The sequence below is a fragment of the Erwinia sp. ErVv1 genome (assembly GCF_900068895.1).
In the GTDB taxonomy this organism is placed as follows: domain Bacteria; phylum Pseudomonadota; class Gammaproteobacteria; order Enterobacterales; family Enterobacteriaceae; genus Erwinia.
Map to the genome: position 1 here is coordinate 245,288 of NZ_CDPK01000005.1, position 54,292 is coordinate 299,579.

A 54,292-nucleotide genomic window follows, 5' to 3' on the forward strand; every position below is an offset into this window, starting at 1 on the left:
AGCGGCAAAAGTACGCTGGTTAACCTGATGATGGGGTATTACCCGCTGAAGCAGGGAGAAATTCGCCTCGATGGGCGGCCGCTTGATTCCTTAAGCCATGATGCACTGCGGCTGGGCGTGGCCATGGTTCAGCAGGATCCTGTGGTGCTGGCTGATACTTTTTTTGCCAACGTTACGCTGGGACGTGATATCAGCGAAGAGCAGGTCTGGCAGGCGCTGAAAACGGTACAGCTAGCTGAACTTGCCCATAGTCTCTCCGACGGTATCTATACCCGTCTTGGTGAGCAGGGTAATAATTTGTCGGTTGGACAGAAACAGCTGCTGGCCATGGCGCGCGTTCTGGTGGCCTCTCCGCAGATTCTAATCCTCGATGAAGCCACGGCGAATATCGATTCAGGCACGGAGCAGGCGGTTCAGAAAGCGCTGGAGATCGTTCGGCAGCAAACCACGCTGGTGGTGATCGCCCACCGGTTATCCACTATTACCGAGGCGGACGAAATCCTGGTGTTACACCGTGGCCGCATCGTGGAACAGGGTACCCACCGACAGCTCCAGGAGAAGAAAGGGCGCTACTGGCAAATGTACCAGCTACAGCAGGTAGGGCAGGATCTTGAGGCCGGTAATGTGTTGGCCAGCTAACTACTATGCTGGCTGTTGGCTGTTGGCTGGCTGGCTGACAACTGACAACTGACAACTGACAACTGACAACTGACAACTGACAACAGATAGCTGATAACAGATAACAGATAACAGATAACAGATAACAGATAGCTGGTGACAGCTAACACCTTATCAACCTGCCGCTTCGCTGCACTATTTTCTGGCGTCGGGTTCCTCGTATCAATCCCATCTGCACTCACCTGAGGCGTTACGCACTCTAATGGTGCGTTTTTTTTGCCCGCGGCGGGCCGCTTTAAAAATCCCTTCATGCTGATAAGCCGACAATACCTGGCCCAACCTGGTTTAGCATCTGAAACGGACCACTTTCAGATTTATGGCACAGGCTTTGCTTTATTTAGCCGGTGTCGGGCGAATCAGCCATTTTCAATACCTGGAGGGGATCGTATGAAGCTGGTTACCGTGGTAATCAAACCGTTTAAACTGGAAGATGTGCGAGAAGCACTCTCCTCTATTGGTATTCAGGGGCTTACCGTAACTGAAGTAAAAGGGTTTGGTCGCCAGAAGGGCCATGCAGAACTCTATCGCGGTGCTGAATACAGCGTGAACTTCCTGCCAAAAGTAAAAATAGATATTGCAATTGCAGACGATCAGCTCGACGAAGTGGTTGATGTCATTGGTAAAGCCGCTTATACCGGCAAAATTGGTGACGGCAAAATTTTTGTTGCTGAGCTGGAGCGTGTGATTCGAATCCGTACCGGTGAAACGGACGAAGCGGCACTGTAACCCCGGGGCTAAGAATTGTGATGGGATGGGATAAAATGAATAAAAAAATTGCTAAATTGGGCCTCGCAGGCCTGGCAATGTTACCGTCGCTGGCGATGGCAGCAGCGCCACCGGTCGCGGATAAAGCCGATAACGCCTTTATGATGATTTGCACCGCGCTGGTGCTTTTTATGACCTTACCCGGTATTGCACTGTTTTACGGTGGTCTGATCCGCGCCAAAAATGTGCTCTCCATGCTGACACAGGTTTCTGTCACTTTCGCCATGGTCTGCGTACTGTGGATGATTTACGGCTACTCTCTCGCCTTTAGCGACGGTAATGCTTTCTTCGGCGGTTTCAGCATGGCGATGCTGAAAAACATTCAGCTCACGTCGCTGGTGGGCACTTTCTATCAGTATATCCACGTCTCTTTCCAGGCATCTTTCGCCTGCATCACCGTGGGACTGATTGTCGGTTCAATTGCAGAACGCATCCGCTTCTCTGCCGTGCTGATTTTTGTCGCTATCTGGCTGACCTTCTCTTATTTACCTATCGCCCATATGGTCTGGTCCGGTGGCCTGCTGGCGCAGGATGGAGCACTGGATTTCGCGGGTGGCACCGTGGTGCATATCAATGCCGCAGTGGCGGGACTGGTAGGCGCTTACCTCGTGGGCAAACGCGCGGGCTTTGGTAAAGAGGCATTCAAACCGCATAACCTGCCCATGGTTTTCACCGGTACGGCAATCCTTTATGTGGGCTGGTTCGGCTTTAATGCGGGCTCGGCCAGCGCGGCAAACGAAATTGCGGGTCTGGCATTCCTGAACACCGTGATGGCGACAGCGGGTGCGATGCTTAGCTGGACGTTCGGCGAGTGGGCCCTTCGCGGCAAACCTTCTTTACTGGGCGTCTGTTCCGGTGCCATTGGTGGTCTGGTCGCGATCACGCCTGCCTGTGGTTACGTTGGGGTCGGCGGTGCTCTGATTATTGGTATCGCGGGTGGTCTGGCGGGCCTCTGGGGCGTGACCGTCCTGAAGAAATGGCTGCGCGTTGACGACCCCTGTGATGTGTTCGGCGTCCATGGCGTTTGCGGGATTCTGGGCTGTATCCTGACCGGCGTATTTGCCTCCTCCTCACTGGGTGGCGTAGGTTACGCTCAGGGCGTGACCATGGGGCATCAGATTGGCGTTCAGTTATTCAGCGTTGGCGTGACCATCGTCTGGACTGGCGTAGTCGCCTTTATCGCCTTCAAAGTGGCGGATATGACGGTTGGGCTGCGCGTACCAGAAGATCAGGAGCGTGAAGGTCTGGACGTTAACAGCCATGGTGAAAACGCTTATAACCAGTAAGCCTAAAGCACGAGATTGACAACAGCCAACGGCTCCCGGTAAGTGGGAGCCGTTTTTTTACGAAAACAAATCAGTTTCAGGCCTGGCGAAGACGCATAACGCCTTCCTGAACGGTCGATGCCACCAGCGTGCCGTCAAGGGTATAAAATTCTCCACGAACAAAACCCCTGGCCCCGGATGCCGAGGTACTTTCAACGCTGTACAACAGCCACTGATTTAAATCGAACGGGCGGTGAAACCACATTGAATGGTCGATGGTGGCAACCTGCATGCCTGGCTCAAGAAACCCTTTCCCATGCGGCTGAAGAGCAACCGGCAGAAAGTTGAAGTCGGACGCGTACCCTAGCAGATACTGATGGATCCGCTTCTCTTCCGGCACGTTGCCGTTAGCTTTTATCCAGACGTAGCGGCGGGGTTCCTCTACGTGCCCCTTAAGGGGGTTATGGAAGCTGACCGGACGGAACTCAAAGGGCTTTTCCGCCAGAAACTTCTCTCTCAACTTTTCGGGGATAAAAGGTGCGAGCTGTGCTGCAATTTCACTCTCACTGGCTAAATTTTCCGGCCCGGGGACATCTGGCATGGTCTTCTGGTGCTCAAATCCGCTTTCAGGTGCCTGGAAAGAGGCGGTCATAAAAAATATAGGCTGACCGTTTTGCACGGCGCTGACGCGGCGAGCGCTAAAACTCTGCCCATCGCGCAGCGTTTCTACCTCATAGACGATGGCTTTCTGGCTGTCGCCCGGTCTGAGAAAATAGCTGTGGAAGGAGTGGATAACGCGTTCGGCGGGTACCGTCTGCTTGGCGGCACAGAGAGCCTGACCCACAACCTGCCCGCCAAATACCTGACGAAGCCCCAAATCTTCGCTCTGACCCCGAAACAGCCCTTCTTCGAGCTTCTCGAGATGAAGCAGATTCAATAAATTTTGTAATGCCTGGCTCATTATGGCCTCTCTGTGGTGTTTTTTTAGTTTTTCATTCGGAGTCGTCAGCGCAGCATGCAGGCTAACAATCAACATAAAAGGCGGTTAAACGGCAGTAACAGGAAAAAATCAGTAACTTGTGCCAGAATAAACTCAACGGGTTAGTGTTGCACTACTCCCGGTGACTCACCGAGATCACGCTATTAACATTGATCATAAGGAGAATAAGTCAATGAAAGTTTTACCAATATTAACGGGCGCCGCACTGGCTGTCGCATTATCCGGATGCGCTCAAAAAGGTCACGATGTGCCTACCGCGACGCTGGCATCACAGGTAGCCGGTCAGCAGGCTACTCTTCGCCAGCCCAACGTCAGCGGTAGCATCTACATCCGCCAACGCATTGCATTACCGCCGGATGCCGTTTTAACGGTAACGCTCTCTGATGCGACCGTGGCTGATGCTCCTTCGAAAGTTATTTCACAGCGCGTCGTTCGCACGGATGGAAAACAGGCACCGTTCAAATTTATCCTGCCGTTTAACCCGTCTGATATAAAGCCTGACGCGCGTATCCTGCTCAGCGCCGCCATTACTGTTAATGGCAAGATGATGTTTATCACCGATAGCGTCAAGCAGGCGGTTAATACCGGTGGTCATAAACAGGATTTGGTATTGGTTCCGGTTCCGTCCATGGCTCTGCCAACACAGAGCGGGGCGGCGACAACCCTGCCGTCGACATCTCCAACGCAGGTTAGTCCTTCATCTTCCGTACCCGCACCGACCTCACTGTAACGTTTTCCCGCCTCTTTTGGGGCGGGTTATTCTATCCAGCGATAACGCCGTAGCGAAACTTTTCCCTCACGACTGACTTCTACTCCGTCGCGCAAGAGTGCATCGCGCTGACGCGTGAGATCCTCACCCGTCTGCGAAATTGCGCCCATGCTATTGATGACGCGAAACCAGGGGAGGGTGCTCCCTTCCGGCAGGCGTTTAAGCACGCCGCCAACCTGGCGCGCAGCGCGTGGGGAGCCAGCCATACGGGCGATATCACCATAGGTGGCAACTTTACCTGTCGGTATTGCAGCAACAATCTGCCAAATGCGCTGTGGGAATGAATCTTGCTCATGCATATTTTTGCCCTCTCAGCGGAACTGTAATAAAAATTGGGCAAAAATTGAAGGGATCGAACAAGAAAACAACGGTCACCGCGCGATAGGTTGCAATTGAGGAGGGGTTCATTGATAATGCCCTCGCTCCATAACATGGAGCTTGTCAATGGGGGCCCGGTTGGTTCTCCCGCAATGCTAACTTGTGAACTCGGTCAGATCCGGAAGGAAGCAGCCGCAGCAGGTGACGCGTGTGCCGGGATGTAGCTGGCAGGGCCCCCACCCAATTCCCCCTCCAGCTTTTCTTAACTCGCTACTTTTAATCGTATAATTTTGATTTAACGAACGAATTTCCATACCGCGACCGGGACTTTATCGTAGAGTTTATTCATTGTCAGTTCGGCAAGACGATGATCGGCAGCGGAATAAAATACGGCCAGCTCGTTTTCAGATAATTCGTATTTATTCTTTTCTATTACACGCTCAAGGGTGTCGATTGACCGACAGCGCCTCAGGCGCATCAAATAATCAGTTTTGGTTAGAAGTTTGTCTGTCATTGTTAAACCGTTGAAAAAATAATGGGTTGCTAAAATGAATGGCTTGCCTGCGAGACGACCTGAGCACATTCCTCTATGAAAATATTAAACAAACGCTTCGCTGTTTTTTGCCAGCGCTGTAAATCCTGAACGTTGATTCCGTAATTACTAAAGAGCATGAACGTATCATCCAGGTATTCATCTACCTGACTTATGAGTTCATCATCTTCAATATGTTTAATTTTGTAATTCATGGTGAATCCGGCAATATGCTCGATCAAATCGTTAAGCTGCAAATTGATTGCCGAAGTAGGATCATTAACCCATCCATGATGGCTATCACCTAATGTAGCCATGCTTTCATCATACAAGTTTTCACACAAGAATTTAAGCTGGGCGATATCATGCCTTTTTGGTGAGTATTCGTCCATCTTTTTCCCCTCCATAGCTAGTGAAAGATGCCGCATGTGCGGGCTTTTCAGCGAGTTGTGTGCCAGGAAGTGATAAGGGTTATCTCGTTATTAACCCCTGCTAAAATATAACGTAGATAATATGTCTTTTTAATAACAGTTTTGTAAATCAAAATTCGTCTGCGGCTGTTGCTGGTTCAGTATCAATAAAATCAAAAACGAGCGCATCGCCTGTGTGATGAAAATTGACCGTTTCGCTTAGGGTTTCCTCAGCATCAATATCGAGGCAGGCGTTGAACAGGGACCAACGAAAACTATAGGCCATCTTATAACGTGATTCACCTAAATATTCTATAGAAATAATTTTGATACTCTCGGGAACATATTGGGCATTTTGTGAATACCAAATCAATGATCCTGTAAGTTCATCCGCTATTTTGGGAATAATCCGCTGAATAACCTCAGCCAATGCCGCCGGGTTACCCTCAGTTTTTTCTAAATTACATGAGATGGTTTTGCGCACTTTTTCCCCATGAGTTAATTAATGCTTATAGAGATAATTAGTCTTAAGAGGCTATTAATCAAGCCCCTAAACAGTGCTGTTAACTATCTTGATGATTTGGCTATTATTTATCTTAGTAGATAAAACCATTTACTGCGATAGATAAAAGTCGGAAGTTGAGTTTTTTTTATATAACCGCCCATGCCTCAGCCCTATTTTGGAAATAATTAGATACATTTTGCCGATATCTTCTTAAATAAAAAATCCGGTATATTGTTATGTTATAACATAACTAAAGGGTGTCATGGTGAGTTCAAACTTCACTCTGTCGCAGCATGCGACACTTTTTTGCCGCTCGTCCGGGCTGCGCCTGATGCTTGCCGCAGGGCTGGCATTTATTCTGCTGCTACTCACCGGGTGGGCGTTGGCCTGATGATTACCTTCAAACAGCTTACCGTGGGCTATCAGGGCAGGGCGGTCACCCCGGCGTTGGATGGCACCTTGTTGACGGGCTCAATGACTGCCCTGGTTGGCGCTAATGGTTCCGGAAAATCAACCTTACTGAAAACGCTGGCCGGTTTATTGCACCCGGTCAGCGGGTCACTCAGTCTGCCTCGTTCATCCGTCAATATCGCCTGGCTGCCGCAGCAGTCTGAAATTGACCGCAGTTTTCCCATAAGCCTGTTCGATCTGGTGGCGATGGGATGTTGGAAAAAATGCGGTTGGTTCGGTGGTATAGATAAGGCCATGCGGCGAAGCGTTATGTCAGCGCTGGAAAAGGTCGATATGCTCGACTTTGCCTTCGCTCAGCCAGGCACGCTCTCCGGTGGGCAGCTGCAGCGTGTGCTTTTCGCGCGTTTATTAGTGCAGGAGGCCAGCCTGCTGCTGCTTGATGAACCCTTCACAGGCATTGATAGTCAGACAACCCAACAGCTGCTATCGCTGCTCAAAGAGCGCCACGAAGCAGGCTGTACGCTGATTGTCGTTCTCCATGATATGGCAACGGTGGAGAACTATTTTCCACAGCGTATACGCCTGCAGGAGCATCATGCCGAATGGTCCGTTTCCGATAGCGTGCTGTCCCGGCAGCATTCCCCGCGTTCTTTGGGGGCGTAATGATCCTGTCCGTAATGCATCCCTTTATTGAATTTGGTTTTATGCGTCGCGCGCTGGTGGCCTGCATTGCGCTTTCGCTCAGTGCCACGCCACTGGGAATATTTCTTCTGTTACGCAGAATGAGCCTGGTGGGCGACGCACTCTCCCATGCCGTTTTACCCGGTGCAGCAATTGGCTATCTGATTTCCGGACTGTCTCTGGTCGCAATGGGCACCGGCGGGGTGATTGCCGGATTATCCGTTGCGCTGCTATCAGGGGCGGTGAGCCGCTACACCCCGCTGCGGGAGGATGCCAGCTTTGCCGGATTTTACCTCGGATCGCTGGCGCTGGGCGTTACCCTCGTTTCGCTGCGCGGATCCAGCGTCGATCTGCTGCATGTCCTCTTTGGCTCCCTGTTAGCCGTAGATAATCCCTCCATTATGTTGGTGAGCGGTATCGCCGTCGGGTCATTGCTGATACTCGCAATAATTTACCGCCCGCTGGTCATTGATGCCTTTGATCCCACTTTTTTGCGCGCTCAAAACCGCTGGGCCGCTCCGCTGGTACACGGCATTTTTCTGATACTGGTCGTTATCAATCTGGTCGCGGGATTCCAGGTGCTGGGCACCCTGATGTGCGTGGGGCTGATGATGCTCCCTGCTGCTGCCGCCCGTTTCTGGAGCCTGACGCTACCGGGCACGATTTTGGCAGCGATGATCCTGGCCGTTGCGGCCAGTTTTAGCGGCCTGATGGGGTCATTTTACCTCTCTCTGCCCGCGGGGCCGGCGGTCGTGCTCAGCGCGGCCATGCTGTTTTTTATCTCAATTCTTTTGGGACCCTGCGGCGGCCTCTTCCGTTCGCACGGTCGTTTTTCTGGTGGTAAGGAGAAAGCATGAAAAAGTTACCCGTCGCGCTGGCGCTGGCATCATTACTGGTCGCGCCCCTGGCTATGGCTAAAACCGTCAACACGGTAGCCAGTTTTTCAGTACTGGCTGATATCGTGAAGCAGGTGGGAGGCTCTCACGTCAACGTTAAAAGTCTGGTGGGTCCGGATGGCGATCCGCATAGTTTTGAACCCACGCCCCAGGATAGTCAGGCGCTGGCTAAAGCCGATGTTGTATTTGTCAGCGGCCTGGGCCTGGAAGGGTGGATGGATCGCCTTGTTAAGGCATCAGGCTATAAAGGGGAGGTGATCGTCAGCTCTGAAGGGATCGCCACGCGCTCAATGGAGGAGGAGGGGAGAGCCATAACCGATCCCCATGCCTGGAATAGCATGAAGAACGGCGTGGTTTATGCCACTAACGTAATGAACGCGCTGATCAAAGCCGATCCGGCTGATGCGGATTATTTTCGTCAGCAGGGATCGGCCTATATTGCGCAGCTTAAGAAACTGGACCGCTGGGCACAATCCAGCTTCGCGGCCATTCCTCTGGAAAAACGCAAGGTGCTGACCAGTCACGATGCCTTTGGCTACTTCGGCCAGCGCTACGGCGTGAGCTTTATGTCCCCTGTTGGTTTCTCAACCGAGTCTGAGGCCAGCGCATCTGATGTCGCGGCGCTTATTACCCAGCTCAAAAGCGAGCATATCCACACCTATTTTATTGAAAATCAGACGGATCCTCGTCTGGTTAAGCAGATCGCTGCCTCCTCAGGCGCTCAGCCCGGTGGGGAACTCTACCCGGAAGCGCTAACCCGCAAAGGGGGAGACGCGGCAACCTATACCGCGGCGTTTACGCATAATGTCAATGTCATGGTCGCCAGCATGAAATAACGAAGATAAGGGCGCTGATGTGAGCTGAGCAAGCGTCAGCGCCAAAAAAAACGGGCCATCAATTAATGGCCCGTTTTTTATAAGCGGAGATTAGCGTTTCTTTTTTCTTCCCTGTACTGCCTTAAAGCGTGGATTGCTTTTACAGATGACGTAAATCCGCCCCTTACGACGCACCACCCGGCAATCCTTGTGGCGTTTTTTAGCTGAAGCCAGTGAGCTTAAAACCTGCATGATGCGACCTTACTGAGTTTTAGAAAAAAAACGGCCAAAACGCTCATTAAACCGATGCGCGCTGCCCTCTTTGGCAAAATCTTTCTGCTTGCCGGTATAGTGCGGATGAGAGGCTGAAGAGGTATCCAGCGGCACATAAGGCCAGGTTTTGCCATCCCGCTCCACGGTACGGTCAGTTTTAATCGTCGAGCCCACCATAAACCAGGCATCGGCGCTGGTGTCATGGAACGCGACGGTGCGGTAGGCCGGATGAATATTCGATTTCATAAAGTGCATCCTTTTTGATATGTTATAACATAACACCAATTATGCCCCCACCTTTACGTAAATGCAAGTGCAGCCGGAGGGAAGACCAGCGGAGGAAAGGACGTCAGCGCTCAGGGTGCTGGAACAGAGTGGGTGTAAAGATGGAGATGTTCAGCGAGGATGAATGAGGCAGGGAGTTGAAGTCGCGGGGGAGTCATTCCAAAAAAAAGAGGCCGCGGGCGGCCTCTTTTATGTTTCGTTCAGGAAAGATTAGTGCTGATGCTGGTCATCGGGATGACCGTGCTCAAGCTCTTCTTTGTTTTTACTGAAGCGGCGGCGGACCACCACAAAGAATACCGGAACAAAGAAGATGGCAAGAATAGTAGCGGTCACCATCCCGCCCATCACGCCAGTCCCTACCGCATTCTGCGCACCGGAACCTGCACCGGTGCTGATAGCCAGCGGCAGTACGCCGAGAATAAAGGCCAGAGAGGTCATAAGAATCGGACGAAGACGCATACGTACCGCCTCAAGCGTAGATTCAACCAGCCCTTTGCCCTCTTTCTCCATCAGATCCTTAGCAAACTCAACAATCAGTATGGCGTTCTTCGCTGACAGGCCAATGGTTGTTAACAGCCCTACCACGAAGTAAACGTCGTTACTGAGCCCGCGCAGCGCGGTGAAGAGTAGCGCCCCGATAACACCTAATGGCACTACCAGCATAACGGAGAACGGAATTGACCAGCTCTCATACAGCGCCGCGAGGCAGAGGAATACCACGATCAGCGAGATAGCGTAGAGTGCGGGTGCCTGGTTACCGGATAAGCGTTCCTGATAGGACATACCGGTCCAGTCAAAGCCAATGCCCTGCGGCAGCTTCGAGGCCAGCTGTTCCATCAGATTCATCGCTTCACCCGAACTTTTGCCTTCCGCTGCCTGACCAAGGATCTCCATTGACGGCAGCCCGTTGTAACGTTCCAGACGCGGTGAACCATACTGCCATTTTGCACTGGCGAAGGCTGAGAATGGCACCATCTGGCCGTTAGAGCCGCGGACGTACCACTTATTGATATCATCCGGAAGCATACGGGAATCGGCCTGGCCCATCACATACACTTTCTTCACGCGGCCACGGTCAATAAAGTCATTGACGTAGGAACCGCCCCAGGAGGCACCGATGGTGGTGTTGATATCAGAAATCGATACGCCAAGGGCTTCGGCTTTCTCCTGATCGATCATCAGCTTGTACTGTGGCGTATCTTCCAGACCGTTTGGACGAACACCCACCAGCGTATCCGAATGCTGGGCAACCATGCCTAACAGCTGATTACGGGCCTTGGTCAGTGCATCGTGTCCAAGGTTAGCCTGATCGATAAGCTCAAAGTCAAAGCCCGTTGCGTTACCCAGTTCGATAATCGCTGGCAGGTTGAACGGAATGACCATGGCATCTTTGATGGCGCCGAAGGCCTGCATCGCACGGCCCGCGATACCATCAACTTTGTTTGCCGCACCGCTACGATCGTCCCAGGGTTTGAGACTGACGAAGGCAATACCGGTATTCTGTCCGCGACCCGCAAAGCCGAAGCCGTTAACGGTAAAGACCGAATTAACGTTAGCCTTCTCTTTGGTCAGGAAGTAGTCAGTCACCTGATCGAGCACTTTTTGCGTACGCTCCTGCGTTGCGCCAGCAGGTAGCTGTGCCTGCGCCAGCAGCAGCCCCTGATCTTCTTCCGGCAGGAAGGAGGTCGGTAGCTTAACGAAGATCACCGCCATCAGAGCCACAATCGCCAGATAGATCAGCAGATAGCGGCCCGTGCTGCGGATGATATGGCCTACGCTGTTGGTATAGTGATCGGTGCTCTTTTCAAACATGCGGTTAAACCAACCAAAGAAGCCGGTCGTGATACCGTGATCGCCCTTTTTGATAGGTTTTAGCATGGTGGCGCAGAGTGCTGGCGTCAGTACCAGTGCAACAATAACTGACAGCACCATTGCCGATACGATGGTGATAGAGAACTGACGATAGATAACGCCGGTTGAACCGCCAAAGAATGCCATCGGAATAAATACCGCCGACAGGACCATGGCGATACCGACCAGCGCGCCCTGGATCTGCTCCATCGACTTACGGGTCGCTTCCTTCGGCGGCAGGCCCTCTTCGGCCATAACACGCTCGACGTTCTCTACCACCACGATGGCATCATCGACCAGCAGGCCTATCGCCAGCACCATCCCAAACATCGTTAGCGTGTTTATGGAATAGCCAAAAGCATTGATAATCGCGAACGTACCCAGCAGAACGACCGGCACCGCAATCGTCGGGATCAGCGTTGCGCGGAAATTTTGCAGGAACAGGTACATCACGATAAACACCAGCACAATCGCCTCAATCAGGGTTTTCACCACTTCATTGATGGAGATTTTAACAAACGGCGTTGTATCGTAAGGGTAAACCACCTTCATCCCTGCCGGGAAGAAAGGCTCCAGTTTGCCCAGCTCTGCTTTTACCGCGGCGGCGGTATCCAGTGCGTTAGCGCCGGTCGCCAGCTTGATACCGATACCGGAGGCCGGTTTACCGTTATAGCGTGCGATGATCTCGTAGTTTTCACCCCCCAGCTCAATTTTCGCCACGTCCCTGAGCAGTACGCGCGACCCATCCGTATTCACCTTCAGCAGAATTTTGCCGAATTCGTCGGTTGAGGTCAGACGCGTTTGCGCGATGATTGAGGCGTTGAGCTGCTGGCCCGGTACCGGTGGTGAACCGCCTAACTGGCCGGCCGCCACCTGGGCATTTTGCGCGGTAATAGCGCTAATCACGTCCACCGGCGTCAGCTGATAGTTGTTCAGCTTGTGCGGGTCCATCCAGATACGCATTGCATACTGCGCACCAAATATCTGGGTGTCACCCACGCCCAGCGTACGGCTGATGGGGTCTTTGATGTTGGAGGCAACGTAGTCCGAAATATCGTTCTGCGTCATACTGCCGTCCTGGCTAACAAACCCGGCTACCATCAGGAAGCTGCTGGAGGATTTTTGAACCTGAATCCCCTGCTGTTGCACTTCCTGCGGGAGCAGAGGCGTAGCCAGCTGCAGTTTGTTCTGCACCTGAACCTGTGCGATATCGGGATCGGTACCTGACTGGAAGGTCAGCGTAAGCTGCAACGTACCGGATGAATCGCTGTTTGATGACATATACATCAGGCCATCAATGCCGTTCATATTTTGTTCAATTACCTGGGTAACTGAGTCCTGTAGCGTTTTAGCATCCGCACCCGGGTAAGTCGCTCGAATCTGAACTGACGGCGGCGCAACATTGGGATATTGCTCAATCGGCAGTTTTAGAATCGACAGCACGCCCGCCAACATAATAATGATGGCGATGACCCACGCAAAAATGGGGCGATCGATAAAGAACTTAGCCATGTATCAGCGGCTCCTGTTTAAGACTTAGGTTGTTCAGACTTTGCCTTGTCGGCATCATCTGTACTGACTTCCTGTGGCGTAACCTGAGCGCCAGGTTTCGCACGCTGAACGCCAGTCGTAATGACCTTATCGCCAGGTTTCAGTCCGGCAGTCACCAGCCACTTATCACCAATCGCCTGCTCGGCTGTGATCGTACGGGATTCGACTTTGTTATCTGCCCCAACGACCAGTGCGGAGGCTTCGCCGGTTGGCGTACGGGTTACGGCCTGCTGCGGAACTAACAGTGCATCAGGATTGGTGCCCTCTTCCAGACGCGCGCGAACGAACATTCCTGGCAGTAAGCTCTCATCAGGATTCGGGAAAACCGCGCGCAGCGTAATGGAACCGGTGCTCTCATCGACGGTAACCTCAGAAAATTCTAATGTTCCGCTCTGCGGATATTCTTTACCATCCTGCGTTAACAGTTTGACCTTAGCCTTACCGTCAACCTGCTTTAACGTGCCCGATCTCAGCTCGTTACGCAGGCGCATAAAGTCTTCACTGGACTGGGTAACATCAACATAGATGGGATCGAGCTGCTGCACCGTTGCCAGCGCGGTCGTTTGTCCACTCTGCACCAGTGCGCCTTCCGTTACGGAAGATTTACCAATGCGCCCGCTGATAGGAGAGGTGACACGCGTATACGCCAGATTGATGCGTGCGGTTTCGACATTCGCCTGTGCCGCCTGAACGGCTGCCGATGTCTGACCCTGGGTGGCCATCGCCTGATCGTAATCCTGCTGGCTGATGTATTTGGTGCCCAGCAACGGCTTATAGCGTTTCACCGTTACTGCGGCAATATTCGCATTGGCCTGAGCCTGAGCCAAATCGCCTTTTGCACTGTCCCATGCGGCTTTATAAGGTGCAGGATCAATCTGGTAGAGAGATTCCCCCGCCTTAATATCCGTACCTTCAGCAAAGTTGCGCTTCAAAATGATGCCTGAAACCTGTGGGCGAACTTCAGCAACACGGAACGACGAGGTACGACCGGGAAGATCGGTAGTAATGGTGAGCGGGGAACTTTTCAGCGTCACCACACCGACTTCAGGTGGTTTCTGTTGTCCAGTCTGCTGCTCTTTGTTATCACATCCTGTTAGCACTAAGCTGCCTGAAAGCATCAGAACGGCCGCCAGAGGCGTTAACCCTCTGTTTTTGTTCATAAATAAACCTCGAGTGTCCGATATCGATTGTTCAATGGATCACAAACCCATAAACCCATTGCTGCGTTTAAATTATGGTCGTGCTATGGTACATACATTCGCAAATGTATGTAAGTCCACCTTTTTGTAAAAAACTCCCTATGGCACGAAAAACCAAACAGCAGGCGTTAGAAACGCGAAATCACATCCTTGATGCGGCTATAGAAAGATTTTCCGAGCACGGTGTGTCTAAAACGTCACTGGCCGATATTGCGAATACAGCAGGGGTGACGCGTGGTGCAATTTACTGGCATTTCAAAAACAAAAGCGATTTGCTGAATGAGATTTGGGCCCAGTCCGAATCAGGCCTGAAAGACTTAGAACATGAGTATCAGTTAAAACATCCTTCTGATCCACTATCCGTTATGAAAGCGATGCTAACGTATGTCCTTGAAGCCACAGCCCGGGACAGGCGAAGACGTTCGCTTATGGAAATAATTTTCCACAAATGCGAATTTGTCGGCGAAATGGCGACTTTGCAGTTTATACAACGGACGCTGTTTCTGGAATGCTACGAAAAAATTGAAGATGTCCTGCGGGAGTGTATGGCAGCGGGGCAGTTGCCGGTGAATCTTGATACCCGCCGCACCGCGATTGTGCTACGCGGTTATATGACGGGGATCATGGAGAACTGGCTGTTTATGCCTGACAGCTTCGATATGGCGGCCGATGCGCCACAGTTGATCGACGTCCTGATTGATATGATGCAGCACGGCCAGACGCTTCGCGTGCCGCAGATGCAACCCGTTTAATCGCCAGGGACCAGCTTTTTTTCAAAATCCCGCTGTACAATCGCCAGCGCGGCCAGCACCGTTTGTGGCGCAATATTGTTCTCCTCCAGCAGCATAATTAAATCCACGGCCAGCCTGACCTCTTCGGGAGCGGTTTCCAGCGACATCGTTATCTCCTTAATCTCAACCTTCAGGTTATATGCGCAGCTTTCTTACGACCAGCAGCATGACAAGTGCGCCAGCCAGCGCTGCAAGCAGCCCCTCAGGCGACAGTTCCGCCAGCATCGCATCATTTAAGAAAGCGCTTATATAGCCGCCAATCAGCGCGCCTACGACGGTAAGCACCAGGGCGGGGACCCGGCCGCCGGGGCGGCCATGCAAAACGATACGTGAGGCAAGGCCGGTCAGCAGCCCGATGATAATCCAGCAGAGAAGCCCCATCCTTACTCTCCAGTCAGAAATTTAACACAGTATATACGACACAGACGAACCGGTAGCCGCCTAGCGTTCCCGAAACTCAATCGCCCGCTCGATTCGCTTCAGTGCCTGCAGGCAGCGCTGCAATCTGCCCTCCAGCGCGGCGATCTCGCGCTGCAGGGTTTGCTGCTGGGCCAGGGTTTCACGCGTCGCAAGCTGGCTTTCACGATCCGCTATCATGGCGCGCAGGCGGCGCTCATAGTCCTGGTGCTCCGCCAGCTTCTCATAAAGGTTTACGCTGACGGGTTCCTTTTGCGCTTCACCCTTGCGCAGGCGCTGGGTAGCCAGCTCGCGCTGGAGTGCACCCATTTGCAGTACGATCCGCTCGGCCATCCAGGCGACGCTATCGGTGCGGCGATCATCGACGCTCTGCCTCAGCTGCGCGAGGCTTTGCCGGACTTCCAGCAGATAATCTCCCAGCCGGGTGGTATGACAATAAAACAGCTGGTGGTCAAAGCGGGCGCTGGGGGTGCGTTTATTCGCATGGGGTGCCACAGCCTGGGCCAGAAGGTCGAGTTTTTCTTCCAGCTGTTGCAGCAGAAGGGCACTTTTCATCTTGATTCTCTCCGGTGAGCGCATCGTTATGATACCCTCATTTCAGGGGCTTCCCGCTTCAGTCTTCTATTCTACCGATTATTGTCGTCCAGGGCTGTTACTTCGCAGGATGACATGGTGTTCTCCCCGCGGCGACGTGCAGCGGCGGTTGATACCGCGCAACAAATGCCGTGATTTTTCTTACCATGGTTGCATTTGTCCGGGAGTTTGCATAGATTTGGTCGTTTTCGTGCGCGGCTTCCCCCTGACGTTATCGTTTTGCTCTGCGAAGGTCTTCGCAAGAGCAGCCGGAGCTGCGCGAGTCAGATTTGTATTTACCAGGCATAACACTATGACCGCGACTGCGCAGCAGCTTGAATTTCTTAAAAACAGTATCAAAAGTATCCCGGATTACCCTAAGCCGGGCATCCTGTTTCGTGACGTAACCAGCCTGCTGGAAGATCCTAAAGCGTTCGCACTCAGTATTGAACTGTTCGTTGAACGCTATCGTGATGCAGGTATTACCAAAGTTGTGGGTACGGAAGCCCGGGGTTTCCTGTTTGGCGCGCCGGTGGCCTTAGGGCTGGGCGTTGGCTTTGTTCCGGTGCGTAAACCCGGCAAGCTGCCGCGTAAAACCTTCGCTGAAACCTACGAGCTGGAGTACGGCAGCGATCGGCTGGAACTGCACTGCGATGCGATTCAGCCCGGCGATACCGTGCTGGTGGTGGACGATCTGCTGGCAACCGGCGGCACCATTGAGGCAACGGTTAAGCTGATCCGCCGCGCGGGCGGCACGGTTAATCAGGCCGCATTTGTGATCAATCTTTTTGACCTGAGCGGTGAAGAGCGCCTGAAAGCTCAGGGCATCGAATCGTTCAGCCTCGTGAAGTTCCCGGGACACTGATCCCTTCTGCGTTCAGCCTCGCCGTCAGGGTGGGGCTGTGATAGCATTACCCTCCGGTCCACCCAACACATTCTGCGAATTAATGAGCTATCAGGTACTGGCCCGCAAGTGGCGTCCACAAGCGTTTACTGATGTTGTCGGTCAGGAGCATGTCCTGACAGCGCTGGCGAATGGCCTGTCGCTCGGCCGCATCCATCACGCCTATCTTTTTTCCGGCACCCGAGGGGTCGGAAAGACCACGATTGCCCGTCTGCTCGCCAAGGGGCTGAACTGCGAAACTGGCATCACCGCCACCCCCTGCGGGCAGTGCGATAACTGCCGTGAAATCGAACAGGGGCGCTTTGTCGATCTGATCGAGATTGATGCCGCCTCGCGTACCAAAGTCGAGGATACGCGCGATCTGCTGGATAACGTGCAGTACGCCCCGGCGCGCGGTCGTTTTAAAGTCTATCTGATTGACGAAGTCCATATGCTCTCCCGTCACAGCTTTAACGCGCTGTTGAAAACGCTGGAAGAGCCGCCGGGCCACGTAAAATTTCTGCTGGCGACCACCGATCCGCAAAAGCTGCCGGTGACCATCCTCTCCCGCTGCCTTCAGTTCCACCTGAAGGCGCTGGATGTTGAGCAGATCCGTGGGCAGCTAGAGCATGTCCTGCACGAGGAGCAGGTTGACGCGGAGGCGCGTTCGCTCCAGCTTATTGCCCGCGCGGCTGACGGCAGCATGCGTGATGCCCTCAGTCTGACCGACCAGGCTATCGCTATGGGGCAGGGGCAGGTGACCACCGCTACCGTCAGCGCCATGCTGGGTACGCTGGACGACGAGCAGCCGCTGGCGCTGATTGAAGCCCTGGTGGATGCGCAGGGTGAGCAGTTGATGTCGCTGCTCAACCAGGCGGCCTCGCGTGGCGTGGAGTGGGAAGCGCTGCTGGTGGAAATGCTGACGCTTCTGCATCGCGTTGCGATGATTCAGCTTCTGCCCTCGGCGCTGGGCGACGATTTTGCCGCTGTCGAACAGCGCTTGAGGGAGCTGGCCCGCGTTATCCCCCCGGCGGAGGTTCAGCTTTATTACCAGACGCTGCTGGTTGGGCGCAAAGAGCTGCCGCTGGCGCCGGATCGTCGGATGGGCGTCGAGATGACGCTGCTCAGGGCACTGGCATTCCACCCCCGCGAGGTGATCGCCGAGCCGGTGGCTCGCCCGGTGATGACGCCACAGGCCCAGCCTGCGGCCGTTCAGTCCGATCCGGTACGGGCACCTGGCGGTATTGCGCCGCCGCATACGGTGCAGCCGGGTAACGCTTCCGGCGGGTCGCCCCCGGCGCAGCAAAATGCTGCGCCGGGGGCGGCACCCGCTGAGGCCAGCCCACCTGCGCCGACGCAGCAGGATGCCCCTCCCGCCTCGCTGCCTGAAAGTACCAGTCAGCTGCTACAGGCGCGTACCCAGCTGATGCGTCAGCAGGGAGTAACCAAATTAAAAAAGAGTGAGCCGGCGGCGCTAAGTGCGCGGCCGGCAGCTTCAGCGCTGGAGCGACTGGCTTCCGTTACCGAGCGGGGTCAGAAGCGGTCAGCCGCTGCAGCGCCGTCCGCCCCGGTAAAAAAAGAGGCCTATCGCTGGAAAACGCAAAAGCCGGACGAGGCTAAACCGGCCCCGGTAGCTACGCCAAAAGCGCTGCGTACCGCGCTGGAGCATGAGAAAACGCCCGAACTGATGGCCAGGCTGGCGGCTGAATCGCTGCTGCGCGATGCGTGGGCGGCAGAAGTGGCGACCCTGACCCTGCCAAAGCTGGTACAGCAGCTGGCGCTGAACGCCTGGAAAGAGGTCAGCGAAAGCGGCATCTGCCTGCATCTGCGGTCCAGCCAGCGCCATCTGAATTCACCCGCAGCGCAGCAGGTGCTGAGTGAAGCGATGAGTCAGGCGGCGGGTCAGCCGGTTGAACTTACACTCGTAGAAGACGATAATCCTGCGGTGTTAACGCCGCTGGAGTGGCGTCAGGCGATTTATGAAGAGAAGCTGGCGCAGGCGCGCCAGTCGATTAGCACGGATAATCATATTCAGACCCTGCGTCAGTTTTTTGACGCCGATGTGGATGAAGAGAGTATTCGCCCCCTTTGAAACGCTGCATCACTGCTCTGGCATGATTGCGGCCCGATCCGAGAGAGAAAACTATGTTTGGAAAAGCCGGACTGGGTAACCTGATGAAACAGGCCCAGCAAATGCAGGACAAAATGGCTCATGTGCAGGAAGAGATTGCTGCCATGGAAGTAACCGGTGAGTCAGGCGCTGGCCTGGTGAAAGTCACCATCAACGGTGCGCATAACTGCCGTCGCGTTGAGGTTGATCCAAGCCTGCTGGAAGACGACAAAGATATGCTGGAAGATCTGGTGGCAGCCGCCTTCAACGATGCGGCACGTCGCGTTGCCGAAGCGCAGAAAGAAAAAATGGCGGCCGTTTCCAGTGGTATGCAGCTGCCACCTGGCTTCAAGATGCCGTTCTGATGCAGACCAGCCCGCTCCTCGAAAGCCTGATGGAGTCGCTGCGCTGCCTGCCGGGCGTTGGGCCAAAGTCGGCCCAACGCATGGCGTTCCAGCTGCTACAGCGGGACCGTAGCGGCGGCATGCGCCTGGCCCAGGCCCTGACGCGCGCCATGTCAGAGATTGGGCACTGCGCGGACTGCCGGACCTTTACCGAGCAGGACGTGTGTACCATCTGTGCAAATACCCGTCGTCAGCAAAATGGCCTGATCTGTGTGGTTGAAAGCCCGGCCGACATTCATGCCATTGAGCAAACCGGGCAGTTCGCCGGACGCTACTTTGTGCTGATGGGCCATCTTTCTCCGCTGGACGGCATTGGCCCGAACGATATCGGGCTGGATCGGCTGGAACAGCGGCTGGAAAAAGAGACGATACATGAGGTCATTCTGGCCACCAATCCGACGGTAGAAGGTGAGGCGACCGCTAACTACATCGCCGAACTGTGCGGACAGTATGGCGTTGACGCCAGCCGCATCGCCCACGGCGTACCGGTCGGTGGCGAACTGGAAATGGTGGATGGCACCACGCTGTCACACTCCCTTGCCGGACGCCATAAGATTAGATTCTGACCACTCAACGGCACGATCGCCTGTGCCGTCTTGAAATCCCCAGCATTGCCCCCACCTTACTTCTCAACGTAGATCAACCTGAATCAGTTGAGGTAGAAATGACCATGAAAGGACAAGAGACGCGTGGCTTCCAGTCAGAGGTAAAACAGCTTCTGCACCTGATGATCCATTCCCTCTATTCAAATAAAGAAATTTTCCTGCGGGAGCTGATTTCCAACGCCTCCGATGCTGCCGACAAGCTGCGCTTTCGTGCGCTGTCCGTGCCGGATCTCTATGAAGGCGACGGTGAACTTCGCGTACGGGTTTCGGTTGATAAGGAAAACCGGACGCTGACGCTGAGTGACAACGGCATCGGTATGAGCCGGGACGAAGTCATTGAGAACCTGGGGACGATTGCCAAATCCGGCACCAAATCCTTCCTCGAGTCGTTGGGATCGGACCAGGCAAAAGACAGCCAGCTGATCGGTCAGTTCGGCGTTGGGTTCTACTCGGCCTTTATCGTTGCCGACAAGGTGACGGTTCGCACGCGTGCCGCCGGCGCCAGCGCCGACCAGGGCGTATTCTGGGAATCAGCGGGTGAGGGCGAATATACCCTTGCTGATATCACCAAAGAGGATCGGGGAACGGAGATCACCCTGCATCTGCGCGAAGGTGAAGATGAGTTCCTGGATGCCTGGCGCGTGCGCAGCATCATCAGCAAGTATTCCGATCATATTGCGCTGCCCGTTGAGATCGAAACCCATAACGAGGAAGAGAACACCACCGCCTGGGAGAAGATCAACAAGGCGCAGGCGCTGTGGACGCGCAATAAGGCCGACATCAGCGACGAAGAGTATAAAGAGTTCTATAAGCACGTCTCGCATGACTTCGCCGACCCGCTGACCTGGAGCCATAACCGCGTTGAGGGCAAGCAGGAGTACACCAGCCTGCTCTATATCCCGACCCAGGCCCCCTGGGATATGTGGAATCGTGACCACAAGCATGGCCTGAAGCTGTACGTCCAGCGTGTGTTTATCATGGACGACGCTGAGCAGTTTATGCCGAACTATCTGCGCTTCGTGCGCGGTCTGATAGATTCCAGCGATCTGCCGCTGAACGTCTCCCGTGAAATTTTGCAGGATAGCCGCATCACTCAGAACCTGCGAAATGCGCTGAGCAAACGTGCGCTGCAGATGCTGGAAAAAGTCGCGAAGGATGATGAAGAGAAGTACCAGCAGTTCTGGCAGCAGTTCGGACTGGCCCTGAAAGAGGGGCCGGCAGAGGACAACGCAAACGCGGAAACCATTGCTAAACTGCTGCGTTTTGCCTCTACCAGCAGCGAAGGCCCGGCGCAGACCGTGTCGCTGGAAGACTACGTTAGCCGCATGGTCGAAGGGCAGGAAAAAATTTACTACATCACCGCTGACAGCTATGCCGCAGCGAAAAGCAGCCCGCACCTTGAGCTGTTCCGTAAGAAAGGTATCGAAGTCCTGCTGCTCTCTGACCGTATTGATGAGTGGATGATGAGCTACCTGACTGAATTTGATGGTAAATCATTCCAGTCCGTCAGTAAGGCAGATGATGAGCTAAGCAAGCTGGCCGACGAAGAGAGCGAAGAGCAGAAAGAGGCCGAAAAGGCGCTGGAACCCTTCGTTGAACGCGTGAAGACGCTGCTTGGCGACCGCGTGAAGGAAGTGCGTCTGACGCATCGCCTGACCGATACGCCAGCCATTGTCACCACCGAAGCCAATGACATGAGTACCCAGATGGCGAAACTGTTTGCGGCAGCGGGGCAGGCAGTGCCGGAAGTGAAGTATCTGTTTGAGCTGAACCCGGATCACGCGCTGGTTAAGCGCGCGGCCGATACCGAGGATGAGGCCCGCTTTGGCGAATGGGTTGAGCTGCTGCTGGATCAGGCGATGTTTGCCGAGCGCGGTACGCTGGACGATCCGAACCAGTTTATTCGCCGTATGAATCAGCTGCTGTTGGCGTAAACCTTAGCGCTACAGCATCCTGCTCACAGGCCCCGCCCGCAATCGCTGGCGGGGCCTTATTGTTTGTGGGCTGCCTTATCATCATCCGACGCTGGCCGCCTCCTCCAGCAGCCAGCGACGAAACAGTTTTATCTCCCGCTCCTCAATACGCGACGCCTTTACCATCATCCAGGTTGCCCGGTCGACTTCTGCGAACCCCAATGGCGCTATCAGGGTGCCTTCACGGATCTCTTTACGCACCAGAATCTGCGGCGTCATGATGATCCCCAGCCCGTTTCGCGCGGCCTGAATGGCCAGCGTCAGATTATCAAAATGCCTTCCCGCCCAGAAATCCCCCTTTGCGCCGGTTTTTTTTGCCCATTCTGCCCAGGCGTGCAGCTTGGTATCGGCATGCAGCAGGGAAAGGGTGGAAAAGTCCGTTTCATAGGTGAGATTCCGGGCGACCCCGGGCGCACAAACCGGGCCAATATAATCAACGGTAATCAGCGTGGCGGCGATGTCATCCTGTACCGGCTGCTCATGGCTGAGGATCAGCACGTCAGACTGCTCGCTTCTGACGCGCTCGATATCAACATGCGTTTGAAAAGTCAGGGCTATATCGCTATGAAGTGCCGAGAAACGGCTGATGCGCGGGATAAGCCACTGGGCCAGAAAGCTGGGGGCGCAGGAGACGGTCAGGCTGTTGATATTGCGGGCGCGAATTTTCTCACAGGTGGTCTCAATTTCACGAAAGGTTTGCATGCAGCAAACCTTCAGCCGCTCGCCGTCTGAGGTGAGATGCACCCTGCCGTTAGCGCGATTAAACAGCGGTTTCCCCAGCCACTCTTCCAGCAGCTTGATCTGATGGCTTACCGCGCTGTGGGTGACGTTGAGCGACTGCGCAGCCTGGCTGAAGCTTTGATGTAGCGCTGCCGAATGAAAATAGCGCAGGGCGCGCAGGGAAGGGAGGCCAGTCATAAGTAAACCCTGTTAGTAAAACTAACAGCCAGTGTCTGTTTATATCATTTTAATGTCCAGCGCGTTTTCCATAATCTGATTTCAGAGGCGAAACGGCACAGGCTCGTTAACGCTAAGCGCCCCTTCAGGGAAGACGCATTACAGAGCGGATCCTCCTTATTCAGTCAGCGATGACGACTATCAGCCATGTGAAGGACAGGAAAATGACCATTCAGCATACAGCAAAAACACAGCTCGTCATGTTTACCGGTGGCCGGGACAGCACGCTGGCAGCATGTTATTTAATGTTACAGGGGATCCCCGTTCACCTCTGGTCAGGCAACAGCGGATGTTCACTGCACCGCGGCATTTTGTCGCATCGCGTTGAAGAGTTGAAATCCCGCTTTGGCGAGCTGGTTGTCGGTCATACCGTGGCTGATATCAGCGGTGCATTTCGCTCCATCGCCATCGAACACCTTGAAGCTGACATTCTGAAATACCGCAAAAATCTGGTTTTGCTGGGCGAAAAGCTGGCAATTCACGCGCATCTTGTCGACTTCTGCCGCCGCAATGACATCAACACCATCAATGATGGCATTACGCATTACCAGATGGAGTTCCCCGAACAGCGTCCGATCGCCAAAACCTTCCTGATGGAGATGATGGCGCAGTTTGACATCAACTATCAGTCACCCATCTATGAATTTGCGCAGTCGGCGGATGACGTAAAATATCGCCTGCTACAACTGGGGATCTCAACCAAATCGCTGGAAGGGATCAGTATTTTTGCTGACAGCTTCTCGACGCCGGGTGATGACACCATTCTCGCCTACCTGAAAGATAAAACGCCGCTGGCCCTGAATATCGTGCGCTTCCTGGCCGGAGAAACGCTGATGACACCCGTGGAGAAAACCGCCAGTGCCGCAGCCTGATCGCACATGTACCCCCGACGTAGCTGAGGGGCTACGTTCTCCCCGGGAGGCTGATATGAACGTGATCGTCAAGTGCTCGGCGGTGATTATTCATCAGCGTTCACTGCTGCTGACGCGAAAACGCGGTACGCGAATCTTTATTTCGCCCGGCGGTAAACCCGAACGAGGGGAAGACCACCTGAGCTGCCTGAAACGGGAGCTCCAGGAAGAGCTGGGCGTGCAGGTCAAGTCCTTCCGGCCCTTTGGTCTGTTTCACGGCAGGGCGGAGTTTGAATCCATGGCGATTGAGAATCACGTGTATCACGTCGAGATCGTTGGCCTGCCCCGCGCGGGTGCGGAGATAGAGGAAATTGCATGGGTTAACTACCGCCGACCGCCCTGTGAAATCGCAGTCGGTTCCATCTTTCGCGACAACGTCATGCCACTGCTTTATCAGCAAGAGTTAATCAATTAATGGATGCTTCTTCGTTATCTCCCGATCTACAAAAACGCCACGGCGAACAATTTTATAAGCGAGCGCTTATGCAGCGAGATGAATTACGGGATGAATTAACCCGCGTCTACCATCTGCAGGATTATGAGCTTTACTTCGTCCAGTCCGTGCGGGTTGGCCTGGTTATTCTGTCGCATCTTTTCTATAAGCAGGAGACGACGCTCTGTCTGGCTAAGCAGGCGCATTATCAGCCGGTCAGCGAGCTTTTCCAGCGTCCGACATCGCTCTGTACCGGGCCGGGCAATGTGCCGATTATCACCCATGTCAGCCCCTATACCGGCGAGGTCAATCCGCTAACCGATTGTAAAGGAAAGGGAGTGGTGGATGCTTCACACAGCTTCGCAACGAATCTGCACGATGAGCTGATTGCGTCGAGCTCAATCTTCGTCGCGCCGCTGCATAAGCATGCTTCGCTGACCATCGGGCTGGCGGTTATCGCGCTACGCCCTGAGCACTTCAGCACCCTATTGCGCAGTGAGCTACGGCTGTTTGAAGGAACGACGGCTTCCGCAAAACCCCTGGAAGAGGCACTGCATAACATTCGCAGCAGCGACTGGCAGCCCTATAACGTGGCACAGGTGAATAGCATTGCCCTGAAGGATGTCGCGGGCAGGCATTTCACCTCATTGAGCGATACCCGCTTGCCGTTCAGCTGTTTTGAGGTGCCACCACTGAGTGCGGCGCTGCAAAAGCAGGTCAAAGCCGCAGGTGCCAGCTACTTCCCCCATGTTAATACGCTGCGTATCTCCGGCTGGGCCAGGGGCGACGGCAGAAGGGGGATTGATGTGACCGGGCAGATAAAACAGAACCTGATTGACTTATGGGAGCAGCAATGAAACAGACCAAACCGCTTAACGGCAGCATGATCGGCATTCTGGGTGGCGTGATCCTGAGTTTTGACTCGGTGTTCATTCGGCTGATGGGCATCCAGGACTCATGGACGATTGTCATGCTGCGCGGTTTTTTTATGTGGGCGGTCTGTCTGCTGGTGTGGGCGCTGGGACGGCGGAGTCGTTCCACGCTCGGTAAGCCGTGGCTGACCCGGGAGAATGCGCTGCCAACGTTGTTTTTTGCCATTGCTTCCGCCTGTTTTGTGAACGCGCTGAATCGCGGTAACGTGGCGACGGTGCTGGTGATTATCTCCTCCACGCCGTTTGTTTCCGCGCTGATTTCCCGCTTATTCTTTCAGGTTAAGTGCGATCGCAGCGTCATGGTTGCCGCTCTGGCGGGGATTGCCGGAGTGGTCATCGTTATGTCGGGGCGTTCGGCGGGCGACTCAGCCGTAGCTAACCTCTATGCGCTGGCTACGGCGGTATCTATGGCGCTGGCGTTTATCTTTACCGCTCGGGTGGAGGGAGGGACGCTCGCGCTGCCATCGCTGGGTGCGGTCGTGGCGTCGGTGGCAATCCTGCTCTGGTCAGGCGAGGATATGTTCACTACGCTCAGAGAGCTGAGTCTGGCGCAGTATGGCTGGTCGCTGGCCGAGGGGATGCTGGTGATGCCGCTGGCGATGGGATTAATCACATTATCGACCCGCTACGTCTCACCGGCCAATGCCGGGCTGTTTCTGCTACTTGAGACGGCGCTTGCCCCGCTGTGGATGGCGATCTTTCTTGCTGAAATGCCAACCCTCCATGCGGTGGCGGGCGGGGCAATTATCGTGGTCGCGGTCATCTCGCAAACGCTGTACGCGCGGCGACAGGTCTCGTCCGCTCGCTATGCAGACGCAGGTTAACCACCGCGTTCCTTGTGGAGAAAGAGCCATAATGGTATGGTTTCAGGCTGGACAAATTTAAAATTTAAGCGATTCGCAAGGGGATTTACGCAATGCGTATTATTCTGCTCGGTGCACCGGGTGCAGGTAAGGGAACTCAGGCTCAGTTTATTATGGAGAAATACGGTATTCCGCAGATCTCTACGGGCGACATGCTGCGTGCAGCCGTTAAAGCAGGTAGCGAACTGGGTAAACAAGCCAAAGCGATCATGGACGCCGGTAAGCTGGTGACCGACGAGCTGGTTATTGCGCTGGTCAAAGAGCGTATCGCTCAGGAAGACTGCCGCAATGGTTTTCTGCTGGACGGCTTCCCGCGTACCATTCCTCAGGCGGATGCGATGAAGGATGCCGGGATCAAGGTAGACTACGTGCTGGAATTCGCGGTGCCGGACGAGCTGATCGTCGAACGCATCGTGGGCCGCCGCGTTCATGCGCCTTCTGGCCGCGTTTATCACGTTAACTTCAACCCGCCGAAGGTCGAAGGTAAAGATGATGTGACCGGCGAAGAGCTGACCACCCGTAAAGACGATCAGGAAGAGACCGTGCGCAAGCGCCTGGTTGAATACCATCAGCTTACTGCTCCACTGATTGCTTATTACAGCAAAGAGGCCGCAGCGGGCAACACCACTTATCATAAAATTGATGGCACCCGTAAGGTGACTGAAGTGCGTGACGAGCTGGCTGACATTCTCGGTTAATCCCTTCCGGGCCAGGCATTCCTGGCCCCTGTTACAGCAATTGGTTCTCACCCCGCATTTTTCCGCTAGAATAAGCCTTGTTTTCTTCTCCACAGCTGCCCTGATAAGGAATAACAATGAGGCAAGAAAAACCCGGCGTGCTGCTGGTGAACCTTGGCACACCCGATGCGCCGACCACCCCCGCAGTTAAACGCTATCTGAAACAATTCCTCAGTGATAAACGCGTCGTGGATACCCCACGCTGGCTGTGGTGGCCGATCCTAAACGGCGCTATTTTGCCGATCCGATCGCCACGCGTCGCCAAACTCTACGCATCGGTGTGGATGGATGAGGGCTCGCCGCTGATGGTTTACAGCAAACGGCAGCGCGAGGCGCTGGCCGCGCGCGTGGATATGCCGGTAGAACTGGGTATGAGCTACGGCAGCCCGAGCCTGAAATCTGCGCTCGACAGCCTGATGGCGCAGGGCGTGACCCGCCTGATTGTGCTGCCGCTCTATCCGCAATTCTCCTGTTCAACGGTGGCCGCCGTGTGGGACGGTATTACTGAGGTTTTTGCCGGCTACCGCAGCCTGCCATCGGTACACTTTATCCGTGATTATGCCGAACATCCGGCCTATATTGCCGCGCTGAAGGCCTCCGTTGAGAAGTCCTTTGCCACCCACGGCCAGCCGGATCTGCTGGTGACGTCTTTCCACGGTATTCCGCAACGCTTTGCCGATCAGGGCGATGACTATCCTCAGCGCTGTTACGCCACCTTCGAGGCGCTGAAGACCGCGCTGGGACTGACCGATAAGAATGCGATGCTGACCTTTCAGTCGCGTTTTGGCCGTGAACCCTGGCTGACGCCTTATACCGATGAAACGATGAAGTCGCTACCGGGTAAGGGCATTGAATCCGTGCAGGTAATGAGCCCGGGCTTTTCCTCCGACTGCCTGGAAACGCTGGAAGAGATCAGCGAAGAGAACTGCGAAATCTTTATGCACGCAGGCGGCAAAAGTTTTAACTATATTCCTGCGCTTAACGCTGATGCACTGCATATTGATATGATGGTAGAACTGGTTAACGAACACCTGTAACCGGTTTGAGTAACGGGGATGCGCGCGCTGTCGGGCATCCCTGTGTTATCCTTCCCCGCCTGACCCCTTTCTGAATTTTGAACGATGAAATTTCCCGGCAAGCGTAAATCTAAACACTATTTTCCCGTTAGCGCCCGTGACCCTTTACTTCAGCAAACGCTGCCCGAAAGCGACGTTGCCACCAGCTGGATCGTCGGCATAGATCAGACGCTGGTGGATATTGAAGCCAAAGTCGATGATGACTTTATCCGTCGTTTCGGGCTGAGTAGCGGGCACTCGCTGGTGATTGAGGATGACGTAGCCGAAGCGCTTTATCACGAGCTGATGAAGGAAAATCTGATTACCCATCAGTTTGCCGGGGGAACCATTGGCAACACGCTGCACAATTACTCAGTGCTGGCAGACGACCGCTCGGTGCTGCTGGGCGTGATGTGCAGCAACGTGCAGATTGGCGGCTATGCTTATCGCTATCTGTGCAATACCTCCAGCCGGACCGACCTGAACTATCTCCAGGGCGTGGAAGGCGCGATTGGACGCTGCTTTACGCTGATTGGCGATCGCGGTGAGCGAACCTTTGCCATCAGCCCGGGGATGATGAACCAGCTAAACCGGGAAAGTATTCCCGAAGAGGTGATTGCCGGGGCATCCGCGCTGGTACTGACCTCCTATCTGATCCGCTGTAAGCCGGGCGAGCCGATGCCGGATGCCACCATGCAGGCCATCGCCTTTGCGAAAAAGCATAACGTGCCGGTGGTGCTGACGCTGGGAACCAAATACGTGATTGGGGATAATCCTGAGTTCTGGCGGGCATTCCTGCGCGAGCATGTCTCCATCGTGGCGATGAATGAAGAGGAAGCCGAGGCGCTGACCGGTCTCAGCGATCCGCTTCAGGCGGCCAATATGGCGCTGGACTGGGTGGATCTGGTTCTCTGCACCGCCGGGCCGCATGGGCTGTATATGGCTGGCTTTACCGAAGACGAAGGGAAACGTAAAACGCAGCATCCTCTTCTGCCGGGGGCGATCCCGGAGTTTAACCAGTATGAGTTCAGCCGCGCGATGCGGCATCAGGACTGCCAGCAGCCCGCCAGAATATTTTCTCATATCGCCCCTTATATGGGCGGGCCAGAAAAAATCATGAATACCAACGGCGCGGGTGATGGCGCGCTTGCGGCGCTGCTGCACGATATCACCGCCAATAACTATCACCGTTCAAACGTACCTAACTCCAGTAAGCACGGTCGGGAGTATCTGACCTACTCCTCTCTGGCGCAGGTATGCAAATATGCCAACCGGGTCAGCTATCAGGTACTGAACCAGCATTCACCGCGTCTGACGCGAGGTCTTCCCGAGCGGGAAGACAGTCTGGAAGAGTCCTACTGGGATCGGTAACGCGCGGGCTGCCCCACCAGTGGGGAGCCCAACCGGTTATACCGGGCAGGACGGGGGGTTGGCGGGTGCGATCTGCATCAGATGAAGCATGCTGCTGGCAATTTCCCGTTCTCCCATCACCACCTCGTTCGCCCCGCGCTCGGTGATATAATCCACCTCATCGTCATAGTGGGCGCGGGCGATAATTTCAATGCTGGGGTGCTTCTGCCGCGCCGCCGTGACAATTTCACCCGCCTCATAGCCATTGGGTATGGTCAGCAGCAGCCAGCGCGCGCACGCCAGAGAGGCCAGATCCATCGTTTCGGCACGCGCGGCGTTCCCCAATACCGCCAGAATTCCCTGCTCCCTGAGCGCCTCCACCCGGCTGCGGCTGTTCTCCACCACCACAATGGGAATGCCCTGTTCAATCAGCCGCCGACCCAGCAGGCTGCCAACCCGGCCAAAGCCCACCACAATGGCATGATGGCAGATATCCAGCGGTAGCTGTTCCTCTTCTACTGTCGCGTCCTGCTGCTGGCGGGCATCCGCTTTATCCAGGTAACGTTGCAGCAGGGCAAAAAGGATCGGATTGAGCATGATCGAGAGGATCGCGCCGGCCAGCACCAGATTACGCCCCTCTTCAGGCAGCAGATTGAGTGAAATCCCCAGCCCGGCGAGGATAAAGGCGAACTCCCCGATCTGCGCCAGGCTGACGGAGATCGTCAGGGCGGTGCGTAGCGAATGGCCAAACAGGCGAACCAGCGCCAGCGCCGCCACCGATTTACCCAGCACAATAATCGCCAGCACGCCCAGGACGGCCAGCGGCTCCTTCAGCAGGATAGTCGGGTCAAACAGCATGCCGACGGAGACAAAGAACAGCACGGCAAAAGCGTCCCGCAGCGGCAGCGTATCGTGCGCTGCGCGATGGCTGAGTTCAGACTCATTCAGCACCATACCGGCGAAGAACGCACCCAGCGCGAATGAGACGTCGAAAAATTCAACGGCGCCAAAGGCAATTCCCAGCGCCAGCGCCAGCACTGAGAGGGTGAAAAGCTCCCGCGAGCCGGTGGCTGCGCTGCGCGCCAGGATCCATGGCACCACCCGGCGGCCGACCACCATCATCAGCACCATAAAGGCCGCCACCTTGCCAATGGCAATCAGCAGATCAAGCAGCACCAGACCCAGGCTGGCGCTACCTTTTTCAAACATCCCTGCAATGGCGGGCAGCAGTACCAGCGCCAGCACCATCACCAGATCCTCAACAATCAGCCAGCCAATTGCGATTTGCCCGCGCTGGCTGTCAATCATCTGCCTGTCCTCCAGCGCGCGCAGCAGCACCACCGTACTGGCCGTGGAGAGGCAGAGTCCAAACACCAGCCCGGTCAGCCAGGGCCAGCCCATCACCGTTGACAGCCCCATGCCGAGCAGCGTGGCAACGGCGATCTGCGCTATCGCGCCGGGGATGGCGATGGCTTTGACCGCCATCAGGTCTTTCAGAGAGAAGTGCAGCCCGACGCCAAACATCAGCAGTATGACGCCCAATTCAGCCAGCTCGGGGGCCAGATTCTGGTCGGCCACGTAGCCAGGCGTAAAGGGACCGGCGCACACGCCCGCCAGCAGATAGCCGACCAGCGGAGAGATTCTGAGCCGGTTGGCCAGCATACCGAAAATAAAGGCCAGAACCAGGCCTCCCACAAGGGTGGTGATAAGCGGGGTAGTGTGGTGCATGCTCTCCTCCTTATGTATGCAAATGTATCCAGTTGTAATTAATGATTGTAAGATATAATGACATTTTTATCGCGGTTTAATCGGCTTTAATCAGGGAAAAAATCGCTCACCGGCCTGAAAAAGTGCATAAAGCGTTTTTCTGTTATTTTGATGCTTATGCGGCTGATTTCTCATTGGGATTTTGTACCCAGTAGGCAATCATTCCGCCCGGTTAAGAGAAAGAGAGGGGAGTTAGCCGCCCAAAATTCGCGTATTTAAGGTTTTGTGAGACAGAGGCCGGTATGCATGGGTCGTAAAGGATAATAATCAGCAGGGTCCGATCACTTATTTAACAAGGAGAATTCACTGTGCCATCACTCTTAAGAACAACGCTGACGCCATTAGCGCTAACGCTAACGATTCTGTGCGTATCGCTCCCGGCACAGGCCTGGGTAAAAGATCGCGTCTATAAGTTCACCGTCCTTCACACCAACGATCACCATGGACATTTCTGGCCGGATGAACACGATCAGTATGGGCTGGCAGCGCAGAAAACCATGATGGATCAGATCCGCTACGATGTGCAGGCCCACGGCGGACAGGTACTGATCCTCTCCGGCGGTGACATCAACACCGGCGTGCCGGAATCCGATCTTCAGGATGCCGAGCCTGATTTTCGCGGCATGAATCTGATTGGCTATGATGCGATGGCGATTGGTAATCATGAATTCGATAACCCGCTCTCCGTCCTGCGCCAGCAGCAAAAGTGGGCAAAATTCCCGCTTCTTTCCGCCAATATTTATCAAAAAAGTACCGGAACACGCCTTTTCCAGCCCTATGCGCTGTTTAACCGCATGGGGCTTAAAATCGCGGTCATCGGGCTGACCACCGATGACACCGCCAAAATCGGTAACCCGGCGTATTTCACCGACATGGAATTTCGCCCACCCGCTACCGAGGCTAAGGCCGTGGTTGAGACGCTGCGAAGTAAAGAGAAGCCGGACGTGATTATTGCCGCCACCCATATGGGGCATTACGACAACGGGCAGCACGGTTCCAACGCGCCGGGCGATGTGGAGATGGCCCGGGCGCTTCCGGCAGGCTATCTGGACCTGATTGTAGGCGGCCACTCGCAGAATCCGGTGTGTATGGCGAAGCCCAACGTCAGGCAGGTCGATTACGTGCCGGGTACGCCCTGTCAGCCCGATAAGCAAAACGGCACCTGGATTGTCCAGGCGCACGAATGGGGCAAATACATTGGTCGTGCAGACTTTAGCTTTCTTAACGGCACGCTGACGCTTGAACACTATGAGCTGGTGCCGATCAATCTGAAGCATAAGGTCGCCAATGCCGACGGCAGCACCAGCTGGATTAACTACACCCCGGAGATTGCGAAAAATCCTGCCATGATGAAGCTGCTTACCCCCTTCCAGAAAAAGGGCGAGGCGCAGCTTGGGGTGAAAATTGGCAGTGCAAACGGGCACTTCGAGGGGGATCGCAGCAAGGTTCGCTTTGTACAGACAAACCTGGCCAGGCTGATGCTGGCCTCGCAGATAGCTCGCACCGGCGCCGATTTTGCAGTGATGAGCGGCGGCGGCGTACGTGACTCTATTGAGTCGGGCACCCTGACCTATAAGGATGTGCTGAAGGTACAGCCGTTCGGCAACACGCTGACCTGGGTGGAGATGAAAGGGCGTGACGTTGAAAAATATCTGGCGGTGGTGGCGAATATCAAACCGGATTCGGGCGGCTACGCGCAGTTTGCCAACGTTAGCCTGGTTGCCGACGGCACGGGCGTCAGCCAGATCACAATCAAAGGGCAGCCGCTGGAAGCCGACAAAACTTACCGTATGACCACCCTGAGTTTTAACGCGTCGGGCGGGGATGGCTACCCGGCCATAGACAAGTTACCGGGCTACGTGAATACCGGTTTTGTCGATGCCGAAGTGTTAAAAGAGTATATCCAGAGCCATTCACCGCTTGACGCCGCAGCGTATGAACCAAAGGGAGAGATCGTTCATAAGGCAGAAAATGCGCCCCCAGCAAAGCCGTCGGACAAGCCGAAAAAGTGGCGACTGCCGACCTTTCTGACGGCGATGCTGGAGTAGGCCCGGGTTTAATAGCAGGCTCTGCGCCCGACCCAGCGCTTACGCAGCGTATCGTATAGCCAGTTGTAAAGCAGGGTATAGGGCAGATAAAACAGGAAAAAGGCGATCTCAATCATAAAGGCCTGCTTCAGGCTTGTCTCCAGCATAAAGGCGGCAACCGGCAGGCCAATGGCGATAAACCCGCCTTCAAAGCCCACGGCCTGCACGATGCGCAGCGGCAGGCCCCTTTTAACGCTCTCTCGCGGGAACAGCCTGTCGAAAACGGCGTTATAAACCATGTTCCAGACCATCGCCAGGGTCGATAGCACAATCGCCAGCGCGCCCATCTGAAACAGGGGTTTGTCCAGCGCCCACGCCGCCACCGGGGCGACCAGCATAAGTGCCAGACCTTCATAACCTACGGCATGGAAAAAACGTTCTTTCAACGTCCAGTGACGCATAGTTGCTCCTTATTTGATATGAGCGCCATTTTCCGCCGTCCATCTGATAAGATGAAGTTAGAAAGCATCGATAAAAGCGATACATTAATGCGTTATTCACCGGAATCATTGGAAGCTTTTGTGCAGACCGTCGAGAGCGGCTCTTTTTCGGCCGCCGCGCGCGCCCTGCGTAAAAGCCAGTCAACCATTAGCACCGCCGTGGCGAATCTTGAGGCCGACTTAGGTTTTGCGTTATTCAGTCGGGAGGGCCGTTCACCGGTGCTTACCGACAACGGTAAGCGGGCGCTGGCACAGGTCCGGGAAATCCTCTCAGCCAGCGGGAAGCTGGATGAGCTGGCCGTCAGGCTGGCAGGAGAGGTAGAGCCCTGCCTCAGTATGGCTATCTCTGATTTCTGGCAGGCGGATTATCATGAGTCACTGCTAAAGCGCTTTGCCGCTCGCTACCCCAATATCGAATTTGAATGCATGATCGCTGAAGATGACGATGTGATAGATCTGCTGCAAACGGGCAGGGCACATATTGGCGTGATCCGCGTGCAGCCAGAGTATCCGCCGGAAATAGCCACCTCCCGCCTGCAGGTGGAAGCAGAAATGGGCATCTTTCTGCATCAGGACAACCCGCTGGCACAACAGTCGTTGGTCAGTGAAGAGGAATTGAGGGAGATGCGTCAGCTCAGCCTGAATACCTGGATTGAGAAGGATCATTATCAGCCTGGTAAAGTCTGGACCGCGCCATCTTACCTGCTGCTGCTGGAGATGGCCGAGCAGGGGTTTGGCTGGAGCGTTTTGCCGCGCTGGATGGTAGAGCAATTTGGTCATCAGCTCTTACGCGAGCTGGCGGTTAAAGGCTGGCCACGGAAGATTTCGGTGGATGCCTGCTGGTCCCGACGAACGCCACCGGGACCGGCAGGACGCTGGATGCTCGACCAGCTCATGGCCCAGCAGGCGGGCTAAACGCATAATACCGTGACATTTTGCCTGTCCCGGTTGTGCCCTGCATAACGCAGATGCCGCGGGGTTCCCTCCCTGGCACCTGGCTACTCATCGCGTCGGGAAATATCGGCGAAGCTGGCGTTCAGCTGCCCAGCCAGATCCGCCGGGGCAAGCTCAATGTCTAATCCGCGCTTGCCGCCGGACACAAAAATGGTGGCAAACTGCCGTGCGGGCGCATCAATAACGGTAGGCAGGCGCTTCTTCTGACCCAGCGGGCTGATCCCCCCGAGCAGATAACCGGTAGTGCGCTGCGCGATCTGAGGATCGGCCATCTCCACTTTTTTTGCACCTAATGCCCGGGCGACCAGCTTCAAGTCCAGCTTTCCCGCCACCGGCGTAACCGCTACCGCCAGCGTTTTGTTATCGCCATTCAGCGCAACCAGCAGCGTTTTATAAACCCGGTTAGCATCAAGATTGAGTTTACGTACCGCTTCATCACCAAAGTTCGATTCACCCGCATCATGCTCGTAAGCGTGCAGAGAAAAGGTGACCTTTTGTTTTTCGAGAAGTTTTATTGCAGGCGTCATTGATCCCGTCCTTAATGCGTGCCAGTCGCTACAGGTTGCGGCTAATTAATTAACAATAATGGTGGCGAAAAACCAGGCTTTAAGCGACAATTCGCCCCTCACCGACAACCTGATTGTCAGTGAATAACTAAAATCATAAAAACTTCCTTATTGACGGGCCGATAATAATATTGGCCCTTTTTTTTATCTCTGATTCAGTAAATCGGGCAGATTTCCCTCACCATAAAGATGCAGGGCCCCCACCGCAACGACATATTTCCCAGCAGGCAGCGCCCTGAGCGCGTCATTCCAGCGCTGATTACGCTGTAGCATCAGAACGTCATTCAGGGCGCTGTTAAACGTCCCGGGAAGCTGGGACTGACCGGTACGCGGCGGCGATTCAAGCCACCAGCCGATCATCGTCTGCAACAGACGTGCGTTAGTCTGCCAGTGTGTTAGCGTGTCCTGTAACAGGGACAGGCCATTATCGGGCAGCGCGCGCAGCAGGGCCAGCTGAGTTTCCGGACCTTCCAGCTCAATGACCCGCTTTTCCTGCTTTTTCGCCGCATTAAGTAGTTGAAAATCAATGCCGTAGTCGGCCCGCAGGCCGAGAATCTGCGCCTGCTGGGCCTGTAACATCAGCGCGACCTGCCAGGCAGGCAGACTATCTGCTGCCTCCGGGGAGATGGCGACCTCGTCACACAGGCGACAGAACCGGGCGTATTCCTCGCGGGTCAATCGTTCGCTCAGGGGCGAACAACGCTCACTTTCCGTAAACGGAGAGGCTCCGGCGGTAATATCGGCTTCCACGATTAACGCGTCTGCCTGCGCAAGCCGCGACTGCAACACGGCAGGCAGCGGCAGCATACCCTGCGTTCCCATATGGATACTGCCCACCAGGTGAAGCTGCCTGTCACCCAGAGTGATGTCCTGTGCCGGATAGGCATAGTGGCGCGGCGACAGCACCTGCCAGAATGCGCTTATCAGGTGCAATAATTTTCCCATGCTCTCTGTCTCCTGCCCGTTATCATTCTATGCTAACGGTTTAGCGTATCGGGCGACAGAGAAAAGGGTCACTTCCAGACTGGACTGAGGGAGATTACGCGGAGGGCAGCCGATAGCGGATCAGGCGATTTGCGTTGCTGACTACGGTGATGGACGAGAGCGCCATGGCCACGCTGGCAACCACCGGGCTGAGCAGGGTGCCGGTAAGCGGATACAGGACGCCCGCCGCGATGGGAATACCAATAGCGTTATAAACAAAGGCACCCAGCAGATTCTGCTTCATATTTCTCAGCGTGGCTTTAGCGATCGCCAGCGCATCCGTTACGGCATTCAAATCCTGGCGCATCAGCGTGATGGCCGCTGTTTCAATCGCCACATCGCTGCCGCTGCCCATGGCAATCCCCACGTCAGCCTGGGCCAGCGCCGGGGCATCATTAATCCCATCGCCAATCATCGCCACCCGATGCCCCTGCTGCTGCAGGTGCTGAATAGCCTCCGCTTTTCCCTCGGGCAGTACGCCCGCTATCGCCCGATCGATACCCGCTTCACGAGCGACCGCCCGTGCGGTTTTCTCATTATCACCGGTCAGCATGACTAACTGATAGCCCTCCTGACGCAGGCGTTTCATCACCGCGCTCGTCTCAGCGCGCAGCGGATCGCGAATTGACAGCATCGCGGTTAGCCTGCCCTCTGCGGCCAGCAGTATCGGCGTGATGCCCTGGGCGGCCTGCGTGGAGATCAGATCGTCGACAGCCGAAATATCAATCTCCTGCTGCGCCATCAGTGCGCCATTGCCCAGCATCAGCGGCACGCCGTCGAGATTGCCGCTCACGCCGAAACCGGGCAGCGTACGGAACTGGGTGATGTCGGGCAGACGCAGATCACCCGCGCGATCGAGGACCGCCCTCGCCAGGGGATGCTGCGATCCCTGTTCCAGCGCGGCCGCCCAGCTTAACGCCTGATGCTGCGAAGCGCCGTTAAACAGCTGGATATCGACCACGCGCGGTGCGCCTTCGGTCAGCGTTCCGGTTTTATCAAATACCAGCGTCGTTAGCGTACTGGCCCGCTGTAGCGCATCGGCGTCGCGGACCAGCACGCCAGACTCAGCCGCCCGACCCACACCCGCAATCACCGACATGGGCGTGGCCAGGCCCAGCGCGCAGGGGCAGGCGATAATCAGGACGGTGGTGGCAATCACCAGCGTATACACCAGCTGCGGCGCCGGTCCAACCGCGTACCACACCGTCGCGCTCAGCAGGGCGATAGCAACAACAACAGGCACAAAAATGGCGGAAATTTTATCGGCCATCTGGCCGATTTCCGGCTTGCTGCTCTGGGCCTGGCGAACGCGATTAATGATGCGCGACAGGGTGGTATTTTTCCCGACCGCTTCGGCGGTGAAAAGCACGCTACCATCCTGCACCACCGTACCAGCATGCACGGCATCACCGCTGGCTTTCTGCTGCGGGATGGCTTCACCGGTCAGCATTGCCTCGTCCAGCCAGGCCTCGCCACGGGTAATGGTGCCGTCGACCGGAACCCGATCGCCGGTGGTCAGGCGCAGGATCATTCCCGGCATGACATCACTGAGTGCAAGGGTCTGTTCGCCCTCATCGGTGACCACGCGGGCAGTGGGCGGGGTAAGGTCAAGCAGGCGTTCCAGCGCCTGGGAAGCACGCTGGCGTGCGCGCTGCTCCAGCATATGGCCGAGATTGATCAGACCAATAATGGTGGCGCTGGCTTCGTAGTAAAGATGTCTGGCCTGCGGGGGGAAAACGTCGGGCCAGAGGTTAACGCTGACGGAATAGAGCCAGGCGGCACCCGTACCCAGCGCCACCAGCGTATCCATAGTGGCAGTGCCCTTAAGCAGGCTTTTTGCCGCGCTGCGGTAGAAGTGGCCGCCCGCCACGATCATCACCAGCAGCGTCAGTATACCGACCACCAGCCAGCCGCTGCGGTTGCTGGCGGTCAGCATCATATTATTGCCGATCATCCCCCAGATCATTAGCGGGATGCCCAGCGTCAGGGCCAGTATGGCCTGCCAGCGAAAGCGTCGCGTCGCCTGCTCCGCTTTCTGCTGCTGTTTCTCACGTCGCGCGCCGTCATCTTCGATGATTTCTGCGGCATAGCCCGCGTTTTTAACCGCGTCGATTAGCGTCTGTGGCGGCACGGAGCCCATCACCAGCGCACTGCGTTCGGCAAGGTTAACGCGGGCCTGACTGACGCCCTGTACCTGCGTCAGCGCGTTCTGCACGCGGCTGACGCAGCTGGCGCAGCTCATGCCATCAATCAGCAGATGAAAGCTGTCGATGTCCTGTGCCGGAAGCTTTGCAGGGGCCGCTGTCAGCGCTTCCGGCTGGGTCTCTGTTACTGTCAGCGGTTCAGGCTTTGGGCGCGGGTCGCCCTGGTTAAGGCTGGCGTGATAACCCGCCTGCTCAACGGTAGCGATCAGATCGTCGGCACGGGCGCTGCCGCTGATGCGGGCTTCGGTAATTGAGACATCCGCCTGTTCAACATCATCGCGCTTTTCGAGCGACTCTTTCACGCGCTTCACGCAGTGGCCACAGGTCAGGCCGTCCAGCGTTAGCAGAGTGGTTTGTGACATAGTAAAGCCTCCTGATAGTTCGGTTTGACCGGAAAACGAATTTCCAGTAGATAAGAAGGGTAAACCTTCCATCAAGGGGAAGGTCAAGGAGCACACCATGAATATCAGCGATGTGGCTAAAAAGACCGGATTAACCAGCAAAACGATCCGTTTTTATGAAGAGAAGGGGCTGGTAACACCTCCGCTGCGTAGTGAAAATGGCTATCGCAGCTACAGCATTAAGCACATTGAGGAGCTCACGCTGCTGCGACAGGCACGGCAGGTTGGATTTAATCTTGAGGAGTGCCGTGAAATGATCGGCCTGTTCAATAATCCTCAGCGGCACAGTGCGGATGTGAAAGCCCGTACGCTGGATAAAGTGGCGGAAATTGAGTCGCATATCCATGAGCTGAACCTGATGCGTACGCGCCTGCTGGCCCTGGCAGAGAGTTGTCCCGGCGATGATAGCGCCGATTGCCCGATTATTAACAACCTTGCGGGCTGCTGCCACCGTTAAGCCGCATCGGCCAAATCCAGCAGCACCGGCAGCATCGCAGCAAGGGTAGCATTATCAGTATTGGCAGCACTGTTAGCTTCAGCCGCATGCCGCATCGCCGCATCGCAGCAATGTAGCATTGGCAGCATAGCATCCCGACAGGCCAGTTTAGCGTATAACCCGGGTGTCCGACCCTCCAGCATTGGCTGGGCGTCTGATTATGCGCAGGGTAATACCTTCTACGGCAATCACGGTAACCGGCGTACCGGCAGGAAAGTCTTCCCCAGCCTGAACGCGCCAGCTACTGTCCCCAATCCGCACGTGCCCAAAACCATCTGACAGCGCTTCGTCGAGCGTCAGCTGTCGGCCAATTAGCTGACTACCGCGCTGGTTGAGGGTAGAAATGGGCTTTTTGCGGTCCTGACCTTTCAACCAGTGGTTCCACCACAGCGCCGACAGGATTGTTAGCAGAGCAAAACTGATCCCCTGCCACTCCCAGGGCAGCGGTACCAGCCACACCAGCAGGCTGACCAGCACGGCGGCAACGCCGCTCCACAGCAGGTAACCGCTGGCACCAAGCATTTCGGCCGCCAGCAGGACACCGCCCAGCGTCAGCCACATCACCCAGGGTGTTGCTAACAGATCGCTTATCATCAGATTTTCCGATCCTTCTTGCTCTCATTGAGTAGCTCAGAAATACCGGCGATGGAGCCCATCAGGCTGGTGGCTTCCAGCGGCATCAGCACCATCTTGCTGTTACTGGACGTGCCAATTTTTTGCAGCGCATCAGTGTATTTTTGCGCGACGAAATAGTTGATGGCCTGAATATCACCCGCGGCGATAGCCTCCGACACCATTTTAGTCGCCTGCGCCTCCGCTTCGGCGCTTCTTTCACGCGCTTCCGCCTGTAGAAATGCCGACTGCCTTTCGCCTTCAGCCTTCAGGATTTGCGACTGCTTTTCCCCTTCGGCGCGCAGGATCGCTGCCTGCCGAACCCCCTCAGCTTCCAGGATATCCGCGCGTTTGGTTCGTTCGGCTTTCATCTGGGCATTCATTGAGGCGATCAGCTCGGCAGGGGGACGAACATCGCGGATCTCAATACGGGTGATTTTGATGCCCCAGGGGTTGGTGGCCTCGTCGAGAATGCGTAACAGGCGGGTATTAATGTTGTCACGCTGTGACAGCATTTCATCCAGCTCCATTGAACCGAGCACGGTACGCATATTGGTCATGGTCAGATTGATGATTGCCAGTTCCAGATTACTCACTTCATAGGCGGCGCGAGGAGAATCGACCACCTGAATAAAGCACACCGCATCAATGGTGACGCTGGCGTTATCGCGGGAGATAATTTCCTGCGAAGGAATATCGAGGACCTGCTCCATCATATTGATTTTACGGCCTACTCTGTCCATAAAGGGCACAATCAGGTTAAGGCCGGGCTGGAGCGTATTGGTATAGCGGCCAAACCGCTCTACCGTCCACTGATAGCCCTGTGGAACGATTTTGATGCCTGACCAGACGACGATCAACGCCAGGATGATAATGACAGGAATAACAGTAAGCATAAATTAACCTCCGGATTGTTGCTGCCAGGGCCGAATCATTCGGCCCGTGCCCGTCATTCTACAGCATGTCGGGCGGTTAGCTGCTTCTTAATGGTACAGAAGCAATCAGTAAAGCAGGGAGTAAAGCTGGCGGCGATACCTGGCTGCCAGCGCGTCGCCGGTGCCCAACGCCGCAAGGATGTCCTGCAATATTTTACGTACCTGGCCGTTAGCCGCGCCGAGATCTTTTTTCAGATGACCAAACAGCAGCTCAAGCGCTTCTTCATTGCGTCCTACCTGATGCAGCTGCAAAGCCAGCTGCGTTGCCAGCTCAACGTTGTCCGGCTGGGACGCAATCTGCTGCTGGAGCTGCTGAATTTCCGGCGTATCGGCGGCCTGTTTTAACAGATCGATTTGCGCAATAAGCCCCTGATAGCGCGTGTCCTTATCCTGGAGCGGCACGACTTTGAGCACCTCTTCCGCCTCTTCGCTGCGGTTCAGGGCGATCAGCGCTTCGGCCAGCAAAAAGCCCATTTCGCTGTTCTGATTACTCAGCTGCCAGGCTTCCTTAAGCAGGGGAAGGGCATCCAGCACTTTGCCTTCATCCATCAGGCGCATACCTTCCTGCGCTTTCAGCTCCTCTTCCTTAGGCAGCACCTTGTGCAACAGCGCGCGGATAGCTTCTTCCGGCTGTGGGCCCTGGAATCCATCCACCGGCTGACCATTCTGGAACAGATAAACGGTCGGGATGGAACGCAGGCCAAACTGCTGCGCAACGGCGGGTTGTGCATCGCAATCCAGCTCTGCCAGGACAAACTGCCCGGCATACTCCTGCGCGAGGCGCTCCAGCACCGGCGTTAATTCCTGACAGTGCTGACTGCGTGCAGACCAGAAATAAAACAGTACGGGTACCTGCATAGACTGCTCAAGCGTCTGCTGCAGGTTAGTTTCGTCAATCGTAATAATGCTAGCTTGTGGTGACATGAATTCGTCTCTTTTCAGTGTTTCTCATTGTATTGGGGCGACCGCGTGCGCTTCAAGGCCTGATATCACCGTAAGGCTACTTCCCGCGCAAAATGCGATCCAGTATCCAGCCCGGAAGTAAGCGCCGTAATACCGTCATGGCGTGCGCGACGAGCGTCACGGGATAGCGCAGCCGTGGATGTTTGCTCTCCAAAGCATGGCGCAACTTGGGTAATATTGCTTCCGGCGGCAGGGTAAAGCGCGCGGCAATACCGGGATTTTTTACCGGCTTATCGCGCTCGGCCTGGCTAACGTTGTCGGTAAAGCGGGTGCTGATTGGCCCGGGTTCAATCAGGCTGACGCGAATACCGCTACCGTGCAGCTCCATGCGCAGCGCATCAGTCCATGCCTCCAGCGCATACTTGCTGGCCGCGTAGGCACCGCGTCCGGGCGTGGAAATCAGCCCCAGTACCGAGCTGGTATTAATGATGCGCGCATCGCCGCTGGCGCGCAGCGCGGGCAGCAGAAGCGTAGTGAGCTGATGTGTACCAAACAGATTGGTGGCAAACTGCTGCTCCAGCTGCTGGCGAGAGATGGAGGCCAGCGGCCCGTACACGCCATAGCCGCCGTTATTAAAGAGCCCATCCAGGCGGTTATCGCACAGCGCGATAATTTCCGCGGCAGCCCGCTCCACGCTGATACTGTCGTTGAGATCGAGCTGGATGCCGGTAAAACCCAGCGCGTTCATACGCTGTACATCCTCGGGTTTACGACAGGCCGCCAGAATTCGGTAGCCACGACGTAGCAGGTCGTTGGCAGCGATAAAGCCTATTCCACTGGAACAGCCGGTAATAACGATATTTTTTTGCATAGAGTTACCTGTGAGCGGTCATCACAACCGGTCATTATTGCTTAATCAGCGGAGCCAGCTCGCTGGCCATCAGCCCGGTAATAAAGGGCTGGGCATCAGGGTTAGGATGAATACCATCCTGCTGCATCCATTCCGGCTTCAGGTAGACCTGCTCCATAAAAAAAGGTACCAGCGGAATGGCGTTCGCTTTCGCCAGCCGGGGGTAAATGGCACCGAAGGATTCGGTATAGCGTCGGCCATAGTTGGCAGGCAGGCGAATTTGCATCAGCAGAGGCTGCGCATTGGCCGCTTTGACCTGGCTGATAATCGCGCTAAGATCCTTCTCGATAGCCTGTGGCGGGAAGCCGCGCAGTCCATCATTTCCACCCAGCTCAATCAATACCCACCGCGGCTGATGCTGTTTAAGCAGGGCTGGCAGNGGCAGGCGAGCCAGCCCCTGCGCCACGGTGTCGCCGCTTATGCTACCGTTAACGATAGCAGGCGAACTATGCCACTTATCATTGAGTTGCGCGGGCCATGCGGCGCTGGCGGACATGCGATAACCGGCGCTCAGGCTGTCCCCGAGCACCAGCAGCGTATCTGCCGCCGCCGCGCGTAGCGATATCAAAGCCAGTAATAAAAGGACAGGGTAATGCCAGCGGAAAACATTCTTGAAGTTCATCGTCTTAGTAAGTCCGTCGGTCAGGGTGAGCATCAGCTCTCCATCCTTACCGGAGTTGAGCTGGTTGTCAAACCAGCTGAAACCCTCGCACTGATTGGCGAGTCAGGCTCCGGCAAGTCAACCCTGCTGGGTATTTTAGCCGGGCTTGATGATGGGACCGAGGGAGAGGTTACGCTGCTGGGTTCGCCGCTTCACCAGATGGATGAAGAGCAGCGAGCTGCGCTGCGGGCGAAGAGTATTGGCTTTGTTTTTCAGTCTTTTATGTTGGTTCCCACGCTCAACGCACTGGAGAACGTTCAGCTTCCGGCGCTGCTGCGCGGCGATAGCGACAGGCAGAGTCGTGCTCAGGCGCAGGAATTGCTAACCCAGCTTGGCCTGGCCGCGCGCATGACGCACCTGCCCGCACAGCTTTCAGGCGGTGAGCAACAGCGCGTAGCGCTGGCCCGCGCGTTCAGCGGACGTCCGGCGCTGCTGTTTGCCGACGAGCCTACCGGTAACCTCGATCGTAAAACCGGCGATCGCATTGCCGACCTGCTATTCGGACTCAACCGCGACTTTGCGACCACGCTGATTCTGGTCACGCATGATGAACAGCTGGCCGCCCGCTGCGATCGGCGGCTACGCGTGCGTGACGGTAAACTGTGGGAGGAGGCATGATCTGGCGCTGGTTTTGGCGAGAGTGGAAGTCCCCCTCGCTGCTGATTGTCTGGCTGGCGCTCACGCTGGCGGTGGCCTGCGTACTGGCGCTCGGATCGCTAAGCGACCGGATGGAAAAAGGGCTGACTCAGCAGAGTCGCGACTACATGGCAGGCGATCGCACGCTGCAAAGCGCCCGCGAGGTACCTCAGGCATGGCTTGATAACGCGCACCAGCTGGGGCTGAGGGTGGGGCGGCAGCTCACCTTTATGACCATGACCTTTGCCGGTGATACGCCCCAGCTGGCTTCGGTGAAGGCCGTAGACGACGGCTACCCGCTGGCAGGACAGCTGGCTACCGAACCTGCGGCACTTAAACCCACTGTGGGGACGGTGCTGGTGGCACCGCGCCTGCAGGCGCTGCTTAACCTGCCCGCAGGCGGTCATCTGGACGTCGGGGATGCGACGCTGCGCGTCGCGGGCGTGGTCGTTCAGGAGCCGGATGCGGGTTTCAATCCGTTCCAGACTGCGCCACGGCTGTTAATGAACCTGGCCGACGTGGAGAAGACCGGCGCAATTCAGCCTGGCAGCCGGGTGACCTGGCGCTATAAGTTCGCCGGTACGCCCGCCCAGCTCAGCCGGTATGACAGCTTCATTGCCGCGCATCTCCAACCCGACCAGCGCTGGATAAGCGTTGAAAACTCAGAGGATGCCCTGGGCAAATCGATGCAGCGTGCGCAGCAGTTCCTGCTGCTATCGGCGCTGTTAACGCTGATGCTGGCCATTGCGGCAGTCGCCGTTGCGATGAGCCACTACTGCCGCAACCGCTACGATCTGGTGGCGGTGCTTAAGACGCTGGGAGCGGGCCGCACCGCCCTCAGAAAGCTGATTGTCGGCCAGTGGCTGGCGGTACTGCTGCTGGCGGCAGCAGGCGGCAGCGCGCTGGGGCTGGCCTTTGAGGGCATTCTGCTGCATATGCTCGGGCCGGTTCTTCCGGCGCAGCTGCCGCCTGCGAGCGGCTGGCCGTGGCTCTGGGCGCTGGGTTCGCTGTTTATTATTTCACTGCTGGTGGGGCTGCGCCCCTATCGTCTGCTGCTGGCTACGCAGCCGCTGCGGGTTCTCCGGCAGGATGCTGTCGCCAACGTCTGGCCCCTGAAGTTCTATCTGCCCGTCATGGGGCTGGTGGTGGTGGCACTGCTGGCCATACTGGTTGGCGGCAGCGGCCTGCTCTGGGCGCTGGTTGCGGGTATTGCGCTGCTTTCACTACTGCTGGGTGCAGTCGGCTGGGCCGGGCTGATGGTTTTGCGTCGACTGACCGGACGGAGTCTGCCATTTCGTCTGGCGATAAACCGATTGCTGCGCCAGCCGTGGACGACCTTCAGCCAGCTGGCGGCCTTCTCACTTTCATTTATGCTGCTGGCGCTGCTGCTGATTATGCGCGGAGATCTGCTGGATCGCTGGCAACAGCAGATGCCGCCCGGCAGCCCTAACTATTTTCTGCTGAACCTGACGCAGGATCAGATCCCGCAGGTCAGGACATTCCTGGAACAGCATCAGGTCCAGCCACAGACCTTTTATCCTATCGCCCGGGTCAGGCTGACGGGGATCAACAACCAGCCTGCCGATCCGACGCGCGATAATGCTCTTAACCGCGAGCTTAACTTAACCTGGCAAACGCAGCTCCCCGATCACAACCCACTGGTCGCGGGTAGCTGGCCACCAAAAACGGGAGAGGTGTCAATGGAGGAGGCGCTTGCCGGTCGGCTGGGGGTAGGGCTGGGTGACACGCTGACCTTCACCGGTGACACTCAGGCTTTCTCAGCCAAAATTACCAGCCTGCGCAAGGTGGACTGGGAGAGCCTGAAACCTAACTTTTTCTTTATTTTCCCGCCAGGCGCGCTGGATACCCAGCCGCAAACCTGGCTAACCAGTTTTCGGCTTGAGGGCAACACGGCGATGCTGGCCCAGTTAAACCGCGCGTTTCCTACTCTCAGCCTGCTGGATATCGGTACGCTATTGCGCCAGATTGGGCAGGTTCTTGCCCAGGTCAGCAGGGCGCTGGAAGTGATGGTTATTCTGGTGACCGCCTGTGGCATCCTGCTTCTACTGGCGCAGATTCAGGTTGGAATGCGCCAGCGCAGACAGGAGCTGGTGGTCTGTCGTACGCTGGGAGCCGGCAAAAAACTCCTGCGGCATACGCTGTGGTGTGAGTTTGCGCTACTGGGTGCCGTATCAGGACTGGCCGCCGCATCCGGTGCCGAAGCGGCCCTGTGGGGCCTGCAACGCTACGTATTTGACTTCCCGTGGCAGCCTGACCTGCTGATTTGGCTTGTACTGCCGCTTGCAGGGGCGCTACTGCTGTCATTGTGCGGAGGATGGCTGGGCGTGCGGCTGCTGAAAGGGAAAGCGCTGTTTAGAGGGTATAACGCAGCGTAGGTAATCATCCTGCAGCCTGAGTTTTTCTGAGGAAAACTCAGGCTGCCCGTCTTAACCCTCTAACCTTTCAATCGCCCAGGCTATCCCACTGGCGTACTCATCCGGCAGCAGCGGCACCAGGTTATGCAGTGCCACCTGTAGCGATTTCACGCTGACATCGTTCAGATTGAGATGTCCAACCTTCCGGCCCGCGCGAACTTCTTTTTCGTACCAGTGGAGATGCACCAGCGGCAGATCTAACCACTGCACATTAACCCCGGTGCCGATCAGGTTGATCATTACTGACGGCGTGCTGACCACCGGCTTCGGCAGAGGGAGGTTCAGGATTGCGCGCAGATGCAGCTCGAACTGGCTGATGGAGGCGCCGTTTTGCGTCCAGTGCCCGCTGTTATGCACGCGTGGGGCCAGTTCATTGATCAGCAGACCTTCCGGCACCACAAAGCACTCCATCGCCATCACGCCGACATAGTTCAGCTCATGCATAATGGCCGACAGCATCGTTTCTGCCTGCTGCTGACGGGCCTTATCCGGCTCAGGCAACGCCACGCTGGTGCGCAGAATGCCGTCCTGATGAAGGTTATGCGTCAGGGGATAAAAAACCGTACTGCCATCAGATGCCCGGGCACCAACCAGCGACACTTCGCCGGAGAAGTTAATGCCCTGTTCCACAATGCATTCACCGTAGCCGTCAGCGGGCAGCGCATCGGTTTCACCCTGGCGTAAACGCCACTGGCCCCGGCCATCGTAGCCGCCGGTGCGGCGCTTAACGATCGCCAGTTCGCCCAGAGTCGCAAAAATTTGCGGCCACTCGCTGGCATCGGCCAGCAGCTGCCAGGGCGCAGTAGCTAGGCCCAGCCGATCGAGGAGCTGTTTTTGCGTCAGCCGATCTGCCAGCAGCGGAAAAATATCGCGGTTAACAAAAGCAGTATGGCTGGCCAGCTCGCGCGTCAGCGCCGTTTCCGGCCAGCGTTCAATCTCAGCGGTGATGACGCTCTGCTGAATGGGCAGCGCTTCTGGCTCGGCGTCAAGGCCAACAGGATAGACGGCAATGCCCAGCGGCTCACCGGCCTGACGCAGCATGCGCCCCAGCTGTCCATTACCCAGTACGCAGACCGGCTTCATGGGTTCACCTGTGGGTCTGGATTATTTAGCACCTCGTCGGTCTGGCTTTTGCGCCAGTCGGCGAGGCGTGTAGCCAGGCCTGCATCATGCAGCGCCAGGATCTGCGCAGCCAGCAGCGCTGCGTTTGCCGCGCCCGCCTTGCCGATGGCCAGCGTACCGACCGGGATACCGCGCGGCATCTGCACAATGGAGTAAAGGCTGTCGACGCCGCTCAGGGCTGCACTCTGTACCGGAACGCCGAGGACCGGCACCAGCGTCTTCGCGGCCAGCATACCCGGAAGATGGGCCGCACCGCCCGCACCGGCAATAATCACCTGAAAGCCATTTTCCTGCGCCTGTTCGGCAAAGCTAAAGAGCTTGTCCGGCGTGCGGTGGGCCGAAACGACTTCGCAGTGAAAGGGGACGGCCAGGCTGGTGAGAATTTCCGCAGCAAACTGCATGGTTGCCCAGTCACTTTTGGAACCCATAACAATAGCAATGCGGGCCGATGCGGCGTTGGAAGACATGCGGGTCTGACTCCTGTGATTGTACATACGTCATCGGAAGACCTGCACTTACTTGAGCGGGCCGCCGGATGGGAAGGGCTGAGAGAATAACATGACTGGAGGGCAAGGAAAACGGTTGCGTATGCCCTTCATCCGCAAAAAAACCGCATTTAACCGCCTAAAAGGGGAAAGCGATCAATGCCGTTTCATCGGGGCTGACGCGGATCATCGAGCCTTCGGTGTGCCATGCGCCCAGCACCAGGCGCTCGGCGGGCTGGCCGTTAACCTCGAGCTGATGAACGGCGGGTCGGTGGGTATGGCCATGTATCAGGCACTGCACCTGATGATGCGACATTGACTCGCTGACCGCAGCGGAATTGACGTCCATAATCGCGACATCTTTACTGCTGTTAGCCTGTTTACTGCCGGATCGCATACGCGCGGCAATGCGCTGGCGCAGAGAGAGGGGTAGGGCAAGGAACAGTTTTTGCAGCCAGCGCTGATGAACCCGGCGGCGAAACTGCTGGTAGCCTGCATCGTCAGTGCAGAGCGTGTCGCCATGCATAATCAGAATGCGTTTACCGTACAGTTCCAGCACCGTCTCCTGGGGCAGGAGCGTCATGCCGCAGGCGGCGGCAAAGCGCTTACCCAGCAGGAAATCACGGTTGCCATGAATAAAGTAGCAGGGAATGCCACGCTGCTTTAGCGCATTAAGGGCAAGGGCGATTTCTGCATGCAGCGGCTGAGGGTCGTCGTCGCCGATCCAGGCTTCAAACAGATCGCCGAGAATATATAACGCATCGGCGTGGAAAGCTTCACGGCGCAAAAAAGCAAGAAAACCGGCAGTGATTGCCGGTTCTTCAGTGCAGAGATGCAAATCTGCGATAAACAGCGTGCAGGACATTATTCGCTAACGATCACGTTATGAATGATAACGTCTTCTTTTGGCACGTCCTGATGCATACCGCTGCGGCCGGTTGCAACGGCTTTGATCTTCTCAACCACGTCCATACCTTCAACTACTTCTGCAAATACGCAGTATCCCCAGCCCTGCAGGCTTTCGTCGCGGAAGTTCAGGAAGTCGTTATCCGCCACGTTGATAAAAAACTGCGCGGTCGCGGAGTGAGGAGCCTGAGTACGGGCCATGGCCAGCGTACCTTTGGTGTTCTTCAGACCGTTGCTGGCTTCGTTGCGGATCTCTTCTTTGGTATCTTTCTGCTTCATGCCCGGTTCGAAACCGCCGCCCTGAACCATAAAGCCGTTGATAACGCGGTGAAAGATGGTGTTGTTATAAAAACCTTCACGGCAGTATTCCAGGAAGTTTTTAACGGTAGCTGGCGCTTTGTCATCAAAGGTTTTGATAACGATATCGCCATGATTAGTCTGGAAAGTAACCATATTATCATCCTGTAGAAATTGAAGTATTTATCGGTAAGCAAGTGCCGGTGCCCTCAGGGCATTCGCACGCTTTTGGCAGACCGCTTTTATATCACAAATTGTCATGTCGAGTCAGCCCTGCTGCATAACGGGACCGCGCTAGCGCCTTGCTTTGCGTGGCGGTTACGTTAACAATACGGCAGAATACCAAACTGGTTTATCCCGCACACGTTAAAAACGGAATGTCTCAATGCTAAAGATTTACAACACCCTGAGTCGTCAAAAAGAGGAATTTAAACCCATTCATGCTGGTGCTGTTGGCATGTACGTGTGCGGCATTACCGTTTATGACCTCTGTCACATTGGACACGGACGCACGTTTGTTGCCTTTGACGTGGTGGCACGCTACCTGCGCTATCTGGGTTACTCGCTAAAATACGTGCGTAACATCACCGATGTTGACGACAAGATCATCAAACGTGCCAACGAGAACGGCGAGTCGATAGAAGTGCTGACCAACCGGATGATTAACGAGATGCATGCAGATTTTGCTGCTCTCAACATCCTGCCGCCGGATTGCGAGCCACGCGCCACGCGGCATGTCGGCGAAATTATTGAAATTGTCGAAAAGCTGATCGCGCGCGATCACGCTTATGTTGCCAGCAACGGCGACGTGATGTTCTCGGTGGATAGCGATCCGAATTATGGCCAGCTCTCCCGTCAGGATCTGGATCAGCTCCAGGCCGGTGCCCGTGTGGACGTGGCGGAAGACGTCAAGCGCAATCCGATGGACTTTGTGCTGTGGAAGATGTCGAAAGCCAACGAGCCGGGCTGGGGTTCACCCTGGGGCGAAGGCCGTCCGGGCTGGCACATTGAGTGCTCGGCGATGAACTGCAAGCAGCTGGGCGACCATTTTGATATCCACGGCGGCGGATCAGACCTGATGTTCCCGCATCACGAAAACGAGATCGCCCAGTCCAGCTGTGCGCACGACGGTCCCTATGTGAACTACTGGATGCACTCCGGCATGGTGATGGTAGACCGTGAGAAAATGTCGAAGTCGCTGGGTAACTTCTTCACTATGCGCGACGTGCTGGCACATTATGATGCGGAAACGGTGCGATACTTCCTGATGTCGGGCCACTATCGCAGCCAGCTAAACTACGGCGAAGATAACCTGAAACAGGCGCGATCGGCGCTGGAACGCCTCTATATTGCCCTGCGTAATACGGATGCGTCGGCGTTACCCGCGGGGGGGGAGGCATTCGAGGCCCGCTTCCGCGAGGCGATGGATGATGACTTCAATACGCCGGAAGCCTATTCGGTGCTGTTCGATCTGGCGCGCGAAGTGAACCGCATGAAGGCTGAGAACGTTGCCGCCGTTGACGGTCTGGCCGCAACGCTACGTTCGCTTGCTGGCGTACTGGGCCTGCTGGCGCAGGATCCGGAGCTATTTTTGCAGAGCGGTGCACAGGACGCGAATGATAACTCGGCGGAAATTGATGCGCTGGTGCAGATGCGGATTAACGCGCGTAAAGAGAAAAACTGGGCGCAGGCGGATGTTGCGCGCGACAAGCTGAACGAACTGGGCATTGTGCTGGAAGATGGCCCGCAGGGCACCAGCTGGCGTCGGAAGTAGTAAACAGCGTCAGGGGCGCTCGCTCCTGACGCTTCTCCCGGTGCTCAGCCCGCGGGCGGGGCACTGGGAAGAGGTAACATTATTCGGTCACCGTAATGCTGTTACCGTCGAACTCCACCTTCTGGCCGGAGACGATTTTACAGCGCTTACGGGTTTCAACCTTGCCATCAACGGTGACATAGCCTTCGGCTATCAGCGATTTCGCCACCGCGCCGCTTTCTACCCAGCCTTCCAGCTTCAGCAGATCGCAGAGATCGACGTGCGGATGCTTACCTAAAGAGAACGTTGCCATTACTGTGCTGCTCCATCATTAAATTCTTCACATGCCTGAAGGGTATTCTGGATAAGCGTGGCGACCGTCATCGGGCCAACGCCGCCAGGAACCGGCGTAATATACGACGCACGCGCGGAGGCGGCTTCAAAATCCACATCGCCCACGACCTTGCCACTCTCCAGGCGGTTAATGCCCACATCTATCACAATCGCACCGGGCTTAATCCAGTCGCCGGGGATAAAGCCGGGCTTGCCGACGGCAACGACCAGCAGATCCGCATGCTCGACGTGACGGCGCAAATCTTTGGTAAAACGGTGAGTTACGGTTGTGGTACAGCCCGCCAGCAGCAGCTCCATACTCATCGGACGGCCCACGATATTGGATGCACCAATCACCACCGCATTAAGCCCGAAAGTATCAATATTATAGCGCTCAAGCAGGGTAACGATGCCGCGAGGCGTACAGGGGCGAAGCTTAGGCGCACGCTGGCACAGGCGGCCAACGTTATAAGGGTGGAAGCCATCCACGTCCTTGGTTGGCGAAATATGCTCCAGCACCTTAACGTTATCAATGCCTGCCGGCAGCGGCAGCTGCACCAGGATGCCGTCGATTTCACCGTCGTTATTCAACTGCTCAATCAGCTCCAGCAGCTCTGCTTCGCTGGTGGTCGCGGGCAGGTCGTAAGAGCGGGAGATAAAGCCCACCTCTTCGCAGGCGCGACGCTTGCTGCTTACGTAAATCTGCGAAGCCGGGTTCTCACCCACCAGAACCACGGCCAGTCCAGGCGCCCGTTTTCCAGCGGCCAGACGCTGCTGCACTTTCTCAGCAACCTCCTGTCGTACCTGCTGCGCAATCGTTTTACCTTCAATAATCTTTGCTACCATCAGAGAGGGGATCCATCTGTGTTGAGTTAAAACGGGGAATGGCGCCTATTTTGTCAGAAGCGGCGGCCGCTGTCAGGCACAGTTTTGCCGGCTACTGTGCAATAGTGCAGCAACAGCGCGCCGCATCAGGTAAAATCGTTGACTCAGCAGCCCCGCTCCGTATAATTCGACGCAGTTCACTATGCGCCCTTAGCTCAGTTGGATAGAGCACCGGCCTTCTAAGCCGTAGGTCACAGGTTCGAATCCTGTAGGGCGTACCATTAATTATCAATATATTACGCAAGTTTCAATCCTGCCTGATTTCCGCATTGTGTCGTATTTGTGTCGTCACTCCACAAAAGTGAGTCAATTTTACGTGCATGTTCGTTCAAATGGTTCGGTGCCAGATGCGCGTACCGGCGCACCATTTCTATCGACTCCCAGCCACCCATTTCCTGCAATGCAGTTAGCGGGACGCCTGATTGTATTAGGCAGCTCGCCGACATATGGCGCAGGCCATGGAAACGGAAGTCCTCAATACCTGCACTCCTGAGAGCCAGCCTCCATGATGTATTATCATCTCTTCGCATTTCCTTACTGCGACCATTTTCGTTCCATCGTTCCTGGTGGCCGGTTTGGTGTGGACAAACACCCACCGTGAATGCTTTCCTATCTGCTCCTTCATTATCCTGCAAGCCGTATTACTTAGAGCCACGCCAATAGCCTTGCCCGCTTTGGCGCTCTCCGGATTTATCCAGGCGCCCATCCTTTGCCTATCAACATGTGTCCATCACATCACTACAGTACAGCTGACAATAACTAAGTTTCAGCGCATGTTTAACGCAAAATATTCAGACCAGAAGGGCTTCACGACAGATGAGTACGATGCTGTGGCCGATGACTACATGGCGAAAAAGGCAAAACGTTTAGTCAAAATGTAATCGCAGGATTCAAAGTATGTGCTGATTCGTTCGTATCCATTCGGCTTCGTTTGACATCGCTGCATTTATAGTTATGATTAGGTCATAACATTAACGGATGACTCTATGGAAAGAGATGACGGTTTAGACTATTTACTTTCACTACATGGCTCGACAGTGTACCGGGATGATGGGTATTGGTGGAAAGTCGAGGTATGGGAAGTTAAGCCAACATCTTTCATTCCGCATGGTATACGTTACACCTTAACGCTACATGACAAATACAACACTCGTGTCTTTGGCATAGACAATGCTCACGGGATAAAATCGCCTAAAAAAGGCTGTTACTCAGGCAGGTTGGTTTATGACCATATGCATCGTACCCCCTATGATAAAGGGTACCCGTACGAGTTTGTGTCAGCAGCGCAGCTTATTGAAGATTTTTTCATAAAATCAGACGAAGTCATCGCGCAACGAGAAAACCGAGGTTAACAATATGAAAGCTCTCATTGGTATTATGCCTGAAGAGCACATCCGTCAAAGGATGCTTGCGATCGTTAAAGGCGAGTACAACCCTGAGCCGGGGGAGCCAAGAGTCTGGTTTACATCAGTAAATGCACTGGCTCAGGTCCTTAGTAACGAGAACATTGAACTTCTAAGACTAATGGAAGAGCAAAAGCCAGAAACTATTACCGAACTGGCTGAGATGTCTTGCCGTCAGAAAAGCAATCTTTCCGTTACTTTAAAGACCCTTAGCTCTCGCGGTTTTGTTCGGCTTGAGAAGCAAGGTAGAGGCATTAAGCCTGTGGCGCTTTTTACTGAATTTGACATTCAGGTCAAACAAGAATTCATTACTAAGTTTGGGCCAAAGGCTGCTTGATTGTGATCGACTTAAAGCAACAATAAACTCACTACCCGGCAGGTTTTGCTAGCTGTAATCAGCCCACTCAGGTGGGCCTTTTGTGTTCCAACAAAATCAATATGTCGATGACGCGATGAAGACATCACTTACATCGCGATGTATTAATCAACGGGTAGCAGGTCAGCCGGGCATTCTCACGCTGCCCTTTCTTTTTAAGTTTGTGAAACCCCTCACGTCCCTTGGATCTATATCTAAGAAATTCTATTGTGAAATGGAACTAATATAAACATAGTATTCGTGCGGATGAAGCCGCACTGGGAACACTATGGCATCGTAACAGAGCCAACTTAAAAAGGATAAACTGCTATGCCCAAGTCCGATCGTAAGTTTGTCAACACTGGCAAAGAGCAGCAGTATGAATTAAGGGACTGGCTATACCGGAATAGTTTCTCAACGAAGCAAAGTAATATTGATGCGCTGAGAATCATCATTAACGTTGAGGTAAAGAAAGGCATCACGGCGGATAATATTACCTGGAGTGAGCTTGATGCCGCGCTAAGGGATAACCCGGCGTGGTTTAGTTCGCTGGATCCAGTCGGC

60 protein-coding genes, 1 tRNA gene, 1 other RNA gene, 1 pseudogene and 1 other annotated feature (2 of these 64 cut by a window edge) are annotated in these 54,292 nt (G+C 55.4%); of the genes and pseudogenes, 32 read left to right on the forward strand and 31 right to left on the reverse strand.

Going from position 1 to position 54,292, the window contains the following annotated elements:
- The 3 genes from A1830_RS09865 to amtB form a co-directional block, all read left to right on the forward strand.
- Positions 1-639 carry the 3' portion of a SmdB family multidrug efflux ABC transporter permease/ATP-binding protein gene (locus A1830_RS09865; protein WP_067705276.1) on the forward strand. Its footprint begins 1,131 nt before the window's first position, so 639 of the gene's 1,770 nt are visible here — the last part of the coding sequence; the start codon falls outside the window, past its left edge; its stop codon occupies positions 637-639.
- A 426-nt stretch (positions 640-1,065) separates the two neighbouring features.
- Positions 1,066-1,404 carry a P-II family nitrogen regulator gene (gene glnK, locus A1830_RS09870; protein ID WP_067705278.1) on the forward strand — a complete coding sequence of 113 codons (339 nt, stop codon included), beginning with the start codon at positions 1,066-1,068 and terminating at the stop codon, positions 1,402-1,404.
- Positions 1,405-1,439: 35 nt separating this feature from the next.
- Positions 1,440-2,729 carry an ammonium transporter AmtB gene (gene amtB, locus A1830_RS09875; protein ID WP_067705572.1) on the forward strand — a complete coding sequence of 430 codons (1,290 nt, stop codon included), beginning with the start codon at positions 1,440-1,442 and terminating at the stop codon, positions 2,727-2,729.
- Between the two features lie 76 nt (positions 2,730-2,805).
- Here the strand turns inward: amtB and tesB are convergent, their stop codons facing one another.
- The gene (gene tesB / locus A1830_RS09880; protein ID WP_067705280.1) at positions 2,806-3,669 is read right to left on the reverse strand and encodes an acyl-CoA thioesterase II; all 864 of its coding nucleotides are present in this window, start codon (positions 3,667-3,669) and stop codon (positions 2,806-2,808) included.
- 211 nt (positions 3,670-3,880) lie between these two features.
- Here tesB and A1830_RS09885 point away from each other — a divergent pair, with 211 nt between their 5' ends.
- Positions 3,881-4,438 carry a YbaY family lipoprotein gene (locus A1830_RS09885; RefSeq protein WP_067705282.1) on the forward strand — a complete coding sequence of 186 codons (558 nt, stop codon included), beginning with the start codon at positions 3,881-3,883 and terminating at the stop codon, positions 4,436-4,438.
- Between the two features lie 26 nt (positions 4,439-4,464).
- On the opposite strand, the gene A1830_RS09890 is transcribed toward A1830_RS09885, so the two are convergent.
- On the reverse strand, positions 4,465-4,776 hold the full coding sequence (locus tag A1830_RS09890; protein ID WP_067705283.1) for an MGMT family protein: 312 nt from the start codon (positions 4,774-4,776) through the stop codon (positions 4,465-4,467).
- A gap of 155 nt (positions 4,777-4,931) precedes the next feature.
- Between A1830_RS09890 and ffs the strand changes: the two genes are divergently transcribed.
- Positions 4,932-5,028, forward strand: an RNA gene (ffs, locus tag A1830_RS09895) — signal recognition particle sRNA small type.
- A gap of 62 nt (positions 5,029-5,090) precedes the next feature.
- Here the strand turns inward: ffs and A1830_RS09900 are convergent.
- The 3 genes from A1830_RS09900 to A1830_RS09910 form a co-directional block, all read right to left on the reverse strand.
- On the reverse strand, positions 5,091-5,309 hold the full coding sequence (locus tag A1830_RS09900; protein WP_067705285.1) for an HHA domain-containing protein: 219 nt from the start codon (positions 5,307-5,309) through the stop codon (positions 5,091-5,093).
- A gap of 29 nt (positions 5,310-5,338) precedes the next feature.
- The gene (gene tomB, locus A1830_RS09905) at positions 5,339-5,719 is read right to left on the reverse strand and encodes an Hha toxicity modulator TomB (RefSeq protein WP_067705573.1); all 381 of its coding nucleotides are present in this window, start codon (positions 5,717-5,719) and stop codon (positions 5,339-5,341) included.
- Positions 5,720-5,867: 148 nt separating this feature from the next.
- Positions 5,868-6,221 (reverse strand): hypothetical protein, encoded by a 354-nt coding sequence (locus tag A1830_RS09910; RefSeq protein ID WP_067705287.1) that lies wholly within the window; start codon positions 6,219-6,221, stop codon positions 5,868-5,870.
- Between the two features lie 283 nt (positions 6,222-6,504).
- On the opposite strand from A1830_RS09910, the gene A1830_RS23700 reads away from it, so the two are divergent.
- From A1830_RS23700 to A1830_RS09925, 4 genes are read left to right on the forward strand one after another with little or no spacing between them, the layout of a single operon-like run.
- Positions 6,505-6,633 (forward strand): hypothetical protein, encoded by a 129-nt coding sequence (locus tag A1830_RS23700; protein WP_255362074.1) that lies wholly within the window; start codon positions 6,505-6,507, stop codon positions 6,631-6,633.
- Positions 6,633-7,316 carry a metal ABC transporter ATP-binding protein gene (locus A1830_RS09915; protein ID WP_067705577.1) on the forward strand — a complete coding sequence of 228 codons (684 nt, stop codon included), beginning with the start codon at positions 6,633-6,635 and terminating at the stop codon, positions 7,314-7,316. Before A1830_RS23700 ends, A1830_RS09915 begins: the two co-directional genes overlap by 1 nt.
- The gene (locus tag A1830_RS09920) at positions 7,316-8,191 is read left to right on the forward strand and encodes a metal ABC transporter permease (protein WP_369815701.1); all 876 of its coding nucleotides are present in this window, start codon (positions 7,316-7,318) and stop codon (positions 8,189-8,191) included. The genes A1830_RS09915 and A1830_RS09920 overlap by 1 nt, the downstream gene beginning before the upstream one ends.
- Positions 8,188-9,066, forward strand: a complete 879-nt coding sequence (locus A1830_RS09925) for a metal ABC transporter substrate-binding protein (protein WP_067705289.1) — start codon at positions 8,188-8,190, stop codon at positions 9,064-9,066. Before A1830_RS09920 ends, A1830_RS09925 begins: the two co-directional genes overlap by 4 nt.
- Positions 9,067-9,156: 90 nt before the next feature.
- Here the strand turns inward: A1830_RS09925 and ykgO are convergent, their stop codons facing one another.
- From ykgO to A1830_RS09940, 4 genes are all read right to left on the reverse strand, one after another.
- Positions 9,157-9,297, reverse strand: coding sequence for a type B 50S ribosomal protein L36 (gene ykgO / locus A1830_RS21395; protein ID WP_073980990.1), 141 nt, complete (start codon positions 9,295-9,297; stop codon positions 9,157-9,159).
- Between the two features lie 9 nt (positions 9,298-9,306).
- Complete coding sequence (locus tag A1830_RS09930) at positions 9,307-9,564, reverse strand: type B 50S ribosomal protein L31 (RefSeq protein WP_067705291.1); 258 nt, start codon at positions 9,562-9,564, stop codon at positions 9,307-9,309.
- A gap of 249 nt (positions 9,565-9,813) precedes the next feature.
- Positions 9,814-12,966, reverse strand: coding sequence for a multidrug efflux RND transporter permease subunit AcrB (locus tag A1830_RS09935; RefSeq protein WP_067705293.1), 3,153 nt, complete (start codon positions 12,964-12,966; stop codon positions 9,814-9,816).
- A 17-nt stretch (positions 12,967-12,983) separates the two neighbouring features.
- Positions 12,984-14,165 carry an efflux RND transporter periplasmic adaptor subunit gene (locus A1830_RS09940; RefSeq protein WP_067705295.1) on the reverse strand — a complete coding sequence of 394 codons (1,182 nt, stop codon included), beginning with the start codon at positions 14,163-14,165 and terminating at the stop codon, positions 12,984-12,986.
- 140 nt (positions 14,166-14,305) lie between these two features.
- Here A1830_RS09940 and acrR point away from each other — a divergent pair, with 140 nt between their 5' ends.
- A complete protein-coding gene (acrR, locus tag A1830_RS09945) occupies positions 14,306-14,956 on the forward strand; it encodes a multidrug efflux transporter transcriptional repressor AcrR (RefSeq protein ID WP_067705296.1) in 651 nt (216 codons plus the stop codon).
- On the opposite strand, the gene rsmS is transcribed toward acrR, so the two are convergent.
- From rsmS to priC, 3 genes are read right to left on the reverse strand one after another with little or no spacing between them, the layout of a single operon-like run.
- Positions 14,953-15,102, reverse strand: a complete 150-nt coding sequence (rsmS, locus tag A1830_RS21400; protein ID WP_073980991.1) for a pleiotropic regulatory protein RsmS — start codon at positions 15,100-15,102, stop codon at positions 14,953-14,955. The two genes, acrR and rsmS, sit on opposite strands and share 4 nt — an antisense overlap.
- A 28-nt stretch (positions 15,103-15,130) precedes the next feature.
- Positions 15,131-15,376, reverse strand: a complete 246-nt coding sequence (locus A1830_RS09950; protein WP_067705299.1) for a GlsB/YeaQ/YmgE family stress response membrane protein — start codon at positions 15,374-15,376, stop codon at positions 15,131-15,133.
- A 60-nt stretch (positions 15,377-15,436) separates the two neighbouring features.
- Positions 15,437-15,967 (reverse strand): primosomal replication protein PriC, encoded by a 531-nt coding sequence (gene priC / locus A1830_RS09955; RefSeq protein ID WP_067705301.1) that lies wholly within the window; start codon positions 15,965-15,967, stop codon positions 15,437-15,439.
- Positions 15,968-16,298: 331 nt separating this feature from the next.
- On the opposite strand from priC, the gene apt reads away from it, so the two are divergent.
- From apt to htpG, 5 genes are all read left to right on the forward strand, one after another.
- The gene (gene apt / locus A1830_RS09960; protein ID WP_067705302.1) at positions 16,299-16,850 is read left to right on the forward strand and encodes an adenine phosphoribosyltransferase; all 552 of its coding nucleotides are present in this window, start codon (positions 16,299-16,301) and stop codon (positions 16,848-16,850) included.
- Between the two features lie 82 nt (positions 16,851-16,932).
- A complete protein-coding gene (dnaX, locus tag A1830_RS09965) occupies positions 16,933-18,960 on the forward strand; it encodes a DNA polymerase III subunit gamma/tau (RefSeq protein WP_067705303.1) in 2,028 nt (675 codons plus the stop codon).
- Positions 18,302-18,363, forward strand: a sequence feature (DnaX frameshifting element). Its footprint overlaps the gene before it by 62 nt.
- Positions 18,961-19,013: 53 nt before the next feature.
- The gene (locus A1830_RS09970) at positions 19,014-19,343 is read left to right on the forward strand and encodes a YbaB/EbfC family nucleoid-associated protein (protein ID WP_067705305.1); all 330 of its coding nucleotides are present in this window, start codon (positions 19,014-19,016) and stop codon (positions 19,341-19,343) included.
- Complete coding sequence (gene recR / locus A1830_RS09975) at positions 19,343-19,948, forward strand: recombination mediator RecR (RefSeq protein WP_067705306.1); 606 nt, start codon at positions 19,343-19,345, stop codon at positions 19,946-19,948. Before A1830_RS09970 ends, recR begins: the two co-directional genes overlap by 1 nt.
- A gap of 104 nt (positions 19,949-20,052) precedes the next feature.
- Positions 20,053-21,921: a molecular chaperone HtpG gene (gene htpG / locus A1830_RS09980; protein ID WP_197473319.1), complete on the forward strand. Its 1,869-nt coding sequence runs from the start codon at positions 20,053-20,055 to the stop codon at positions 21,919-21,921.
- An 81-nt stretch (positions 21,922-22,002) separates the two neighbouring features.
- Here htpG and A1830_RS09985 read toward each other — a convergent pair whose 3' ends face one another.
- Positions 22,003-22,878 carry a LysR substrate-binding domain-containing protein gene (locus tag A1830_RS09985; RefSeq protein ID WP_067705309.1) on the reverse strand — a complete coding sequence of 292 codons (876 nt, stop codon included), beginning with the start codon at positions 22,876-22,878 and terminating at the stop codon, positions 22,003-22,005.
- A gap of 203 nt (positions 22,879-23,081) precedes the next feature.
- On the opposite strand from A1830_RS09985, the gene A1830_RS09990 reads away from it, so the two are divergent.
- The 7 genes from A1830_RS09990 (at position 23,082) to A1830_RS10020 (ending at position 29,219) form a co-directional block, all read left to right on the forward strand.
- The gene (locus A1830_RS09990) at positions 23,082-23,789 is read left to right on the forward strand and encodes a hypothetical protein (RefSeq protein WP_067705310.1); all 708 of its coding nucleotides are present in this window, start codon (positions 23,082-23,084) and stop codon (positions 23,787-23,789) included.
- Positions 23,790-23,844: 55 nt separating this feature from the next.
- Positions 23,845-24,243 (forward strand): NUDIX hydrolase, encoded by a 399-nt coding sequence (locus tag A1830_RS09995; RefSeq protein ID WP_067705312.1) that lies wholly within the window; start codon positions 23,845-23,847, stop codon positions 24,241-24,243.
- Entirely contained in the window at positions 24,243-25,118 is an 876-nt protein-coding gene (locus A1830_RS10000) for a DUF6024 family protein (RefSeq protein ID WP_067705314.1), read from the forward strand. Before A1830_RS09995 ends, A1830_RS10000 begins: the two co-directional genes overlap by 1 nt.
- Entirely contained in the window at positions 25,115-26,017 is a 903-nt protein-coding gene (locus A1830_RS10005; protein WP_067705316.1) for a DMT family transporter, read from the forward strand. Before A1830_RS10000 ends, A1830_RS10005 begins: the two co-directional genes overlap by 4 nt.
- Positions 26,018-26,109: 92 nt before the next feature.
- Positions 26,110-26,754: an adenylate kinase gene (adk, locus tag A1830_RS10010; RefSeq protein ID WP_067705318.1), complete on the forward strand. Its 645-nt coding sequence runs from the start codon at positions 26,110-26,112 to the stop codon at positions 26,752-26,754.
- A gap of 116 nt (positions 26,755-26,870) precedes the next feature.
- The gene (gene hemH / locus A1830_RS10015) at positions 26,871-27,830 is read left to right on the forward strand and encodes a ferrochelatase (RefSeq protein WP_067705320.1); all 960 of its coding nucleotides are present in this window, start codon (positions 26,871-26,873) and stop codon (positions 27,828-27,830) included.
- Positions 27,831-27,914: 84 nt separating this feature from the next.
- Positions 27,915-29,219: an inosine/guanosine kinase gene (locus tag A1830_RS10020; RefSeq protein ID WP_067705322.1), complete on the forward strand. Its 1,305-nt coding sequence runs from the start codon at positions 27,915-27,917 to the stop codon at positions 29,217-29,219.
- A 36-nt stretch (positions 29,220-29,255) separates the two neighbouring features.
- On the opposite strand, the gene ybaL is transcribed toward A1830_RS10020, so the two are convergent.
- The gene (ybaL, locus tag A1830_RS10025) at positions 29,256-30,926 is read right to left on the reverse strand and encodes a YbaL family putative K(+) efflux transporter (protein ID WP_067705324.1); all 1,671 of its coding nucleotides are present in this window, start codon (positions 30,924-30,926) and stop codon (positions 29,256-29,258) included.
- A gap of 371 nt (positions 30,927-31,297) precedes the next feature.
- Between ybaL and ushA the strand changes: the two genes are divergently transcribed.
- Entirely contained in the window at positions 31,298-33,013 is a 1,716-nt protein-coding gene (gene ushA, locus A1830_RS10030) for a bifunctional UDP-sugar hydrolase/5'-nucleotidase UshA (protein ID WP_231877609.1), read from the forward strand.
- An 8-nt stretch (positions 33,014-33,021) separates the two neighbouring features.
- Here the strand turns inward: ushA and A1830_RS10035 are convergent, their stop codons facing one another.
- Positions 33,022-33,453 carry a multidrug/biocide efflux PACE transporter gene (locus A1830_RS10035; protein WP_067705328.1) on the reverse strand — a complete coding sequence of 144 codons (432 nt, stop codon included), beginning with the start codon at positions 33,451-33,453 and terminating at the stop codon, positions 33,022-33,024.
- 87 nt (positions 33,454-33,540) lie between these two features.
- Here A1830_RS10035 and A1830_RS10040 point away from each other — a divergent pair, with 87 nt between their 5' ends.
- Complete coding sequence (locus A1830_RS10040; protein ID WP_067705579.1) at positions 33,541-34,407, forward strand: LysR family transcriptional regulator; 867 nt, start codon at positions 33,541-33,543, stop codon at positions 34,405-34,407.
- Positions 34,408-34,490: 83 nt separating this feature from the next.
- Here A1830_RS10040 and ybaK read toward each other — a convergent pair whose 3' ends face one another.
- From ybaK to copA, 3 genes are all read right to left on the reverse strand, one after another.
- The gene (ybaK, locus tag A1830_RS10045; protein ID WP_067705330.1) at positions 34,491-34,973 is read right to left on the reverse strand and encodes a Cys-tRNA(Pro)/Cys-tRNA(Cys) deacylase YbaK; all 483 of its coding nucleotides are present in this window, start codon (positions 34,971-34,973) and stop codon (positions 34,491-34,493) included.
- Positions 34,974-35,156: 183 nt separating this feature from the next.
- Positions 35,157-35,957 (reverse strand): TraB/GumN family protein, encoded by an 801-nt coding sequence (locus A1830_RS10050; RefSeq protein WP_067705332.1) that lies wholly within the window; start codon positions 35,955-35,957, stop codon positions 35,157-35,159.
- 94 nt (positions 35,958-36,051) lie between these two features.
- Positions 36,052-38,562 carry a copper-exporting P-type ATPase CopA gene (copA, locus tag A1830_RS10055; protein WP_067705334.1) on the reverse strand — a complete coding sequence of 837 codons (2,511 nt, stop codon included), beginning with the start codon at positions 38,560-38,562 and terminating at the stop codon, positions 36,052-36,054.
- A gap of 97 nt (positions 38,563-38,659) precedes the next feature.
- Between copA and cueR the strand changes: the two genes are divergently transcribed.
- Positions 38,660-39,058, forward strand: coding sequence for a Cu(I)-responsive transcriptional regulator (gene cueR, locus A1830_RS10060; protein WP_067705335.1), 399 nt, complete (start codon positions 38,660-38,662; stop codon positions 39,056-39,058).
- Here cueR and A1830_RS23705 read toward each other — a convergent pair.
- From A1830_RS23705 to tesA, 6 genes are all read right to left on the reverse strand, one after another.
- Entirely contained in the window at positions 39,055-39,186 is a 132-nt protein-coding gene (locus A1830_RS23705) for a hypothetical protein (RefSeq protein ID WP_255362076.1), read from the reverse strand. The genes cueR and A1830_RS23705 overlap by 4 nt on opposite strands.
- A gap of 19 nt (positions 39,187-39,205) precedes the next feature.
- Entirely contained in the window at positions 39,206-39,691 is a 486-nt protein-coding gene (locus tag A1830_RS10065; protein ID WP_067705337.1) for an NfeD family protein, read from the reverse strand.
- Positions 39,691-40,605, reverse strand: a complete 915-nt coding sequence (locus A1830_RS10070; RefSeq protein WP_067705339.1) for an SPFH domain-containing protein — start codon at positions 40,603-40,605, stop codon at positions 39,691-39,693. Before A1830_RS10070 ends, A1830_RS10065 begins: the two co-directional genes overlap by 1 nt.
- Positions 40,606-40,710: 105 nt before the next feature.
- Positions 40,711-41,568 (reverse strand): co-chaperone YbbN, encoded by an 858-nt coding sequence (locus A1830_RS10075; RefSeq protein WP_067705341.1) that lies wholly within the window; start codon positions 41,566-41,568, stop codon positions 40,711-40,713.
- A gap of 76 nt (positions 41,569-41,644) precedes the next feature.
- The gene (locus A1830_RS10080) at positions 41,645-42,418 is read right to left on the reverse strand and encodes an SDR family oxidoreductase (RefSeq protein WP_067705342.1); all 774 of its coding nucleotides are present in this window, start codon (positions 42,416-42,418) and stop codon (positions 41,645-41,647) included.
- Positions 42,419-42,452: 34 nt separating this feature from the next.
- On the reverse strand, positions 42,453-43,079 hold the full coding sequence (gene tesA, locus A1830_RS10085; protein ID WP_067705581.1) for a multifunctional acyl-CoA thioesterase I/protease I/lysophospholipase L1: 627 nt from the start codon (positions 43,077-43,079) through the stop codon (positions 42,453-42,455).
- On the opposite strand from tesA, the gene ybbA reads away from it, so the two are divergent.
- Both ybbA and ybbP read left to right on the forward strand, forming a co-directional pair.
- Positions 43,050-43,736: a putative ABC transporter ATP-binding protein YbbA gene (gene ybbA / locus A1830_RS10090; RefSeq protein ID WP_067705344.1), complete on the forward strand. Its 687-nt coding sequence runs from the start codon at positions 43,050-43,052 to the stop codon at positions 43,734-43,736. The genes tesA and ybbA overlap by 30 nt on opposite strands.
- The gene (gene ybbP / locus A1830_RS10095; RefSeq protein WP_067705346.1) at positions 43,733-46,150 is read left to right on the forward strand and encodes a putative ABC transporter permease subunit YbbP; all 2,418 of its coding nucleotides are present in this window, start codon (positions 43,733-43,735) and stop codon (positions 46,148-46,150) included. Before ybbA ends, ybbP begins: the two co-directional genes overlap by 4 nt.
- A 51-nt stretch (positions 46,151-46,201) precedes the next feature.
- Here ybbP and purK read toward each other — a convergent pair whose 3' ends face one another.
- The 4 genes from purK to ppiB form a co-directional block, all read right to left on the reverse strand.
- Positions 46,202-47,272, reverse strand: coding sequence for a 5-(carboxyamino)imidazole ribonucleotide synthase (purK, locus tag A1830_RS10100; RefSeq protein WP_067705347.1), 1,071 nt, complete (start codon positions 47,270-47,272; stop codon positions 46,202-46,204).
- Positions 47,269-47,778, reverse strand: a complete 510-nt coding sequence (gene purE, locus A1830_RS10105; protein ID WP_067705349.1) for a 5-(carboxyamino)imidazole ribonucleotide mutase — start codon at positions 47,776-47,778, stop codon at positions 47,269-47,271. The genes purK and purE overlap by 4 nt, the downstream gene beginning before the upstream one ends.
- Before the next feature lie 157 nt (positions 47,779-47,935).
- Positions 47,936-48,661 (reverse strand): UDP-2,3-diacylglucosamine diphosphatase, encoded by a 726-nt coding sequence (lpxH, locus tag A1830_RS10110; protein WP_067705351.1) that lies wholly within the window; start codon positions 48,659-48,661, stop codon positions 47,936-47,938.
- Positions 48,661-49,155: a peptidylprolyl isomerase B gene (gene ppiB, locus A1830_RS10115; RefSeq protein WP_067705353.1), complete on the reverse strand. Its 495-nt coding sequence runs from the start codon at positions 49,153-49,155 to the stop codon at positions 48,661-48,663. Before ppiB ends, lpxH begins: the two co-directional genes overlap by 1 nt.
- A gap of 229 nt (positions 49,156-49,384) precedes the next feature.
- Here ppiB and cysS point away from each other — a divergent pair, with 229 nt between their 5' ends.
- The gene (cysS, locus tag A1830_RS10120) at positions 49,385-50,773 is read left to right on the forward strand and encodes a cysteine--tRNA ligase (protein WP_067705355.1); all 1,389 of its coding nucleotides are present in this window, start codon (positions 49,385-49,387) and stop codon (positions 50,771-50,773) included.
- 79 nt (positions 50,774-50,852) lie between these two features.
- Here cysS and ybcJ read toward each other — a convergent pair whose 3' ends face one another.
- Together ybcJ and folD are read right to left on the reverse strand one after the other, a co-directional pair.
- Positions 50,853-51,065: a ribosome-associated protein YbcJ gene (gene ybcJ / locus A1830_RS10125; RefSeq protein WP_067705357.1), complete on the reverse strand. Its 213-nt coding sequence runs from the start codon at positions 51,063-51,065 to the stop codon at positions 50,853-50,855.
- Positions 51,065-51,931, reverse strand: a complete 867-nt coding sequence (folD, locus tag A1830_RS10130) for a bifunctional methylenetetrahydrofolate dehydrogenase/methenyltetrahydrofolate cyclohydrolase FolD (RefSeq protein WP_067705359.1) — start codon at positions 51,929-51,931, stop codon at positions 51,065-51,067. The genes ybcJ and folD overlap by 1 nt, the downstream gene beginning before the upstream one ends.
- 183 nt (positions 51,932-52,114) lie before the next feature.
- On the opposite strand from folD, the gene A1830_RS10135 reads away from it, so the two are divergent.
- Positions 52,115-52,191: transfer RNA gene (locus tag A1830_RS10135), tRNA-Arg, on the forward strand.
- A 15-nt stretch (positions 52,192-52,206) separates the two neighbouring features.
- Here the strand turns inward: A1830_RS10135 and A1830_RS21405 are convergent.
- A pseudogene (locus tag A1830_RS21405) lies at positions 52,207-52,700 on the reverse strand (tyrosine-type recombinase/integrase); the annotation flags it as partial.
- Positions 52,701-52,956: 256 nt separating this feature from the next.
- Here A1830_RS21405 and A1830_RS10145 point away from each other — a divergent pair.
- The 3 genes from A1830_RS10145 to A1830_RS10155 all read left to right on the forward strand — a co-directional run.
- A complete protein-coding gene (locus A1830_RS10145) occupies positions 52,957-53,322 on the forward strand; it encodes a toxin-antitoxin system TumE family protein (RefSeq protein WP_067705363.1) in 366 nt (121 codons plus the stop codon).
- 4 nt (positions 53,323-53,326) lie between these two features.
- The gene (locus A1830_RS10150; protein WP_067705365.1) at positions 53,327-53,710 is read left to right on the forward strand and encodes an HVO_A0114 family putative DNA-binding protein; all 384 of its coding nucleotides are present in this window, start codon (positions 53,327-53,329) and stop codon (positions 53,708-53,710) included.
- Between the two features lie 348 nt (positions 53,711-54,058).
- Positions 54,059-54,292, forward strand: the 5' portion of a protein-coding gene (locus tag A1830_RS10155; protein ID WP_067705367.1) for a hypothetical protein. 6 nt of this gene lie beyond the right edge of the window; the window shows 234 of its 240 coding nt (coding positions 1-234); its start codon is at positions 54,059-54,061; its stop codon lies off the right edge, out of view.

Excerpts from the sequence above, each read along its gene's own strand:
- glnK (WP_067705278.1), top strand. The coding sequence starts at position 1,066 with ATGAAGCTGGTTACCGTGGTAATCAAACCGTTTAAACTGGAAGATGTG.
- amtB (WP_067705572.1), top strand. The coding sequence starts at position 1,440 with ATGAATAAAAAAATTGCTAAATTGGGCCTCGCAGGCCTGGCAATGTTA.
- tesB (WP_067705280.1), bottom strand. The coding sequence starts at position 3,669 with ATGAGCCAGGCATTACAAAATTTATTGAATCTGCTTCATCTCGAGAAG.
- A1830_RS09885 (WP_067705282.1), top strand. The coding sequence starts at position 3,881 with ATGAAAGTTTTACCAATATTAACGGGCGCCGCACTGGCTGTCGCATTA.
- A1830_RS09890 (WP_067705283.1), bottom strand. The coding sequence starts at position 4,776 with ATGCATGAGCAAGATTCATTCCCACAGCGCATTTGGCAGATTGTTGCT.
- A1830_RS09900 (WP_067705285.1), bottom strand. The coding sequence starts at position 5,309 with ATGACAGACAAACTTCTAACCAAAACTGATTATTTGATGCGCCTGAGG.
- tomB (WP_067705573.1), bottom strand. The coding sequence starts at position 5,719 with ATGGACGAATACTCACCAAAAAGGCATGATATCGCCCAGCTTAAATTC.
- A1830_RS23700 (WP_255362074.1), top strand. The coding sequence starts at position 6,505 with ATGGTGAGTTCAAACTTCACTCTGTCGCAGCATGCGACACTTTTTTGC.
- A1830_RS09915 (WP_067705577.1), top strand. The coding sequence starts at position 6,633 with ATGATTACCTTCAAACAGCTTACCGTGGGCTATCAGGGCAGGGCGGTC.
- A1830_RS09920 (WP_369815701.1), top strand. The coding sequence starts at position 7,316 with ATGATCCTGTCCGTAATGCATCCCTTTATTGAATTTGGTTTTATGCGT.
- A1830_RS09925 (WP_067705289.1), top strand. The coding sequence starts at position 8,188 with ATGAAAAAGTTACCCGTCGCGCTGGCGCTGGCATCATTACTGGTCGCG.
- ykgO (WP_073980990.1), bottom strand. The coding sequence starts at position 9,297 with ATGCAGGTTTTAAGCTCACTGGCTTCAGCTAAAAAACGCCACAAGGAT.
- A1830_RS09930 (WP_067705291.1), bottom strand. The coding sequence starts at position 9,564 with ATGAAATCGAATATTCATCCGGCCTACCGCACCGTCGCGTTCCATGAC.
- A1830_RS09935 (WP_067705293.1), bottom strand. The coding sequence starts at position 12,966 with ATGGCTAAGTTCTTTATCGATCGCCCCATTTTTGCGTGGGTCATCGCC.
- A1830_RS09940 (WP_067705295.1), bottom strand. The coding sequence starts at position 14,165 with ATGAACAAAAACAGAGGGTTAACGCCTCTGGCGGCCGTTCTGATGCTT.
- acrR (WP_067705296.1), top strand. The coding sequence starts at position 14,306 with ATGGCACGAAAAACCAAACAGCAGGCGTTAGAAACGCGAAATCACATC.
- rsmS (WP_073980991.1), bottom strand. The coding sequence starts at position 15,102 with ATGTCGCTGGAAACCGCTCCCGAAGAGGTCAGGCTGGCCGTGGATTTA.
- A1830_RS09950 (WP_067705299.1), bottom strand. The coding sequence starts at position 15,376 with ATGGGGCTTCTCTGCTGGATTATCATCGGGCTGCTGACCGGCCTTGCC.
- priC (WP_067705301.1), bottom strand. The coding sequence starts at position 15,967 with ATGAAAAGTGCCCTTCTGCTGCAACAGCTGGAAGAAAAACTCGACCTT.
- apt (WP_067705302.1), top strand. The coding sequence starts at position 16,299 with ATGACCGCGACTGCGCAGCAGCTTGAATTTCTTAAAAACAGTATCAAA.
- dnaX (WP_067705303.1), top strand. The coding sequence starts at position 16,933 with ATGAGCTATCAGGTACTGGCCCGCAAGTGGCGTCCACAAGCGTTTACT.
- A1830_RS09970 (WP_067705305.1), top strand. The coding sequence starts at position 19,014 with ATGTTTGGAAAAGCCGGACTGGGTAACCTGATGAAACAGGCCCAGCAA.
- recR (WP_067705306.1), top strand. The coding sequence starts at position 19,343 with ATGCAGACCAGCCCGCTCCTCGAAAGCCTGATGGAGTCGCTGCGCTGC.
- htpG (WP_197473319.1), top strand. The coding sequence starts at position 20,053 with ATGAAAGGACAAGAGACGCGTGGCTTCCAGTCAGAGGTAAAACAGCTT.
- A1830_RS09985 (WP_067705309.1), bottom strand. The coding sequence starts at position 22,878 with ATGACTGGCCTCCCTTCCCTGCGCGCCCTGCGCTATTTTCATTCGGCA.
- A1830_RS09990 (WP_067705310.1), top strand. The coding sequence starts at position 23,082 with ATGACCATTCAGCATACAGCAAAAACACAGCTCGTCATGTTTACCGGT.
- A1830_RS09995 (WP_067705312.1), top strand. The coding sequence starts at position 23,845 with ATGAACGTGATCGTCAAGTGCTCGGCGGTGATTATTCATCAGCGTTCA.
- A1830_RS10000 (WP_067705314.1), top strand. The coding sequence starts at position 24,243 with ATGGATGCTTCTTCGTTATCTCCCGATCTACAAAAACGCCACGGCGAA.
- A1830_RS10005 (WP_067705316.1), top strand. The coding sequence starts at position 25,115 with ATGAAACAGACCAAACCGCTTAACGGCAGCATGATCGGCATTCTGGGT.
- adk (WP_067705318.1), top strand. The coding sequence starts at position 26,110 with ATGCGTATTATTCTGCTCGGTGCACCGGGTGCAGGTAAGGGAACTCAG.
- hemH (WP_067705320.1), top strand. The coding sequence starts at position 26,871 with ATGAGGCAAGAAAAACCCGGCGTGCTGCTGGTGAACCTTGGCACACCC.
- A1830_RS10020 (WP_067705322.1), top strand. The coding sequence starts at position 27,915 with ATGAAATTTCCCGGCAAGCGTAAATCTAAACACTATTTTCCCGTTAGC.
- ybaL (WP_067705324.1), bottom strand. The coding sequence starts at position 30,926 with ATGCACCACACTACCCCGCTTATCACCACCCTTGTGGGAGGCCTGGTT.
- A1830_RS10035 (WP_067705328.1), bottom strand. The coding sequence starts at position 33,453 with ATGCGTCACTGGACGTTGAAAGAACGTTTTTTCCATGCCGTAGGTTAT.
- A1830_RS10040 (WP_067705579.1), top strand. The coding sequence starts at position 33,541 with ATGCGTTATTCACCGGAATCATTGGAAGCTTTTGTGCAGACCGTCGAG.
- ybaK (WP_067705330.1), bottom strand. The coding sequence starts at position 34,973 with ATGACGCCTGCAATAAAACTTCTCGAAAAACAAAAGGTCACCTTTTCT.
- A1830_RS10050 (WP_067705332.1), bottom strand. The coding sequence starts at position 35,957 with ATGGGAAAATTATTGCACCTGATAAGCGCATTCTGGCAGGTGCTGTCG.
- copA (WP_067705334.1), bottom strand. The coding sequence starts at position 38,562 with ATGTCACAAACCACTCTGCTAACGCTGGACGGCCTGACCTGTGGCCAC.
- cueR (WP_067705335.1), top strand. The coding sequence starts at position 38,660 with ATGAATATCAGCGATGTGGCTAAAAAGACCGGATTAACCAGCAAAACG.
- A1830_RS23705 (WP_255362076.1), bottom strand. The coding sequence starts at position 39,186 with ATGCTGCCAATGCTACATTGCTGCGATGCGGCGATGCGGCATGCGGCT.
- A1830_RS10065 (WP_067705337.1), bottom strand. The coding sequence starts at position 39,691 with ATGATAAGCGATCTGTTAGCAACACCCTGGGTGATGTGGCTGACGCTG.
- A1830_RS10070 (WP_067705339.1), bottom strand. The coding sequence starts at position 40,605 with ATGCTTACTGTTATTCCTGTCATTATCATCCTGGCGTTGATCGTCGTC.
- A1830_RS10075 (WP_067705341.1), bottom strand. The coding sequence starts at position 41,568 with ATGTCACCACAAGCTAGCATTATTACGATTGACGAAACTAACCTGCAG.
- A1830_RS10080 (WP_067705342.1), bottom strand. The coding sequence starts at position 42,418 with ATGCAAAAAAATATCGTTATTACCGGCTGTTCCAGTGGAATAGGCTTT.
- ybbA (WP_067705344.1), top strand. The coding sequence starts at position 43,050 with ATGCCAGCGGAAAACATTCTTGAAGTTCATCGTCTTAGTAAGTCCGTC.
- ybbP (WP_067705346.1), top strand. The coding sequence starts at position 43,733 with ATGATCTGGCGCTGGTTTTGGCGAGAGTGGAAGTCCCCCTCGCTGCTG.
- purK (WP_067705347.1), bottom strand. The coding sequence starts at position 47,272 with ATGAAGCCGGTCTGCGTACTGGGTAATGGACAGCTGGGGCGCATGCTG.
- purE (WP_067705349.1), bottom strand. The coding sequence starts at position 47,778 with ATGTCTTCCAACGCCGCATCGGCCCGCATTGCTATTGTTATGGGTTCC.
- lpxH (WP_067705351.1), bottom strand. The coding sequence starts at position 48,661 with ATGTCCTGCACGCTGTTTATCGCAGATTTGCATCTCTGCACTGAAGAA.
- ppiB (WP_067705353.1), bottom strand. The coding sequence starts at position 49,155 with ATGGTTACTTTCCAGACTAATCATGGCGATATCGTTATCAAAACCTTT.
- cysS (WP_067705355.1), top strand. The coding sequence starts at position 49,385 with ATGCTAAAGATTTACAACACCCTGAGTCGTCAAAAAGAGGAATTTAAA.
- ybcJ (WP_067705357.1), bottom strand. The coding sequence starts at position 51,065 with ATGGCAACGTTCTCTTTAGGTAAGCATCCGCACGTCGATCTCTGCGAT.
- folD (WP_067705359.1), bottom strand. The coding sequence starts at position 51,931 with ATGGTAGCAAAGATTATTGAAGGTAAAACGATTGCGCAGCAGGTACGA.
- A1830_RS10145 (WP_067705363.1), top strand. The coding sequence starts at position 52,957 with ATGGAAAGAGATGACGGTTTAGACTATTTACTTTCACTACATGGCTCG.
- A1830_RS10150 (WP_067705365.1), top strand. The coding sequence starts at position 53,327 with ATGAAAGCTCTCATTGGTATTATGCCTGAAGAGCACATCCGTCAAAGG.